A 57,412-nucleotide genomic window follows, 5' to 3' on the forward strand; every position below is an offset into this window, starting at 1 on the left:
TTGTGCTGCTCTTTCATCCGGGTATAGAGGTCGCCGAACGTCGCTTCAAACGCCTCGGGGAGCTTCATCAGGTACTGGGTGGCGCCTTGGCCGACGCAGAGCAATTCATTGATGACCACGGACGAGCCCGGGTCCTGGGAGGCACGCACCAGCATTTCGATGGCCATGCTGGAGGTGCATTCCAGGCTCGGCGCATAGGCACTGGCGAGGGCGGCGATTTCGCTGTCATTGAAGTGTGCGACCACGTGCCCGGCAGGCCCCAATTGATTGACCGCCAGCACGGTGGCCAGGGTCAGGTCGTCGGAATGGGTTCGTACCAGCACGCGTTCGGCACCCGGCACGCCGGCACGCTGCAACAGCGCGACGGAGGACAGGCTGTCGCCCTTGATGAACGAGGTCTTGCCAGGCATGGGGTTTTCTTCGAGATCGCAATCGCAGATGACGATCAGGTTGTCATTGGACGTTTCGTCCTGCAGCAGCAATTCGATGACCCGCTCGCTGGAGGCGCCCTCCCAACCGATGAGAACCGTGTGGCCGACTTTACCGGTGAAATCGCCTTTGCCCTTCATGCCTTTTCTCCATACATCGATGACGCTGCTGGTGGTTTTGCCGATGACCGTCGTCAACAGGGCAATGCCCCCGAGCATGATCCAGGTCGCCACGAAAATTCGCCCGGCGGATGTCTGTGGCAACAGATCGCCATAGCCGACGGTGAGCGTGGTGGTGAGATAGAAGTAGATAAACGTGGCGGCGGCGATGAGGTGTTGCTCGCCCAACAGCACCAGGCCGATCCAGGCCGTGGACAGGTGCACGCCCAACGCAATGGCCAGGCCCGCCCAGCCGAACCGATGGAAGAAGGACGACGCGTACGTGCGCAACAAAAGGAAAATCGACATTTCGTCCCTGACTCCGTGGGGCTTCGTTCCTGGCGGGATAATCGCTCTGGCGCCTGAGTGCTCGAGCGTAGTGGCCGGACAGCATTAAACCTGTTGCGGGGCTTGGATAAAAGTACCTGCCTCACAATTAAATCCATGACGTGCCGGAGACTATTGTGGCGAGGGAGCTTGCTCCCGCTGGGCTGCGCAGCAGGCCCCGTTTTTGGAGCCGCTTCGCGCCTCAGCGGGAGCAAGCTCCCTCGCCACGGGTTCACTCAGGACAACGTGTACCGATCACTCAGCCGATTTTTTCTTCAAGCGTTCCAGGATCGCATTGGCGCTGCCTTCGTTCGGCGTGATGCCGGCGTCGCGCAGCTTGCGCTCCAGGTCGGAGCCGGTCGAAGCCTCGGCCAGTTCGTCCTGGGCTTGCAGCTCAGCGGCACGTTGCTGTTGCTTGGCCTGCAGGCGGTTGAGCGTACCGACAGCGGTTTCCAGCTTGCCATTGGCGCCGCCGCTGGCGATCGAAGCACTGACCTGGGCCTTCTGCACGCTTTCGCGGGCCTTGGCCATGTCCACTTGCTGACGCAGGCTTTTGATCCGGCTTTCGGCCTTGGTGATGTCTTTGCGCATGTTGTCCGCGTAACCACCGAATTCGGTCGCGTGCTTCTGCTCGGCGTCCAGTTCGTTGGTCAGGGTCGAAATGGCTTCGGCCACTTCCAGCGCCAGGTCTTCGCGGTTGGCCTGGATCGCGGCCAGGGCCTTGGCTTCCAGGTCCTTGATCTTGGCGTTGTATTCGCCGACGCGATCGGTCGCCAGCTTGTGCTTGGCCATGATGGTGACCAGCTCACGCTTGGCGTTGGCCAGCGCGCTGTCGGCATCGCGGATTTCCTGGTCGAGGATGCGCAGGGCCTGTTGGTCGACGATCGATTCGCCGACTTCGTTGGCACCGCCACGCAGTGCGGTGAACAACTTGCTCCAGATGGACTGAGTCATTGGATGGTTCCTATTCGGCGAATTAAATGAAGAAGCGTTCGAAGGCTTCGCTGGCGCGCTGGACGTTGTCGACGAGGGTTTTGACCTCGGTGACGACGTTGGTCAGGCTGGAGTCGGAGCTCAACGCGCCGAACATGTTGTAGACGACCTGTCCGTTGGGCATGGTCTCGATGCCGATGGACGACAGCGGGAACATCTCCCGGCTGCGCAGCACGGCGTCATTGAATGCCGCGACGTCGTTGATCGACTCGACGTCCACCAGGACGGTATCGACGATGATCTGGTCGCCCACCACTGCGATGTAGATCGGCAAGCCACCGAAGTCATTCATTTCCAGCTTGATGCTGGACTCGGAGCCTTGGACGAGAGAGAGAGTGATGTCGTTCGCGACCACGTCGTCCAGGGCCTGAAGGGCGCTGTAGAGGCGATCGATGTTCCAGTTGTTACCTGCGCTCATGTAATCCTCCGACATGAATGAGCCAGCCAGAATCGGTTGGCGTAGCTGTTTCTCCATTTGCTTGAGCAGGCTTCGGTTTTCGGGAAGCACCCAAGTCTCGTGTTTCACATACCCGGCGGCACTCAGGCCCGCGCGCATCTGCTTCATGTAGAAGCTCGACGGTTTTTTCGCGGAGGGTTTGGCGCGCTCTCCCGTGCGGCTCGTTGAATCGGTTACAGACCCGTCTGGCGGATCTGATGGAGAGCTGGTTGGCATGGTACTGACCCCACTGTGAAAAACTCACGCGTGAGAAACACTACAGGTACTTTCGAAACCTCACAATAGCTCACGCGTGAGTTTTTTTAGCGACTCATCCTCCCTGTGGGACCTCCACAGGCTGCAACATCAGTTGTGACTGATGATGGCGACTTACGGATAGCTGAAGCTTTTGACCAACGTCAGCTCACCCACCGCCCGCATCGGCACGACGAAGGTTTCCATCTTCTCGTTCGGCGTGCCTTCTTCGGTGATCACGGTGACTTGTGCGGTGGTCAGGGCTTGCTGCGCTTGTTCTCCACCGTCCTCGCCGTCTTCCTGATAGCGATAACCGCCACCGTAGTAGTTCACATACACCAGGTACTGGCCTTTGATCGGCGCGGGCATGGCGAAGATTTCCGGGCCGTAGCCGGTGGTGACGTCGACGTCGAGGGCGCCGCCGTTGGCGACGGCACGGTCGCCGTACCAGATGTGGGCGCCGTCGGGCGTAACCAGGTGCAGGTCCAGGTCGGTGCCGTCGCTGTCCCAGGTCAGCAACACCCGCAGCTTGGCCGGTGTCGCGCCGCCGCTGGTGTTGAGAAATTGCGTGCGGTGGCGCTGCTGGCCATCGGCGCTGCGCACTTCGACGCTGTTGCTGCCGTTGGGGAACGAGAACGGCCGGTCAAAGCGACCGTCCCCATCCAGTTTCAGCGGCAGGCTCACACCGTTGACGATCAGTTGGCCCGGCGCGTTGCTGTCCTTGGGGGCGCCTTTGATCTGCCCAGTAATGCGCGCGGTGTTGGCCTGGCCTGGGGGCGTGTTGACCGACGAGGCCGGGTAGTTGACGGTCTGGCTGAAACTTTCGCCTTCACCGCCGGGCGCACCGCTGCGCCAGCCGCCAATCGGAGTGTCGAGCTTGATGGAGTCGGCGGCCATGGCCGAGGGCAACGCGGTCAGGGCGCAGAGCAACAGCAAGACCTGTGGATAACGGAGTGTCATGGTCTATTCCAGCAAGAGGTGACGGGCGAGCCCTTCGATATAGGTTTCATCCTGGCCGTTGGGATGAGCTTCGAAGGCCAGGTGCAGATATTCATGCGTCAGGTCGAGACGATCCTGCAGCGACAGCACGCCGCGCACGTAGATGCGCTGGCGCTCGCGGTCGACATAAGGCCGGCCGAAGGCGACGCGGCAGACGGCGAAAGCGCTGATTTCGTTGTAGCCCACTTCACTTTCCAGCCGCTCACGCCAACCTCGGCGCTGTTTCAGCAGCCAGTCCTGGGCGGCGGGCAGCGCTTCGCAGGATGCCACCGGGTTGTCCCAGCGGCTGAGGCTGGCGCGCGGGTAGGCGTGCAGCAGGATGGCGTCGTAGCGTTGGCCGGCGTTGGCTTGTTCCACCGCTTGCGCCCAGGACAGTTTGTCCGGGCCCGGCTGGTCGGAGTGGTAGGTGACATCAGTACCGGCCAGGACCAGGTCGCTGGTCCAGGCGGCAATGGCGCGGGTTTCCGGCGCCGCCGGGCGTGGCGCGACGCGCTGGCGATGGCTGCTGTCGTCGATGCTCAGGCAATCACCGTTGCGTTGGGCGTTCTGCAGCAGGTAGGTGCGAATCGCCACGGCCAGGGCCTTGGCAGCTTCGGCAGGCTCGGCCTTGGCTTCGCGCTGCAAGACCCGGGCGACGTATTCCTCGCGGTCCAGGCGCGCCACCAGCTTGCCGGGCATCAGGAACAGCTCGCCATCGCTGTGGATGTCCAGTTGATTGCCGTTGCTGAATTCGACGCGGTAGTCGCCGCGCAGTTGACCTGGCGAGGCCGGACGGTCACCGGCCATCACCCGTTGCAAGGGATAGCGGGCAAACAGGCCGACTTCCACGCAACGCCCGGTTTCCGCCGGCCAGCGTGACGGCAATGCTGCAGCCAACCCTTCGCCGTAGACCTTCAGGACCTGCTGGCTGGTGCCGCGGCCACCGGCCCATACCGGGGTGCCATCGGCCAGCCAACCGGCGAAACCGCCCTGTCGCGATGAAGGCCCCTGATCACCTAGCCAGCTCCAGGTCTTGACCCGCAGGCGACTGCCCAATTCGCCGACCAGTCGCCCGTCGGCCGCGCTGAGTGCCACATCCAGCAGCACCCGTCGGGCCTGCTCCTGGGCCGGCAGCGTGGCCAGGGCCTTGAGCAATTGCGCAACGGGCACTTGCGTCTGGGGTTGCAAGGTCGGCAGATCCAACAACCAGGTCGGCGCCTGACGGGCCTGCCAGTAATCACGCCAGTTCGAGGCCGACAGCCCGAGCCGCTGTGGCTCGAAATACAAGCCGCAGGACTTCACCAGTGCCTGGTCACGACCGATGCTCTGCCCGGCATTGCAGCAATAGACTTCTTCCTTCGACTCGCCGCGGCACTCATAGACCGGTTCGCGAGCGTCGGTGTCCACCAGCCAGGCGTAGACAAACAGCTTCCACAGGCTGCCCAGTGGCGCCTGCAAAGTGTCGGGCAATGGTTGGCGAGCCAGCACCTGGGTCTGGCTCACTTGCAGCAACTGACCGTCGAAGGCCAGGCGCAACGGCTCGTCCTGCGCTGTTGCCAGCGCAGGGATCAAGCACAGCAGCCACCCAACCAGCAGCCAACGCATATCAGTTGACCGTGACCTGACCGAGCGCCGGTTTCTGTTCCCGCGCCTGGTGTTGCGGCGCGTAGACCTGGGTGAAGCGCACTGGCGGCAAAGTGAACTGGCCTTTCTGGGAGAAGCGCACCAAGTGCCGCAGGCGCAGCTCGCCACTGAGGGCATCCACCGGCACTGCATACGCCATCTGGCCGGGCTCGAAGCGGGCCCTTTCCAGGGACGTCGGTTCGCTGTCGGCCTTGCCCATCAACTGGATACCCCAGGTGGTGCGCTCCACGTCGGCGCCCGGCGGCAGCGGCACTTCGAGCATGCCGTAGCGCAGTGGCGTCGGCGCCTTGCTGTTGATGATCACTTCATCCAGGTAGAGGCTGTCGCTGGACAACGGTTTGTTGCCCACGGCTTCGAGCTTGAAGGTGAAGGCCTCGTCGCCCGGCACCAGACGCGACAGGCGACGGGTGATGGACACGGCCATCGGCGCCACTGGCGGTTGCTGGCTCTGGAAGCTCAGCGCCGCTTGCAATGGGCGCTCCTGGGCGCCGGTCAGGGTCAGCATCGTTGGAAGCTGCGCACCCTGCCACTGCCAGTAGGTTTCACCGGTCACACCCTGCTTGGCTGCCCAACCTTCGCCCGGCGCCAAGGCCACGGCCGGTGCCGCCTGTTCGATGCTGCCCTGCAACCAGGTCAGGGCCAGGGCCCGTTCCAGGGTGGACTGCTGCGGCAACACGCGCTCCAGCAATGCAGTGGCGCGGGCCTGATCGAAGCTCTGCAACGACAGCACCAGGGCCTCGACGAACGGCTGCGAGCTGAGTTCCAGTTGCTGCTGGGCCGCATCGGCTTGACGGCTGAAGGCCGCCGGCAACGGCACCTTCGCCTGTTTCGCCAGGGACGCGGTCAGGACACGGGCACTGGCCAAGCCAAGGGCCGAGTCCGGCGCGTACATGACCAGGCTGTCTTCGCCACTGTCCAGCACGCTCTCGGTACTGTCTTCACTGGCCTTGGCCAGGTCGTCCATCAGGCCGCTGAGCAAGGTGTTCACCGGCAGTTGCATCTGCTTGGCGAACGACAGGATCAGCGCACGCTGCAGCAGCGGCGTATCGCCGGCCTGCTTGGCGTAGACCTCCAGCACCCGCTGCCAGTGTTCCGGCGGCAGGCTCAGGTCCAGGGCCTTGCTGGCGTGCCAGTCGGCGTAATAGGCATAGGCGGTGAGGAATGCATCCGGCTCACCGTCCTGGCCCCACCAGGTGAAGCTCGCCGACGGTCCGGCCATCTGCACCAGGCGCAAGCGGCTGTTCTGCATGATCAACCGCAAGCGGTCGCGGATCTGCGGGTTCGACGCCAGGGTCGGATAGGCAATGCTCAACGGCAACAGACGGCTGGCGGTCTGCTCGACGCCACCGTACGGATAGCTCAGCAGGTCATCCAGGGCCGAACGGAACAACGCTTGCGGGCTGTCGTCCAGGCGCAGGCGAATATCGCTGGCGTCGGCCGGCAGGGCCAGCGGGGTGTCGCCGCTTACCACATCCAGGCGTTGGCTCTGGGTGACTTGCCAACCGTTGCCGCTGGCGTTCAAGTGCATGGCCAGGGCGTCCTGGGTTTCGCCATTCAATTGCAACTGCACGGTCAAGTCGCCACTGCTCAGTTCCAGGACCGGCAGCGCCACATAGTTGATGCCGTTTTTCAGCTCCGCCACCACGCGCTGTTCAGCGCCGGCGTAACGGATCAGCAGCTCGGCCTTCAGTGGTTTTTCCGATTGGCTGAAGGCGAACAGGCCCAGTTGCGGCTTGTCGCCCATACGGAAACGGGTCGGGCCGCTCCACTTCAGGTACAGCGGCTTTTCCGAGACGATGAACTGCTTCTTCTGGCCCACCTGGCCGTCGTCGGCAATGGCCTTGGCGGTGATGCGCCAGCGTGTCAGCGAGTCCGGCATCTTGAACGTGAAGCGGGCCTTGCCGTTGGCGTCGGTGACCAGCTCCGGTTGCCAGGCAGCGGTGTCGACGTCTTCACGACGCGGCCGCTCCAGCACCTTGACCCCGCGTTCGCTGCGGTTGGCCTTGCCCGGCGCGCCAGGGCTGCCTGGCAGCGCCACGTCGTAGCTGATGAACGACAGGCTGGCACTGGTGCGCACGTTGTTGCGACGCGGGTGATAGAAGAACTGATCGATGGTCGGCGCCACTTCCGGTTGCAGGGCATAGACCATTTCGTCCACCACGCTGACCGTCAGGTGCGCGGGGATCGCCTTGCCGGCGAACTGGGTACTCAGGTCCACGGTCACCGTGTCGCCCGGGCGGTAGGTGGCTTTATCCGTGACGACGGCAACGTCGATCTGCGGCGTGACCACCTTGATGCCGGCGTTCTGGAAGCTGTACTGGCCGCCCTTGGTGTACAGCACCGAGAAGGTCAGGTTGGGCGCAAAGCTATCCTTCACGGCAATGCGCGCGCGGTATTGGGTGTCGCTGAGTTTTTCCATCTTCAGCCAGTCGCCGCCCTTGGACAGCAGCGCCGTGGCCTCGACTTTGTCCCGCTCAAGCGACAGCAGCGCATCGCTGACCGGTTCCGGGAAGGTGATCAGCGCCAGCGCTTCGTCACCGGTCTTGTATTCAGGCTTGTCGAAGACGATCTCGACAGTGCCCGGCACGGCCTTGATGCCTTCACCGGTTACCGCGTGGGCGGCGGCGCCAACGACTCGGCCATGGTCGTCCTTGAGCGTCAGGTTGTAGGTGCCAGGGCGCTCGAAGGTCAGGCTGAAGCCCTTGTCCTTGGCCGCCAGCTTGCCTTCGCCGGTGCTCTGGTCTTCCAGGCGCACCCAGGCATAGCTGCCCGGCGTCACAGCCTTGGCTTGTTCGTTGCCGCCTTCGTTGGCGTAGCTGAACGAGACTTTCTGGCCGGCGGCGCTGAACCGCTGGGGAGCGCTCAGGCGGAAATTCGCCGCGCCACGGTCGATGAGGATTTCCTTGGTGGTCTTGACCCGATACGCCGCGCCATCGCTGGCGAACACGGTGAGCGTGTAGCGGCTCGGCTTGTCGGCGGCCGGCAAGTCGAGGGTCGCGTTGCCCTTGGCATCGGTGGTCACTTCGCTGCTGGTCAGCTCGACCGGGAATTGCCCCAGGTATTGCAGCTCGTTATCGACCATCGACAATTGCTGGGCGCGCAGGCTCAGGCTCACCGTGGCATTCACCACTGGCTTGCCGTCCGGGTACAGCAGCACGAGATTGCCCTTGACCGGTTCGCCGGTGCGGTAATCCTGCTTGGCCAGGTTCAGGGCGATCTCGAAGTGCGGCTTGATGTATTCGGCAACACGAAAGGCGCTGCTGTAGAGCTGGTCCTTGTAGCGCAAGCGCAGTTCATAGCCGCCGGCCACGGCGTTTTCCGGCAGTTGGAAACGGCCTTGGGTGCCGGCCTTGGAATCGAGCTTCAGGGCCAGGGTTTGCAGCTCGGTGCCGGTGGCGTCCAGCACGCTGACATTGACGTCGGCGGCAGTCGGTTGCACCGAATCACGGGCGTTCTTGAACTCACGACCAACGATTTTCAGCGATACCCAATCCCCTGGCCGGTACAGCGGCCGGTCGGTGAAGGCATAGAGCTTGGTGTCGTAGATTTCGCTGTCGTAGTAGAAGTTTTCCGAGACGAATACCCCGCCCTCCTCGTCTTCACCAATGACGAACGAACGCTCCGGGCTGACGTGCTTGAGGCGCAGCAGGCCGTCTTCATCGGTGGCCCCGCTGCTCATCACGCCCAGGCCGTCGGTCCACAGTACGTTGACCTTGGGCACCGAACGCCCTTCATGCTTGCGTGCGGCCCAGACCAGCAGTTCATCGCCGGCAATCTTGCTCACCGCCACAGTGTTGGAGACGAAGACCATGGTGGTTGCGCGGTATTTGCCGATCAGCGCTTCCACCAGATACAGGCCGGGCTTCAACTGGCCCAGCGGCACATAGACGTTGCCCGGCGCGACGTTGACAAACTGGCTGGACGAGCCGGCCAGGTTGACGCCCGCAGGCGGCTGGATCGGCTTGGCCTGCCACAGCGGATAACGGAACTGACTGACCACCGGCAAGCCCGGGATCAAGGCGAATTGCGCCGGAGCGTCGTACGGTGTCGGTGCGACCAGGGCGTTGCCGATCTTCAGTTCCGGCACTTCTTCAGTGACTTGCTGGCGCGACTCGTAGGAGAACGCCCGCTGCATCACTCGACGGGACTTGCGGTACCAGTTGTCCCACAGGTACGCGAGGGTGTTCGACAGGCCTTCACCTTTGAACTGGCCATCGCTGACCACGCGGTGCAGGTTCTTCTGGCGCTTGAGGAAATCCAGCGGTTTGTCGATGCGATAGACGCGGATATCGGCGCCGCCGTAGGGCTCCATGCGAAACCGGCGGTAGTCGCGGCCCGGCGCTTCGAGGCGGACCATGGCCTGCTCGTCGCTGGCAAAGCTGCTGTCGGCCAGCAGGAAGAAGCTTTCACCGGACACCGGCGTGTAGCCGCTGGGCTCCACCGTGTCTTCGGCATTCACGACAGGTGCCAGCAACAGGGCAAACAGCAGGGGCAATTTTGAACACAAGCGCAGCATGCGGGCACCGGTCATTGGGAGAGAAAGTTGAGTCGATAGACGCCGATGAAGTTGGGGTTGGCTGCGTCGGGTATCCATCGGGTGTCCTTCCAGTTCATGAGTTGTTGCAGGCTTGCGGAGCGCATGCCGTTGTCGGTTGGGGTGGTAGTGCCGGTGTGATAGGCGATGTAGCGGCCCATCCAGATCATCAGGTGCTGGTCGTCGCCCTGATCGAAGAACATCAGGTCGCCGGGGCGGGCCTGGGTGACATCCCGGCCCACCAGGCGGCTGTTGAACTGGATCAACTTGATCGCATTGACGTAGGGCCCGACCTTGCCGCCGCCCTGTTGCCACTGCTGGGCGAGACGCCGTTGCCCATCGCTGAGCGGCAATTCCGGCGGCAGGTAGCGATTGGACAGGCCATTGCTGCGCAGCCATTTTTCATCGTGGACCTTGAGCGCTTCGTTGGCGGCGAAGCGCACCAGCCCGGCGCAATCCTGCTGATACCAGCGCGGGCTAGGGCCTTTGGTCAGCTGTTCCTGGGCGATGCGCACGAACCAGGCGCGGAAGACCTGGGATTGCTGCGCATCCAGCGAAGGCGCCTCGACGGCAAGCGCAGGCCCGCCGAGGAGCAACGCCAGCAGCAGCGTCAACGCGGAGTTGCGGATCAGTGCTGTCACAGCGCTTTCCATTCCAGCGGCAGCCACTGCCAGTGGCCGTCCGGCTCGCTGCCTTCAGGCAAGGTCAGGGCGTATTTGCCATAGCCGCCGAGGGTGCGCAGTTTCGGGATCAGGTAGGTTTGCGCAGCGTTGTAGAACACCGGTTCCATGTCCTGGGGCAAGCTGTCGAGGGTTTCGCGCTGCATCAGTTGCGCCATGGAGTCCGGGCCGAAGTAGACCGGCATCAGCAGGTCCTTGGGCACCACGTCGGCCATGGGTGGGAAGCGTTTGTCGAGGGTGCCGAGGGCTTTGTCCACCAACTTGTCATCAAGGGAGAACAGCAAGGTCGAACCGTGGCGTGCCAGGCTGACCCGCAGGAACGCCTTGCCGGTAATCGCCTCAGGCTGCTCCGCTTCCTTGGCCAGGTAAGGGCCGAAATTGGAGCTGACCTGACGCAGCCACTGGTGCGTCGAGCCTTGCTGCTTCTCGACCACCGGGAATGCATGCTCGGCAACGTTGTTTTCATAGGCGCCGACCATCGAACCGAACAGGTTGCCCAGGTCGGCGTCGAGCTTGCCGTCGTCTTCATTCAGGCTCGCCACCAACAGCGGCGTGTACAGGCGCGAATCGGCGTACCAGCACAGGCCCGCCGCGCCGGCCACATGGTCGACCATGGCCTGGGCGGTTTTTTCGTCGGCGCCGAGTTTTACCAGCAAAGGTTTCTGTTGCTCGGCGGCCAGGGGCAAGGCCACGCAGGCACTGGCACCCATGGGCATGGCTTGCCAGATCGGCTTGAAGTCGAAGTCCGGCTGGTTTTCCAGCTCGTCCATCGCCAGGAAGCTGTGCCAGCCCTTGTCGTCCATGTCGAAACGCAAGCCGGCGAAGTTCGGGATGAAACGCTGATAGCCCATGGCGAGCACGCTGGCGTTGACCGAGATGCGTTGCTTGACCTCCGGCGCCTTGGGCGGCAGGCCGAAGGCTTCCGGGAACAGCTTTTCACCGGCCAGCAGAGCTTCGAGAGCCTGGGTCGAGACCATGCCGGGTTCATCGGTAGGACCATTGCCTTTGTCGTAGAGCTTGGTCGGGTTGGACAGCACCACCAGCTTGTCGCCATGGGAGGCGAAGACCAGGGATTTGCTGGCGTTGTAGCTGAGCTGGTAGAGCGCAACGTCGTCACCGCCGACCTTCAGGTCGCCGAGTTTGCTCAATTGGGTGTCATCCAGTGCGACCTTCGCCAACGGTTCCAGCACCTTCGCCAGGCCACCGCGATCCATCACCAACAGGAAGTCCTTGAGGCGACCGTCCGCACCACGCCACAACGCGACATCGGCCGGCTGGTCGAAAAGCTCTTCGATCAGGCTGTCCTGCAGCTTGAGGTCATGCTCGTAGATGATCCGGCGCAGGCTGCCGATCAGCCCGAGACGGTCGGCATGGGCCTCGTAATAGAAGACGAAGTCCTCGGTGAGCGTGGCCTTGAGGAACGGCACCGCCAACAGGTCCTTGGGCAACTGGCTCAGGGAATGGGCCTCGAGCAAGCCGTCGGGACGGCTCACGCCGAGCTTTTCCAACGCCAACTCCATGGGCGGCGCCTTGGGCTTGTTGATGAACCAGCCCAGCCCGACGGCCACACCGGCGACCAGGCACAGCCCGATCAGTATCGCCGGCCAGCGGCGCACAGGTTTGGCGACAGGTGTCGGCGTGGTCGGGGAAGCAGTGTTGTCGCTCATATTCACAAGGGCCTGTTCATCCGTGGAGCGGATACTTAGTAGTTGAAAGTCTTGACCAGCAACAGATCGCCAATGGCGCGCAGGGGCACGACAAAGGTCTCGCGTTTTTCATCGACGGTGTTTTCGTTGAGCACCAGGTTGATCTGCGAGGTGATCACCTCGTTCTGGTTGCTGGTCTCATCGAAGTTGTAGCCGCCGCTGCCGTAGTTGCCCCAATAGTTCACGTAGACCAGGTAGGTGCCGTGCATCGGCGCGGTCATGGTGAACATTTCAGGGCCGGGGCCATCGACGCCATCAGGGTCGAGGCCGCCGCCGTTGCTCAGCGCCGGCTGGCCGAAGAACGCATGTTGGCCGTCGGGTGTGACGATATGCAGATCGAGTTCGGCCTTGGGGTCGTCCCAGCCCAGCACCACGCGGATCTGCGCCGGGGTGCGCAGGTTGTTGGCTTCGTAGAATTGCACGCGCTTGAGGGACTGGCCTTCGGAGCTGCGCACCTCGACGCTGTTGGAGCCGGCGCCGAACGCATACGGCCGGGCGAAACGCCCCTCGTCGTCGGTATAGAGGTTCAGTGGATTGCCGTTGACCGCCAGGCTGTGGGGCTGGCGAGCCGTGCCCATGGCCTTGAGCCGGCCCTCGATCATCGTACGGTTGCGCTGCACGCCCCGGTCGATGGGCGGTGTGGGATAGGCGACTTGCGGGTTTTCGGTGCGATCGAGCAAGCCGCTGTAGCGCCAACCGCCCACCGGCTCCGACATCTCGGCAGAAGGCTGCGCCCACGCCAGTGGCGCGCCCATCAGCACGATCAATAAAGAAAGAAAACGCACGTATGCCTCCTGCCATGCACGACGCAACCCGGCGCTAATCCTCAGCGCGCTTGTCATTATTCAGGTTTCGTCTGAAGGCCCCGTCGCAAGGGGGCCGTAGATGGCGCGAAGAGTATCGATTTGACGGTTTTTTCACAATCGGGGAACGCGCGATTCTGTGTGGGAAATCACGTACTGGGGGGGGCGTGAGCCGAATAGAGGGTTTATTCGGCTCACAAAATGAGCCGAATAGCGCTATTATTCGGCTCATTCATCTCTGGACAGGCTCATGGCACCTCATTGGATCTGGCAACAGCCCGACTGGCCCGACTTCCGCTGGCAAGCTGAAGCATTGGCCCCCCTGCTACGCGAATGCGTGCAGACACAAGGTCAATTGCTCGGCATGACGGGCACGGTCACGGCTTCCCTCAGTGCCCAGAACGAACTGGATGCCTTGCTGCAAAACATCGTGACCTCTTCGGCTATCGAAGGAGAACAATTGAATGTCGGCTCGGTGCGCTCGTCGCTGGCTCGCCGCCTCGGCCTGGAACAAGGCGACGAAACGCCGGTCAGCCAACGCAGCGAAGGCTTGGCGAACCTGTTGCTGGACGCGACCCGACATTTCAACCAGCCCCTGACGGTCGAACGCCTGCTGGAATGGCATGAGTGGTTGTTTCCTGATCAAACCAGCGACTTTGCCCACCGACAGATCCGCGTCGGTACGCTGCGCGGTGACGAACCGATGCAAGTGGTCTCAGGCAGGCTGGACCGACCTATCGTTCACTTCGAGGCGCCGCCTCGCCAGGGCTTTGAACAGCAATTGCAAACGTTCGTCGACTGGTTCGAAGCCAGTCGCCATCAGGTCAGCCTCGATCCGCTACTGCGTGCCGGCATTGCTCATTTCTGGTTTGTTACCCTGCACCCATTCGACGATGGCAATGGTCGCCTGACCCGCACCCTGACCGATTTGGCATTGGCCCAGGGTGAGGCTCAGGCGATCCGTTTCTACGCCATGTCCGTGAGCATCCTCGACGACCGCGCCGGTTATTACCGGATCCTGGAGAACAGTCAGAAGGCGACTCTGGATATCACTGCCTGGCTGACCTGGTTTCTGCAGACGCTGTTGCGCAGCCTGCACAAAGCGATGACGCAGATCGAAAGCGTCCTGGGCAAGACGCGGTTCTGGCAGGCCCATCGTGCTTCGGCACTCACCGCTGAACAGAGCAAAGTGCTGAACCGGCTGCTCGACGGCGGTGAAAAGGGTTTCGAGCAGGGGATCAACGCCGCTCAATATCAAGCCGTGGCCAAGGTCTCCAAGGCGACGGCCACGCGACACCTGGCGGAACTGCTGGAAAAAGGCTGCCTGGAGCGGATGCCCGGTGGCGGGCGCAGCACCCGTTACCGAATAAACTATCCAGCCGACTGAACACCCTGTGGCGAGGGAGCTTGCTCCCGCTGGCCTGCGAAGCAGGCCCCAAGCATTTGCGACCGCTGCGCGCTCGAGCGGGAGCAAGCTCCCTCGCCACAAAAGCAATGGATCATGGCAGACGTTTACCCCGCCCTGATTTGCCCGAACCCCCCATGTCTGCTAGTGTCGCGCCGGTTTAACAGTCAACCGGAATAGCCGCCATGGCCCGCAAAAAAGCTGCACTGGATTTCGAACAATCTCTGGCCGACCTGCAAACGCTGGTCGAACGGCTGGAGAACGGCGAATTGTCGCTGGAAGACTCGCTGACCGCCTTCGAGCAGGGTATCGGCTTGACTCGCGACTGCCAGGCGGCGCTGGCCCAGGCCGAGCAGAAGGTGCAATTGCTGCTCGAGCGTGACGGTGAGCTGACCGAAGAGCCTTTCGACGCGGAACAGCCTGAATGATCGGCGCCTATCAGGCCAGCAGCCAGGCCCGGGTCAATGCTGCATTGGATAGCTTGTTCAGCGCCCCGAGCCCGGAACTGGCGCGCCTGTACGAAGCCATGCGCTACAGCGTGATGAACGGCGGCAAGCGTGTCCGGCCGCTGTTGGCCTACGCCGCGTGCGAAGCCTTGGGCGGCCAGGCCGAACAGGCCAACGGTGCCGCCTGTGCGGTGGAGTTGATCCACGCGTATTCGCTGGTGCACGACGATTTGCCGGCCATGGACGACGACGACCTGCGTCGCGGCCAGCCCACCACCCACAAGCAATTCGACGAAGCCTGCGCGATCCTGGCCGGCGACGGTTTGCAGAGCCTGGCCTTCAGCGCCCTGCTGGACCCGGCCCTGAGCGATTGCCCGGCGCAGGTTCGCCTGGACATGGTCAGTGCCCTGGCGCTGGCGGCAGGCCCTGCCGGAATGGTCGGCGGCCAGGCCATCGATTTGGGCTCAGTGGGCCTGAAGCTGGACCAGAGCGCCCTGGAATACATGCATCGGCACAAGACTGGCGCCTTGATCGAAGCCAGCGTCAAACTCGGTGCCCTGGCCAGCGGCCGGGCCACGCCCGCCCAGTTGCAAGCCTTGCAGACCTACGCCCGAGCCATCGGCCTGGCATTCCAGGTGCAGGACGACATCCTCGACGTCGAAAGCGATACCCAGACCCTGGGCAAACGCCAGGGCGCCGACATCGCCCGCGACAAGCCGACCTACCCGGCCCTGCTCGGCCTCGACGCTGCCAAGGCCTACGCCCTGGAGTTGCGCGACCAGGCCCTGGCCGCGCTGCGACCCTTTGACGCGGCGGCCGAGCCGTTGCGCGACTTGGCGCGTTATATCGTCGAACGACGCAGCTGATACAGGGTCAACCCATTCATAAGTGCGTATCGGCCAAGTTCCGGCCTACGCGTGGGCAGCTTGCGATGCATAAGGTAAACTGCCGCCTCTTTCTATACCTATAACGATTCGCCTGATGCCCACGACGTTTCAAGAGATTCCCCGCAAGCGCCCGACCACGCCCCTGCTGGACCGCGCCAACACGCCGGACGGCCTGCGTCGCCTGGGTGAAGCCGAGCTGGAAACCCTGGCCGATGAGTTGCGCCTGGAGCTGCTCTACACGGTCGGCCAGACCGGTGGGCACTTCGGCGCGGGCCTGGGCGTCATCGAGCTGACGATCGCGTTGCATTACGTGTTCGACACCCCGGACGACCGGCTGGTGTGGGACGTCGGGCACCAGGCCTACCCGCACAAGATCCTCACCGGTCGTCGCGAGCGCATGGGCACGCTGCGTCAGAAGGACGGTATCGCCGCCTTCCCGCGCCGCTCCGAGAGCGAATACGACACCTTTGGCGTCGGCCACTCCAGCACCTCCATCAGCGCCGCCCTGGGCATGGCGATTGCCGCCCGCCTGCAAAACAGCGAGCGCAAGGCCATTGCCGTGATCGGCGACGGCGCACTGACTGCGGGCATGGCCTTCGAGGCGCTGAACCACGCGCCGGAAGTCGACGCCAACATGCTGGTGATCCTCAACGACAACGACATGTCGATCTCGCGCAACGTTGGCGGTTTGTCCAACTACCTGGCGAAGATCCTCTCCAGCCGCACCTACGCGAGCATGCGCGAAGGCAGCAAGAAAGTGCTGTCGCGCCTGCCCGGCGCCTGGGAAATCGCCCGCCGTACCGAAGAATACGCCAAGGGCATGCTGGTCCCCGGCACGCTGTTCGAAGAACTGGGCTGGAACTACATCGGCCCCATCGACGGCCATGACCTGCCCACGCTGATCGCCACCCTGCGCAACATGCGCGACCTCAAGGGCCCGCAGTTCCTGCACGTGGTCACCAAGAAAGGTAAAGGCTTCGCCCCGGCGGAAGTCGACCCGATCGGCTACCACGCCATCACCAAGCTCGAACCCCTGGACGCTCCGGCGGCCACGCCGAAAAAGGCCGGCGGACCGAAGTACTCCGGCGTCTTCGGCCAATGGCTGTGCGACATGGCCGCCGCCGACCCGCGCCTGGTGGGCATCACCCCGGCGATGAAGGAAGGCTCGGACCTGGTGGCCTTCAGCGAACGTTACCCGCAACGCTATTTCGACGTGGCGATTGCCGAGCAGCACGCCGTGACCCTCGCTGCCGGCATGGCCTGTGAAGGCGCCAAGCCGGTGGTGGCGATCTATTCGACGTTCCTGCAACGGGCCTACGACCAACTGATTCATGACGTCGCGGTACAGAACCTCGACGTGCTGTTCGCCATCGACCGCGCCGGCCTGGTGGGCGAAGACGGCCCGACCCACGCTGGCAGCTTCGACCTGTCGTTCCTGCGCTGCATCCCTGGCATGCTGGTGATGACCCCGAGCGATGAAAACGAGCTGCGCAAGATGCTCACCACCGGCCACCTGTTCAATGGCCCGGCGGCAGTGCGCTACCCGCGTGGCACCGGCCCGAACGCGACGATCTCGACCGACCTCGAGCCAATCGAGATCGGCAAGGGTGTGATCCGCCGCCAGGGCAAGCAAACCGCCCTGCTGGTGTTCGGCGTACAACTGGCCGAAGCCCTGAAAGTTGCGCAAACCCTGGACGCCACCGTGGTGGATATGCGCTTCGTCAAACCCCTGGACGAAGCCCTGGTGCGCGAGATGGCCGGCAGCCATGACCTGCTGGTCACCCTCGAGGAAAACGCCATCATGGGCGGTGCCGGCGCGGCGGTCAGCGAATTCCTGGCCAGGGAAAACATCCTCAAGTCCGTGCTGCACCTGGGCTTGCCGGACACCTACGTCGAACATGCCAAGCCGGCGCAGATGCTGGCTGAATGTGGATTGGACGAGGCAGGGATCGAAGCGGCGGTGCGTCAGCGGTTGCAGTTGTTGGGCCTGTAATTTTCAGCCCACACAGATCCCCTGTGGGAGCGAGCTTGCTCGCGATAGCGGTGTGTCAGCCAATGGATCAATTGACTGATCTACCGCCATCGCGAGCAAGCTCGCTCCCACAAGGGTTTTGTGCAGACCAGAAATGTCCGGAACCCCATGAAACTCCGCCTAGCCCTCACCCTCTCCCTGCTCCCCACCCCCAACCTGCTGGCCGACACCTTCGAGCGCGACCAGGCCCTGAAGCTGCCCGACATCGTGATCAGCGCCAACCGCCAGGTCGAAGCCCGCAACGACAGCAGTGCCGCCAATACCGTATTCACCCGCGACGACATCGATCGCTTGCAACCGGCCAGTGTCACTGACTTGCTCAGCCGTGTGCCAGGCGTGCAGGTGGCACCGCTGGGTGGGCGCGGCAGCCTGCCGGGGATTTACATTCGCGGCACCAAATCGGCCCAGAGCCTGGTGCTGGTGGACGGTCAGCGCATCGGTAATGCCACCTCCGGCGACAGCAACCTGCAACGCCTGAACATCAACCAGATCGAGCGTGTGGAAGTGCTGCGCGGTTCGCGTTCGGTGATCTACGGTGCCGATGCGGTGGGTGGCGTCATTCAGATTTTCACCCGCCGCGGCAACGAGCAAGGCCTGCAACCGCGCTTGCATATGGGTGTCGGCAGCCACCAGACCTGGGAACGCAGCCTGGGCCTGTCCGGCGGCGACGAGCAGACCCGCTTCAACCTCGGCGCCAGCCTCGACGACAGCGCCGGAAGCAATCGGACCCGCGAGTCCTATGCCAGCGACCGCGACGACGATGCCAACCGCAATCAGTCTTTCAGCCTGAGCCTGAGCCATGCGGCCAGCGATGACCTGGAAGTCGGCCTGAACCTGCTGGATAACCGCGGCAAAAGCGAATACGACAACCCGTTCGGCCGCTTCGACCCGACCACTTTCGAATCCCTGCCCCAGCAACCCTACAGCGAGTTTGCGGTGAGCAGCTTCAGCACCTATGTGGACGGGCGAATCAACGACGTCTGGAAATCACGCCTGGAACTGGGCCACAGCGAGAACCGTGAAAAGACCTTCGACAAGCTCAGCAACGTCCGCGAAGTCTTTAACACCTACCGCGATTCCGTGACCTGGCAGAACGACGTGACGCTGGACGAGCGCAATAGCCTGATCGTCGGCGGCGACTGGTATCAGGACCGGGTCAACAGCAGCACGCCGTTCGACGAAGACAGCCGCTGGAACCGTGCCGCGTTCATCCAGCATCGCTTCCAGGCCGAAACCTTCTCCACCGAACTGGGCCTGCGTCGCGACCAGAATCAGCAGTTTGGCGGCCAGAACAGTTGGAGCGGCACCCTCACCCTGCCAATCGACCCGGACAACGACGTATTGCTGACCTACAGCGAAAGCTTCCGCGCGCCGACCTTCAACGACCTGTACTACCCGGACTTCAGCAACCCTGACCTGAAACCCGAAACGGCGAAAAGCTACGAACTGCAATGGCGCAGCCAACTGAGCGACAGCGCCCGCCTGGAGACCTCGCTGTACCGTACGGACCTGGAAGACGCGATCATCTTTGGCAGCAACTCACGCCCACAGAACGTCGCCTCGGCGCGGATCAACGGCTTCGAGATGGCCTACCTGCAGGATGTGTTCGGCTGGCAGGGCAACCTGGGCCTGGCCATCATCGACCCACGGGACCGCAACAGCGACCACACCCTGGCCCGCCGCGCCCGACGGACCTTGAGCCTGGACCTGGACCGGCAATTCGACCGCCTCGGCCTGGGCGCCACCTGGCAAGCGGTGAGCAGCAGCTACGACGACGAAAACAACCGCAATGCCCTGGGCGGCTATGCCCTGCTCGGGTTGCGCGGAAGTTGGACCCTGACCCGGGAGGTTAAGCTGGAGATGAAGGTGGATAACCTGCTGGACAAGGGGTACAGCCGGGCGCTGTATAGCCATGATGGGGGTCAGCATGGGTATCGGGAGGAAGGTCGGGCATGGTTGTTTGGGGTGACTTGGACTCCCACCCTCTGATCCAGAACCTGTGGTGCCTGGGCTGACCTCATCGCGAGCAGGCTCGCTCCCACAGTGGATTGATGTTGCCTTTGTGGGAGCGAGCTTGCTCGCGATTGCAGGCGCCGCGGGCTATCTGTCTGGCGCAATCAACTCACACAACCGCGCCGTCGCCTCGATCATCTGCCCACTGGGCCGCTCCAGCCCCTTGTCATTGACCAGCAACAGCCGCCCCTGCGCCACCGGCCAGGTTTTCCAGGCGTCGAGTTGTGCCTGCTCCGTGGCCAGGATGATCTGCGGATTGCGCTGCAGCACCGCTTCCACACTCACCTGCGGGGCCGGCAGGCTCAGGTCGGCGAAGACGTTGCGCGCCCCGCATACCGCCAGTGCATCACTGATGATCTGCCCGCCACCGACGGTGTACAGCGGTCGGTCCCAGACCTGGTAGAACACTGACAACGGTGGGTCCCGTCGATAGCGCTGGCGTAATGCTTCAAGACGCACACGCAATTGCACCGCTCGCTGCACGCCCCGCTTCGGGCGGCCGAGTTGCAGGGCAATGTCTTCAATTTGCGCGATGAGTTGGTCGAGGCTGCGGGGTTCGGCGACGTAGAGGGGGATGCCCAGGCCCTTGAGCTGTGCGCGCTGGGCCGGGCCGACACTGCCGGGCCAGAGCAGAAGCAGGTCGGGCTTGAGGCTGAGCAAGCGCTCCATGTCCAGTTGGCCATAACGCCCTACGGAAGGCAGGTCTTTAAGGATTGGCGGACGGTCACCGCCATCCAGTACGCCCACCAAGAGGTCGGCGGAGCCCAGCTCAACGACGATTTCCGACAGCGACGGCGCGAGGCTGACGACCCGCGTAGCCGCCATCGTCGAGGCGCTGACGGCCAGCAGCAAGACCGCCAGCCAGCGGCTCATCAGCCGAGTTGACGCGGGATGCGATACAGGTAGAACAACACGGTGGTCGACAAGGCCAGCAGCATCAACGGCACCGCTTCCAGGCCCACGAACACGGCGAGGGCGCCGACCCAGGCCGGCAGCCCGGCCACCAGGAAGGCTGCGCGGCGACGGGCCGCCAGGTCAATCCGGGCTTGGGGTTCTTCGGGCGTGTCGAGGGCTTTCTGGGTAGCGATCAAGGCTTGTTTATAAGGCCCGAAGAATCGCAGGCTGACAAACATCGAGGCCACGCCGGCAATGAACAACGGCATCGCCAGCACTGGAAGAATCGCTTCGCCCTCACCGAACACCGCGTTGATCACAAACAGTGGCAACAAGGCCAGCGCCAGGTATTTCCACCAACTGACGGACAGTCGCCGCCGGACCTGACCGCGCGTCACGCCCGGTCAACCTCGCCTTGGTGCTCGTTGCCCATCATGTGGTCGAGCTTGCTGGCCTTGGTCGCCAGGTAGAGTTTGTTGTGGGGGTTGTGGCCAGTGTGCAGCGGCACACGCTCAGCCACCACGATGCCCATGTCGGTCAACGCCTTGACCTTGCGCGGATTGTTGGTCATCAAGCGCAACGACTTCACGCCCAGATGCTCCAGCATCGGCAGGCAGATGCTGTAGTCACGCAGGTCGGCGGCAAAGCCGAGGCGTTCGTTGGCTTCCACGGTATCGGCGCCGCCGTCTTGCAGCTCATAGGCGCGGATCTTGTTCAACAGGCCAATGCCACGGCCTTCCTGGCGCAGGTACAGCAGCACGCCACGGCCTTCGCGGGCGATGGCCTGCAGCGCGGCCTCGAGTTGCGAACCGCAATCGCAGCGCTGGCTGAACAGCGCGTCGCCGGTCAGGCATTCGGAATGCAGGCGGCCCAGCACCGGAGAACCGTCGGCGAAATCACCCAGGCTCAGCACGACGTGCTCGCGGCCGGTGGCTTCATCGAGAAAACCATGCATGGTGAATTGCGCAAAGGGCGTTGGCAGCTTGGAAGCGGCAACAAAAACGACAGGCACCGGTGTGCTCCTGATCTAGTACTGGAGATTCGCAGAGGCGGGCATTGTAACAGCACGCTCCTGTAGACGCTTAGGCTGAATTGTCGGCCATAACCATCGAAAAGTTTGATCAAGGCTTCGGCGGCTTGCCGTGCTCGTCGAAAGGATAGGGTTGCTTCCAGCGTTCGAAAATCGGCTTCAACTCGCCGCTCTTCGCCAGCACTTCCATGCGTCGGTCGAACAGCGCACGCAACACACGGCCGTTTTCGTTGTTGGCGAAGCCCAGGTACAGCGGCAAATTGATCAGCGGCGAGAGCTTGAATTGCTTGGGGTCGTCGGCCTTGGCGAGCACTTCTTCGATTTCCATCGATGCATCGATGTAAAAGTCCGCTCGCTCATGAATCAGCATAGGCAAGATACCCACCGACCGGTGGATCTCATTGAAACGCCGGATGTTGGGCAGGTAGTTGTTGTATTCGTAGCCGCGCATCCAGACCAGTCGATAGTTGCCAATCGTCGCCAGGGTAGGCGTCGGCTTGGACGCCAGCCCCAGGGCATAGATGTGATCGACGTCATAGTGCCACTTCGGGTAAAGCACGCCTTCGGACTCATCCCGATAGGCACCGACCTGCACATCGACCTCGCCGCGCTGCACCAACCCGATCGAGCGGGTGTAGGGCACACTGCGGATCTCCAGCTTGACGCCTTCAGGCTCGAACACTGCACGCAAGATGTCCCAGCCCATTCCCTGGCCATCGGCCTGGGTGTAATCGGCCCACTCCTCGCTGGCCGCGCGGACCTTGTCAGGCAGCGGCGTAGACTCGGCCACCCTCGCCCCTATACAGGTTCCCAAACACAGCAACAGCAGTAGTGCGCGGCTTACGCCCATGCCTGACTCCCTCAGGTGAAACACCACACCAATCCTTGCATTGCCAGCCAGGCGAAAACCCCGGCCAATACATCATCGAGCATGATACCGACGCCTCCGTGCACATGCCGGTCGATCCAGCGGATTGGCCACGGCTTGAGGATATCGAAGAAACGGAACACCAGGAAACCCGCCAGCAACCAATACCAGCCTTCCGGTACCAACCACAAGGTGATCCACATACCGACCATTTCGTCCCAGACGATGCCTTCATGATCGTGCACCCGCAGGTCGTCCGCCACTTTGCCACACAGCCAGAAGCCAAACAGCATGGTGATGCCCAGCATCAGCCAATAACCCCAGTCCGGCAACATCTGCCACAACGGTATGAAGGGTAGCGCAACCAGAGAGCCCCAGGTGCCTGGGGCTTTGGGCAAAGTGCCCGAACCGAAGCCAAATGCCAGGAAATGCCAGGGATTGCGCCAGACCGAAGGCGGAACGAACTCTGCCGGGACCTGGTTGGGATGATCTGTCACGGTGTCTCCCGAAAATGTTGATAGCCCCGCACTCGCGGAGTGATGTCGTGCCCGTCGCTGTCGACCAGCGTGACCCCCTGCCCGGCCAGCACGCTGCCGATCACGCGGATCGGCCAGCCTTCGGCCTGCAACGCCGACAATCGGCTCGGTGGCACGGCGAACAGCAGCACGTAATCGTCACCGCCGCTCAGGGCGACCTGCTCGGCGTCCGCCCGGCCAAGAAACGCTAATAGAGCGTTGGACAGCGGCAATCGGTCCCGTTCAACCTGTAAAGCCACCCCGGACGCCACGGCGATATGCCCGCAATCGGCCAGCAGGCCATCGGAAATATCCATCGCCGCGCTGGCCTTGCCTCGCAGCGCCAGGCCCAGGTCGATCTGCGGACGCGGCGACCAGTAATGGGCCAGCAGCGGCTCGGCAATCGCAGGTTCGGCGCTGCGCTGGCCGAGCACCAGCGGCAACGCGCCGGCGGCATTGCCCAGCTCGCCGCCCACACACAGCAGATCGCCGGGCTGCGCGCCGCTACGGGTCAGGGCCTGGCCGGACGGCACGTGGCCGAACACGGTCATGGTCAGGCTCAGGGGCCCACGCGTGGTATCGCCTCCCACCAGTGCCACGCCACAGGCCTGGGCCATCTGGTTCAAACCGTGGGCATAGGCTTGCAGCCAATCGGTGGTCACCGTCGGCAAGGTCAGGGCAAGGGTAAAGGCGAAAGGCTTGGCGCCCATGGCAGCCAGATCGCTGACCGCCACGGCCAGCGAGCGCTGGCCGAGCAGGAGCGGGTCGCACGGGTCTGGAAAATGCACACCGGCCACGAGCGTGTCGGTGGACACCGCCAACTGTTCCCCGGAAGGAACGGCCAGCAAGGCGCAGTCGTCGCCGATCCCCAGCGCAACGCCCTCGCCGCCTTGCGCGCAAGGCGCGGCGGCGAAGTAGTTACGGATCAGCTCAAACTCACCCATGGGATTTCAAGCGCCAATCAGCGCTTGAACGCCTTCACTTCAGCTTCACGCAGACGCGGGGCGAGTTTGTCGAGCACACCGTTGACGAACTTGTGGCCATCGGTGGAACCGAAGACTTTCGCCAGCTCGATCCCTTCGTTGATCACTACGCGATACGGTACGTCGACGCGCTTGAGCAGTTCCCAGGTGGACAGGCGCAGCACCGCCAGTTCAACCGGGTCCAGCTCTTCGATGGTCAGGTCCAGGCAAGGCGTGAGCGCGGTGTCGATTTCGGTCTTGAACTGCGGGACCCCGTGCAGGATCTCGCGGAAGTAGGCACCGTCGACATCACTGAAATCGTTGTCGACCCGAAACTGCGCTTCGATCTCGTTCAGCGATTGCTTGGCCATGTGCCATTGATACAGCGCCTGGGTCGCAAGCTGACGGGCTTCGCGACGCTTGACGCTTTTCGACGGCTTGCCGGCATCCGCAGGCTTTGGATCGCGCGGGTTGAAACGATCGCTTTCGTCGCTAATCACTTGGCCTCCAACTGCGCCAGCAGGCTGACCATTTCCAGGGCGGACAGGGCAGCTTCGGCACCTTTGTTACCGGCCTTGGTGCCGGAACGCTCGATGGCTTGCTCGATGGAATCAACGGTCAGTACGCCGAAAGCGACTGGCACGCCGAATTCCATGGACACCTGGGCCAGGCCCTTGGTGCATTCGCCGGCCACGTATTCGAAGTGCGGAGTACCGCCACGAATGACCGCACCCAGGGCGATGATCGCCGCATATTCGCCCTTTTGAGCGACTTTCTGCGCAACCAGCGGAATTTCGAAGGCGCCAGGGGCACGGATGATGGTGATGTCGCTTTCGCTCACGCCATGGCGAACCAGGGCATCGACCGCACCGCCAACCAGGCTCTCGACCACGAAACTGTTGAAACGGCCCACTACCAGAGCGTAGCGGCCTTTGGGGGCGATGAAGGTACCTTCGATGGTCTTCAGGGTCATTCGTCAGATCTCTTAAAGAGCCGGAGCGCGTTCTATAACGCGCTCCTCAGTGATATTAGCCACGAATACAGGGCCGGAAAATCCCGGGCTATTATTCGGAGGGCACGTATTCTACAACTTCCAGATCGAAACCGGATATCGCATTAAATTTCATTGGTGCGCTCATCAGGCGCATTTTACGCACGCCCAGGTCACGAAGGATCTGCGAACCGGCACCGACGATGCTGTAGGTGGTCGGTTTTTTCACTGGCGCCTGGTCTCCGGTTTCACGGATGTGCGCCAACAGCACGTCGCCATCGAGCGGGTGCCCGAGCAGCAGCACCACGCCGCTGCCGGCCTCGGCCACCGCAGCCATGGCGGCCCGCAGGCTCCAGCGGCCGGGTTGTTTGACCATCAGCAGGTCGCGCAGCGGGTCCATGTTGTGCACACGCACCAGGGTCGGTTCTTCGGCGCACACGGTGCCCAGGGTCAGCGCCATGTGCACGTCGCCCTCCACCGAATCGCGGTAGGTCACCAGGTTGAACTGGCCCAATTCGCTGTCCAGCGGCTGCTCGGCAATCCGCTGAACGGTACGTTCGTGGATCATCCGGTAGTGGATCAGGTCGGCGATGGTGCCGATCTTGATGTTGTGTTCGGCGGCGAAGGTTTCCAGTTCCGCGCGACGGGACATGGTGCCGTCGTCGTTCATCACTTCGCAGATCACGCCGCTGGGTTCAAAGCCCGCCATGCGCGCCAGGTCGCATGCCGCTTCGGTGTGGCCGGCGCGAGCCAGGGTGCCGCCAGCCTGGGCCATCAGCGGGAAGATGTGGCCGGGGCTGACGATGTCTTCGGCCTTGGCGTCCCGGGCGGCAGCGGCCTGCACGGTACGCGCGCGGTCAGCGGCGGAGATACCGGTGGTCACGCCCTCGGCGGCCTCGATGGACACGGTGAACTTGGTGCCGAAGCCCGAGCCGTTGCGCGGCGCCATCAGCGGCAGCTTCAGCAGCTCGCAGCGCTCGCGGGTCATCGGCATGCAGATCAGCCCACGGGCATGCTTGGCCATGAAGTTGATGTGCTCGGCCTTGCAGCATTCGGCGGCCATGATCAGGTCGCCTTCGTTCTCGCGGTCTTCGTCATCCATGAGGATGACCATCTTGCCTTGGCGGATGTCTTCAACCAGTTCTTCGATGCTATTGAGCGCCACGCGGCACCCCCTTGGGTCAGGATTTGAGGTAGCCGTTGGCGGCCAGAAAACTTTCGGTGATGTTACCCGGCTTTTGTGGGGAGCCCGGCTCTGCGGCCTTGTCGCCCAGCAACAGGCGCTCCAGGTAACGGGCCAGCAAGTCGACTTCCAGGTTGACCCGGCGACCTGGCCGGTACGAGGCCATGATGGTTTCGCTCAGGGTGTGGGGAATGATTGTCAGCAGGAATTCGGCGCCATCCACCGCGTTGACCGTCAGGCTGGTGCCGTCGACGGTGATCGAGCCTTTGTGGGCGATGTACTTGGCCAGTTCCTTCGGCGCGCGGATGCGAAATTCCACGGCCCGGGCGTTATCCGTGCGCGAGACCACTTCACCGACGCCGTCCACGTGACCGCTGACCAGGTGCCCGCCCAGGCGAGTGGTGGGGGTCAGGGCTTTTTCCAGGTTGACCGGGCTGCCGCTCTTGAGGTCGTTCATGGCCGTGCAGTCGAGGGTTTCGCGGCTGACGTCCGCCAGGAAGCCGTTGCCCGGCAATTCGACGGCTGTCAGGCACACGCCGTTGACCGCGATGCTGTCGCCCAACTTGACGTCGCTCAGGTCGAGCTTGCCGGTTTCGACGTAGACCCGCACATCGCCGCCCTTGGGGGTGAGTGCGCGGATGCTGCCGATGGATTCGATGATGCCGGTAAACATGGAGTCCTCCTCGAGAACGGGCCGCCGCTTGCGCGAAAGCCGGGAATTATACGCTCGCCTGCGCAACGGGAACGGCGATGACTCGCCAGTCATCGCCCACGGCGCGGATTTCGGTGATTTTCAGCTGCGGGGCGTCCTTCATCTGCGCCAGCGGCCAGTCCAACAGCGGCCGCGCCGAAGAACCGAGGAACTTGCCGGCGATGAAAATCTGGAACTCATCGACCAACCCTTGCTGGGCGAAAGCCCCCGCCAGGCGCGGACCGGCTTCCACCAGCACCTCGTTGACGCCACGGCCCGCCAGTTCCACCAGCAGGCGATGCAGGTCGACCTGGCCGTCATCGCCCGCCACGATCATGCATTCGGGACCGTTGGCGTATTGTTCTTCCACCGCCATGCAGGTCGCGACCAACGCCGGACCAGCCTTGAAAAACGCGGCATCCAGCGGCACCCGCAGGCGCCCGTCCACCAGCACCCGCAGCGGCGGACGGCTCATGACCAACGCCGTCTGCTCGGCATCGAGCCCCAGTTCATCGGCGCGCACGGTCAGCCGGGCGTTGTCCGCCAGCACCGTATCGGCGCCGGTCAATACCACGCTGGCCTGGGCGCGCAGGCGTTGGACCGCCGAGCGTGCGGCGGCGCCGGTGATCCACTGGCTTTCGCCGCTTTCCATGGCGGTACGGCCATCGAGGCTCATGGCGAGCTTGACCCGCACGAACGGCAGGCCGTGCTCCATGCGTTTGAGGAAACCTTCATTGAGCTTGCGCGCTTCGCCTTCCAGCACGCCGCTTTCGGTGGCGATGCCGGCCTGGGCCAGCCGTTGCAGGCCACGCCCGGCAACTTCCGGGTTGGGGTCCTGCATCGCCGCCACCACCCGCGCCACGCCGGCATTGACCAGCGCATCGGCACACGGCGGCGTACGCCCGTGATGGCTGCACGGCTCGAGGGTCACGTAGGCTGTGGCGCCGCGGGCCTGTTCGCCAGCGGCGCGCAGGGCATGGACTTCGGCATGGGGCTCGCCAGCGCGGATGTGCCAGCCTTCGCCGACAATCTGCCCGTCACGCACGATCACGCAACCGACCCGGGGATTGGGGTGGGTGGTGTAGTGACCGCGCCGCGCCAACTCCAGGGCACGGGCCATGTAGTGGGCGTCGAGGATGGCTTGCTGCGCCGAGGTGGTCATTCTTTCACCGGTTCGCGGGCCAGGCGGTCGATTTCTTCGCGGAACTCGTTCAGGTCCTGGAAGCGCCGGTACACCGAGGCGAAACGGATGTAGGCGACTTCATCGAGCTTCTGCAGCTCGGCCATCACCAACTCACCGACCACCAGGGATTTGACCTCGCGCTCGCCGGTCGCCCGCAGTTTGTGCTTGATGTGCACCAGCGCCGCTTCCAGGCGCTCGACGCTCACCGGGCGTTTTTCCAGGGCGCGCTGCATGCCGGCGCGCAGTTTTTCTTCATCGAACGGCTGGCGGCTGCCGTCGGTTTTGATCAGGCGCGGCAACACCAGTTCAGCGGTCTCGAACGTCGTGAAACGTTCGCCGCAAGCCAGGCATTCGCGGCGGCGGCGGACTTGTTCGCCCTCGGCGACCAGTCGCGAGTCGATGACTTTGGTGTCGTTGGCACCGCAGAAGGGACAGTGCATGGTGGCAGGCAACAAAAAAAGGGAGGGCCATGGTAGCGCATCCCACTGGCAAGACAAGCCATAGGGTTTACGGTATACAGACGGGCTTACCGTCAGATCCATGGAATTCACCTTGCTGGAGCCACACATGCCGCTACGATCGCTCGTTTTGCTCAGTTTTTTCAGCCTGCTGATGGCGTGCAGCAGCGATGCCCCCAAGCCCGCCGCTCCCGCCCCGGCCCCCGCGCCGAAACAGGCCCAGGAAAAAGCCCGGCAGGCCACCGAACTGGGGCCGCTGCCAGCGCATCAGCGCGAGTTGAGTGGCACCTTGCAAGGCGTGCCGGCCGGCGCCGAAGTGGAACTGGCGTTGCTGGTGATCGATGACAAGGACCGTCCGCAACAACTGCTTGCCAGTTCCAGCCTGATCGGCACCAACCAGGCCCTGCCCTTCCGCTTGCGCTTCAACCCGCAAGCCTTCCCGGTAGGCGCCCGCGTGGAACTGCGTGGCCGCGCCAGCCAGTCCGGCCAGTTGATCCTGCACTTGCCCGAGCAACGCATCAGCCAACCGACCACCCAGGCGTTGGGCGCCCTGCAATTCGTCAAAGCACCATGAGTGCACCGCAGGACCTGCAACGGGCATTGAGCGAGTTGCTTGGAGACGCGCGCCTGGTCGCTTGTCCGCTACCCGGCACCGACTTGAAGTTGTGGCTGATCGACGGCGACAACATGGACCGCGCCTTCAGCCCGGAGGAAACCCGGCGCATTCTCCACGAGCCGCCCTACTGGAGCTTCTGCTGGGCCAGCGGCCTGGCGATGGCCCGCTACCTGGCCGAACAGCCGCAGTGGGTCGAGGGCAAGCGCATATTGGATTTTGGCGCCGGTTCCGGCGTGGCGGGCATCGCAGCGGTCAAGGCCGGGGCGCTGGAGGTGGTGGCCTGCGATCTGGACCCATTGGCGATTGCCGCGTGCCGGGCAAATGCCGCACTCAATGGCGTGGAGCTGGGTTATTCGACGGATTTTTTTGCCGAAGTTGATCGTTTCGACCTGATCCTGGTCGCCGACGTGCTCTATGACCGGGCCAACCTGCCGCTGCTCGACCAGTTCCTCAGCCGTGGCCGTGAGGCGTTGGTGGCCGACTCCCGGGTACGGGATTTCCAGCATCCGCTGTACCGACGCATCGACATGCTCCAGGCCATGACCTTGCCTGACCTGGCCGAGCCTGAAGAGTTTCGGCATGTGAGCCTGTACCACGCGCGGCGCTAGCCTTAAAAGCATCGCGAGCAAGCTCGCTCCCACAGTCGATCTCCTGTGGATACAAAATTCGTGTACACCGCGAATCCAATGTGGGAGCGGGCTTGCTCGCGAAGGCGTCCTGCCAGACACCACAAGACGAAAGACCTCCCCGCTTTCAGCCACCCCCACCAAGCCGTATAGTTGCCCCATTCAAGCGCTCTACGAGATTGCCCATGACTCAGGAAACGCCCTACATCTTCGACGCCACCACCGCCGATTTCGACCAGTCGGTGATCGCGAACTCTTTCCACAAACCGGTACTGGTGGACTTCTGGGCCGAGTGGTGTGCGCCGTGCAAAGCCCTGATGCCGATGCTGCAAACCATTGCCGAGAGCTATCAAGGCGAACTGCTGCTGGCCAAGGTCAACTGCGACATCGAGCAGGACATTGTCGCCCGCTTCGGCATTCGCAGCCTGCCAACGGTGGTGCTGTTCAAGGACGGCCAACCGGTTGACGGTTTTGCCGGTGCCCAGCCGGAATCGGCCGTGCGAACCCTGCTCGAACCCCATGTGCAGATGCCGCCTCCGGCTGCGGCTGACCCATTCGAACAGGCCCAGGCGCTGTTCGACGACGGTCGTTTCGCCGACGCTGAAGCCGTGCTCACGGTGTTGCTGGGTGAAGACAACACCAACGCCAAGGCGCTGATCCTGTATGCCCGCTGCCTGACCGAGCGCGGTGAGTTGGACGAAGCGCAGACCGTGCTCGACGCGGTGAAAAGCGACGAGCACAAGGCCGCTCTTGCCGGTGCCAAGGCGCAGATCCAGTTCCTCGGCCTGGCCAAGCACCTGCCGGACGCCGCCGACCTCAAGGCGCGCCTGGCGAAAGACCCGCAGGACGATGAAGCGCTGTACCAACTGGCGATCCAGCAACTGGCGCGCCAGCAGTACGAAGCGGCCCTCGATGCACTGCTCAAGCTGTTCATGCGTAACCGCAGCTACAGCGAAGGCCTGCCCCACAAGACCTTGCTGCAGGTGTTCGAACTGCTGGGCAACGATCATCCGCTGGTGACGACTTATCGTCGCAAGCTGTTCGCGGCGTTGTATTAAGCCTCAGCCCCAGCCCAGCTATAGAGCGGCGTATCGGCGCCGCTCAATACCTTGACCTCGGCACAGTGGCGCAAGCGCACCAACAGGCGCTTGCCCGCCGAGGCGCTGCCGGTCAAGCCTTCGAGCTGTTCCAGCAGGTCCGGGCCGCTCAACTGCCCGGCCTTGCGCAGCAGTTCCTTGGCGATCTGCCACTGGGCATCATCCTGATTCGCCGGTTTGGCCGCTGGTGCCGCGATGCCCTCGGACTTGGCCACTTGCAACTGCGCGCCGAGCTGCGCCCAGTCGCCCTCATCCATTTCGATCGACAAGTCCACCGGCCAATCGCCGACGGTTCCGCGTATCCGCAACATCACCGTACTCCTGAATATTTCATGTACGCATGCTCCCATGGCCCTTGCGCGACGCCAAGCAGACGGTCAAACTCTCCGAACTTTCGTTATAAGATTACATAACCTTTTCGGAGACTCGTCATGCGTCGTCTGCTTCTCGCTTTGCCGTTCGCCCTGCTGCCATTGGCTGTCGCTCACGCGGCGGTCGAGCATGATCATGACCACGAGCATGGCAGCCTCAGCGCCCATGAACACGGCGTCGGCCGATTGAACGCTGCCCTGGACGGCCAGACCCTGGAGCTGGAACTGGAAAGCCCGGCGATGAACCTGGTGGGCTTCGAACACACCGCCACCAGCGATGCCGACAAGGCCAAGGTCGCCGCCGTACGCGCGCAGTTGGACAAGCCACTGGCATTATTCAACCTGCCGGCCGCCGCCAAGTGCACCGTGGCCCAGCAGGAACTGGAAAGCCCGTTGTTTGGTGATGAACCGGACCACGATCACGACCATGACGAAGACGCAGATGGCGACGAGCACCACGGCGAGCACAGTGAGATCCATGCCCATTACCAGTTCACCTGCGCCGCTCCGGGTGCACTGAAGAACCTGGACCTTGCAACCCTGTTCAAAACCTTCCCGGCCACCCAGAAAATTCAGGTACAACTGATCAGCCCGAGCGGCCAGCAAGGTGTGGAAGTGACGGCCAAGGCGCCAGCCCTGAAATTCTGATTCATCGCAACCCCAATGTGGAAACAAGCCTGGTGGGAGCAAAGCTTGCTCGCGATAGCGGTCCAACGATCAACATCCAAGTTGAATGTGGTGCCCTCATCGCGAGCAAGCTCAGCGCCCACAGGTCTCCACAGGTTCCACTTTGAAGCGGCAAATATGACCCAAGCACTCATCGAACTCTCCGACCTGGGCTTCAGTTGGCCCGGGCATCCGCCGTTGCTGGATATCCCGGCGTTCCGCCTGGAGGCCGGTGAGACGTTGTTTCTCAAGGGCCCGAGCGGCAGCGGCAAGACCACCTTGCTGGGGCTGCTGGGCGGGGTGCAGACACCGGATCGCGGCAGCATCCGCCTGCTCGGTCAGGAACTCACCGAACTGGGCGCCGGCAGCCGCGATCGCTTTCGCGTCGACCACACCGGCTACATCTTCCAGCAATTCAACCTGCTGCCGTTTCTCTCGGTACGCGAGAACGTCGAACTGCCCTGCCACTTCTCGAAATTGCGCGCACAACGGGCGATCCAGCGCCATGGCAGCGTCGATCAGGCCGCCGCCACGCTGCTGGCCCACCTGGGCTTGACCGATCCGAACCTGTTGGAGCGGCGTGCCGACTCGTTGTCCATCGGCCAGCAACAACGGGTCGCCGCCGCCCGAGCGCTGATCGGCCAACCGGAGCTGGTGATCGCCGACGAACCGACTTCGGCCCTGGACTACGACGCCCGGGAAAGCTTCCTGCGGCTGTTGTTCGCCGAATGCCGCGAGGCCGGGTCGAGCCTGTTGTTCGTCAGCCACGACCAGAGCCTGGCGCCGCTGTTCGACCGCAACCTGTCGCTGGCCGATCTCAATCGCGCCGCCACGCCACTCGAGGTTTGAGATGTATTTGTTCCGTCTAGCCATGGCCAGCCTGGCGAACCGCCGCTTCACCGCGATCCTCACCGCGTTTGCCATCGCCCTTTCCGTTTGTTTGTTGCTGGCCGTGGAGCGGGTACGTACCGAGGCGCGGGCCAGTTTCGCCAGCACCATCAGCGGCACCGACCTGATCGTCGGCGCCCGCTCTGGCTCTGTGAACCTGCTGTTGTATTCGGTATTTCGCATCGGCAACGCCACCAACAACATCCGCTGGGACAGCTTCGAACACTTCGCCAGCAACCCGAAAGTGAAGTGGGCGATCCCCATGTCCCTTGGCGATTCCCACCGCGGTTATCGGGTGATGGGCACCACCGAGGCCTACTTCGAGCATTACCAGTACGGCCGCCAGCAGCACCTGGCGCTGGCCGATGGTCGGGCGTTCGCAACCGATCCGTTCGAAGTGGTGCTAGGTGCCGAAGTGGCCGAGGCGCTGCACTACAAACTCGGCGACAAACTGGTGCTGGCCCACGGCGTGGCGGTGGTCAGCCTGGTCAAGCATGACGACAAGCCCTTCACCGTGGTCGGGATTCTCAAGCGCACCGGCACCCCGGTGGACCGCACGCTGCACATCAGCCTCGGCGGCATGGAGGCGATCCACATTGACTGGAAGAACGGCGTTCCGGCCCAGGGCAATGGGCGCATCAGCGCCGACCAGGCCCGCAACATGGACCTCACGCCCCAAGCAATTACCGCCTTCATGCTCGGCCTCAACAGCAAGATTTCAACCTTTGCCTTGCAGCGCGAGATCAACGAGTTCCGTGGCGAACCGCTGCTGGCGATCCTGCCCGGCGTGGCGTTGCAGGAACTGTGGAGCCTGATGGGCACGGCGGAAAAAGCCTTGTTCGTGATTTCGTTGTTCGTGGTCCTGACCGGGTTGATCGGCATGCTCACAGCGATTCTCACCAGCCTCAACGAGCGCCGCCGGGAAATGGCGATCCTGCGTTCAGTGGGCGCGCGGCCGTGGCACATCGCAACGCTGCTGGTGCTCGAAGCCTTTGCCCTGGCGCTGGCCGGGGTCACCGCCGGGCTGGCGCTGCTGTACATTGGCATCGCCGCCGCCCAGGGTTACGTGCAGTCGGCCTACGGCTTGTACCTGCCGCTGAGCTGGCCGAGCGAATATGAATGGACGCTGCTGGCTGGCATCCTGGTTGCCGCCCTGCTGATGGGCAGCGTGCCGGCCTGGCGCGCCTATCGCCAATCGTTGGCCGACGGCCTGTCGATTCGTCTATGAGGACCTTGAAGATGCCCCGCGCCCTGCTTGCGCTGTTGATGATGGTCGCCCTGCCGCTGTGGGCGGCCGAGCCGAGGGACCTGGCCTGGTCGGAAATGATCCCGCCGGACGCGCCGCCGGAAGTGCCGAACATGACGCCGCTGCACGACCTGTCGAAGATGAGCGATGCCCTGGCGGCCGAATCCGCTCCAGCGGCCAAGCAGGACCTGCCCAACGCCCCGGTGGTCAAGGCCCTCGATGGCCAGCAGATTCGCCTGCCGGGCTACATCGTGCCGCTGGAAGTCAGCGAGGAAGGTCGCACCACGGACTTCTTGCTGGTGCCGTATTTCGGCGCCTGCATCCACGTACCGCCACCGCCATCGAACCAGATCGTGCATGTGAAAAGTGAAGTCGGGGTCAAGCTCGACGAGTTGTACCAACCGTACTGGGTCGAAGGGCCGATGCAGGTCAAGCCGTCCACCAGTGAACTGGCCGATGCCGGGTATCAGATGGAGGCCGAGAAGATTTATGTGTATGAGCTGCCGGAGTGAACCCGGTGGTGATGTGTTGTTGATGAGATAGCTATCGCGAGCAGGCTCGCTCCCACAGTTGATCGTGTTTCTTCAGAACGAATGCGGTCGAATAATGTGGGAGAGAGCTTGCTCGCGATGGTTCCCTCGAATTTTCCCATCAGCGTTTTTATTGAGCTGAGTCAATTAAACACCCCCTGACTCATTGAGCTGTGTCAAAAGACCGGAGCAGACGGCTTCGTACCATGGGACATCAAATTTCGATGCCCTTTGGAGCCCTCATGAACAAGTCCTTGCTCAGCGCTTCCCTCGTTGCCCTCGCGCTCGCTGCCCCACTCGCCCAAGCCCATACAGCCGGCGACATCATCGTTCGCGCCGGTGCTATCACCGTCAACCCGGAAGCCGATAGCTCCAGCGTCAAGGTCGACCGTGGCCCGCTGGCCGGTGCCGACCTGGGCGGCAAGGCGACCATGAGCAGCGACACGCAGTTGGGCTTGAACTTCGCCTACATGATCACCAACAACCTGGGGATCGAACTGCTGGCGGCCTCGCCGTTCGAGCACGACGTGAAACTCAAAGGCACCGCCCTGGGCGCGGCCAACAACAAGCTCGGCACCCTCAAGCACCTGCCGCCGACCCTGAGCCTGGTCTACTACCCACTCGACGCCAAGTCGACGTTCCAACCTTATGTCGGCGCCGGCATCAACTACACCTGGATCTACGACGAACACGTCGGCAGCGAAGCCAGCGCCAACGGCTTCAGCAACTTTCGCGCAAGCAACAGCTGGGGCATGGCGTGGCAAGTGGGCGCTGACTACATGTTGACCGACAACGTCATGATCAACGGCCAGATCCGCTACATCGACATCGACACCACCGCGTATGTGGACAACAACGCCGTGGCCAGCGGCACCCGGGCCAAAGTGAATGTCGATGTGGACCCATGGATCTACATGGTGGGGTTGGGCTACAAGTTCTAAACCGAACCTGAAGATACAAAAATCCCTGTGGGAGCGAGCTTGCTCGCGATGACGGTGGATCAGCCAGCGATGATGTTGGCTGACCTACCGCTATCGCGAGCAAGCTCGCTCCCACAGGTTTGTGGCGGCTGAAAATCAGCGTCCCAGCAACCGCGCCAGCCCCACGCTCATCGGTGTTTGCTGGGGAAAACTGAAGCGCTGCAACAGCCGATGGTTGTCGGCCCGGGAATGGCGGATATCGCCGGAGCGCGCCGGACCGTAGCTGATCGGCGGCAGATCGCCCACCACGGCGGCCAGGGCCTGGAGCATCTGCTTGAGAGTCGTGGCCTGGTTCCAGCCGACGTTCACCGCGCCCACTTCCACCACGGGCTTCTCGATCGCCTGCACCAGCACGCTGACCAAGTCTTCGACATAGACAAAATCCCGGGTCTGCTCGCCGTCGCCGAACACGGTGATCGGCAGGCCTTTCTGCGCCCGTTCGCTGAAAATGCTGATGACCCCGGAATACGGCGAGGATGGATCCTGGCGCGGGCCATAGATGTTGAAGAAGCGGAACACCACCGGTTCCAGGTCGTGCTGGCGACGATAGAAGTCGAAGTAGAACTCGCTGGCCAGTTTGTCCGAGGCATACGGCGTGAGCGGGGCCTTGGGGGTTTCTTCGTCGATGGACTCGCCTTCGCCGTTATTGCCGTAGACCGCTGCACTGGAGGCGAACAGCACCCGTTTCACACCGCTCTGGCGCATGGCTTCGCAGACATTCAGAGTGCCGATGAAGTTGCTCTGGTGAGTGCGTACGGGGTCGTCCACCGAGGCTTGCACCGAGGCCACCGCCGCCAGGTGCGCCACGGCGCTGCAACCGGTCATGGCCCGGGCCACCAGGGCGGCATCGGCGACGTCGCCTTCGATCAGTTCGACCGCCGGGTTGTCCAGCGGCAGGTTGCTGCGCTTGCCGGTGGAGAGATCATCGAGGATGCGCACCGAATGTCCCTTGGCGAGCAAGGCGTCGGTCAGGTGCGAACCAATGAAACCCGCGCCGCCGGTAATTAAAACAGGGCCTTCAGCCATGGCGATAAAACCTATCCAGTAAGCCCGGGAGTGCCGCGCGCCAGGCGCGGGGCTTGATCCCGAAAGTGTGTAGAATTTTCTTGCAGGCCAGCACCGCGTGCTGCGGTTCTTCCGCGGCGTCCGGCCGTGCGGCGTGGGCCTGGGGGGTGGGCGACTCGATGGCCAGCGGATGCAGGGCGCGGGCTTCGGTGAGGATCGCCTGGCCCAGCGCCAGCGGCGTAGTCGCCTCGTGTCCGGCGTAATGGTAGGTGCCCCACAGCGGCGCCGCGCAATCGAGTTGTTTGAGCACCGAGATGATCACGCGCGCGGCATCGTCCACCGGCGTCGGATTACCGCGGCGGTCATCGGCCAGCAACAGCTCGTCGGGCTGTTCGGCCCGGGCCAGGAAACGCCCGAGGATGCCATCGGCGCTGTCGTCCAGCAGCCAGCCAAATCGCAGCAGCACGTGTTGCGGACAGGTGGCGCGCACGCTTTGTTCGATCCGCCACAGCGCCTGGCCACGCACGCCCAGGGGCACGGGCTCGTCTTTCTCGCTGTAGGCCGTGGCACGGGAACCGTCGAACACCCGATAGCTCGACGGTTGCAGCAAGACGATGTTGTGATGCTGGCACAGCTCGGCCAGGCGCTCGACAGCGCGCTCCTGGCTGGCCAGGCGCTGCTCGCTGACAGCCTCGGCCTGGAACCAGTCGAAGTAGTACGCCAGGTTGATCAAGGCGTCCGGGCGGGTGTCGTCGAGCAGTTGCGTCAGGCTCGCGGCATCCCAACCGTCTTCGGGCGGGCGGGGGGCAAGAAAACCGATGTCTTCTTCTGCACCGAGGCGAATCAGCGCCTGCCCAAGGGCATTTCCGCCGCCCAGTAACATAAGGCGCATTCGCATAAAGTCAGCAGGCCCAGTCTATTGGCACAAGAATTTGGTCGATAACGCCCGCGGGCGTTGTCGGAATCGTTGCATTTTGCGGGTTTAGTGCGCAACCGTCATCCGCAATGTGCAGATCGCCGGGTTTGTGCAGGTCTTGAGGCCGCTATCGCGAGCAAGCTCGCTCCCACAGGGATCGCATGCACACTGGAGATCCCCTGTGGGAGCGAGCTTGCTCGCGAAGGGGCCGGAACAGGCAATAAGAGGTCCCGGACGGTACTTGCATCCTCCCCACCCCACCCGCCTAAACTGCCCCCATGAATCTGCCCCTTGCAGCCAACCACGCCATGGCCGGCTTTCACCCCGCCGTTCGCGCCTGGTTCAGCCAGACATTCCCGGCGGTCACAGCCGCCCAGGCCCGGGCGTGGCCGTTGATCGGCCAGCGTCGTTCGACCCTGGTGGCGGCGCCTACCGGCTCGGGCAAGACCCTGACGGCGTTTCTCGCCGTGCTCGATGACCTGGTGCACCGCGGCCTGGAACAGGGCGGCCTGCCGGACCAGACGCTGGTGGTCTACGTTTCGCCGCTCAAGGCCTTGAGCAACGATATCCAGATCAACCTGCAAAATCCCCTGGCCGGCATCACCGAGCAGTTGCAACAAATGGGCTTGCCGCCCTTGCCCATCACCACCGCCGTGCGTACCGGCGACACGCCGCAAAAAGACCGCTCGGCGATGCGCAAGACCGCGCCGCACATACTGGTCACCACGCCTGAATCGCTCTACGTGCTGCTCGGTTCCGACTCCGGCCGACAGATGCTCGCCAGCACCCGCACGGTCATCGTCGACGAAATCCACGCCATTGCCGCCAGCAAGCGCGGCAGCCACCTGGCCTTGAGCCTGGAACGCCTGCAAACCCTGTGCGCCGAACCGCTGATGCGCATCGGCCTGTCCGCCACGCAAAAGCCCATCGAAGCGGTGTCACGTTTTCTCGTCGGTGAGGGACGCACCTGTGAAATCGTCGACATCGGCCACGCCCGCCCCCGGGACCTGGACATCGAGGTGCCGCCGGTGCCGCTGTCAGCGGTGATGGCCAACGACGTGTGGGAACTGGTCTACAACCGCCTCGCCGAGCTGGCCCGGGAACACCGCACCACCCTGGTGTTCGTCAATACCCGGCGTTTGGCCGAACGCCTGAGCCGTCATCTGAGCGAGCGCCTGGGCAAGGACGCCGTGGCCGCCCACCATGGCAGCCTGGCGAAAGAATTTCGTCTCGACGCTGAACAACGCCTCAAACGCGGCGAGCTGAAGGTGCTGATCGCCACCGCGTCCCTGGAGTTGGGCATTGATATCGGCGATGTCGACCTGGTGTGCCAGATCGCCTCGCCCCGTTCGATCTCGGCCTTCCTGCAACGGGTCGGTCGCTCCGGCCACCAGGTCGGCGGCACACCCAAGGGGCGCCTGTTCGCCACCACCCGTGACGACTTGATCGAATGCGCCGCCCTGCTCGACTGCGTACGCCGTGGCGAACTAGACATCCTGCACATCCCCAAGGCGCCGTTGGATGTGCTGGCCCAGCAGATCGTCGCCGAGGTCAGTTGCCAGGAATGGCAGGAGCAGGCGCTGCTGGAGAGTTTCCGCCGCGCGGCGCCCTACACGGACCTGGACGACCACCACTATCAGGCTTTGCTGCAGATGCTCGCCGAAGGCTTCAATGGCCGCCAAGGCGTGCGCAGTGCCTACCTGCACCGGGACGCTGTTGCCCGGACCTTGCGCGGGCGCCGGGGCAGCAAGCTCACGGCCGTGACTAGCGGCGGCACCATTCCGGACAATGCCGACTACAGCGTCCTACTCGAGCCCCAAGGGCTGAACATCGGCAGCGTCAACGAAGACTTCGCGGTGGAGAGCATTGCCGGCGATGTGTTCCAGTTGGGCAATACGTCGTATCGCATCATTCGCGTCGAGACCGGCCGCGTGCGGGTCGAGGATGCCCAGGGCCAACCGCCGACCATTCCGTTCTGGCTCGGCGAAGCCCCAGGGCGCAGCGCCGAATTGTCTTTCGCCGTGGCGCGCCTGCAAGCCCAGCTCGACCAACTGCTGGCCGCCACGCCGGGCCACCTGCAACCGGCCCTCGATTGGCTCACCGGCACCTTGCAACTGAACCTGGCCAGCGCCGAGCAACTGGTGGATTACCTGGCCCCGGCGCGCATGGCCTTCGGCGCCCTGCCGTCCCAGGACACGCTGCTGATGGAGCGGTTTTTCGACGAGTCCGGCGGCACGCAACTGATCATCCACACGCCCTTCGGCAGCCGTATCAACCGCGCCTGGGGCCTGGCCTTGCGCAAGCGCTTCTGCCGCACCTTCAACTTCGAATTGCAGGCCGCCGCCAGTGAAGACGCCATCGTGCTCTCGCTGTCCACTAGCCACAGCTTCGAACTGGACGAGGTGTGGCGCTACCTCAATAGCCACAGCGCCGAGCAGATCCTGGTCCAGGCGGTACTGGATGCGCCGCTGTTCGGCGTGCGCTGGCGCTGGAACGCTGGCGTGGCCCTGGCTTTGCCGCGCTACATCGGCGGACGCAAAGTCGCCCCGCAGATCCAGCGGATGAAAAGCGAAGACCTGATCGCCAGCGTGTTTCCGGACCAGATCGCCTGCCTGGAAAACCTGGCCGGCGAGCGTGAGATCCCCGACCACCCGCTGGTGGAACAGACCCTCGACGATTGCCTGCACGAAGCCATGGACAGCGAGGGCTGGCTGACGCTGTTGCGGCGCATGGAGGCGGGGGAGATTCGCCTGATCAGCCGCGACCTGCCAGCGCCCTCGCCGCTGGCGGCAGAAATCCTCAGCGCCCGCCCCTACACCTTTCTCGACGACGCGCCGCTGGAAGAACGGCGCACCCAAGCGGTGATCAACCGGCGCTGGAGCGATCCACAGGCCACCGACGACCTGGGCGCGCTGGACGCCGAGGCCATCCAGTCGGTCCGCGATGAAGCCTGGCCGGCGCCGGCCAATCTCGATGAGATGCATGAAGCCTTGATGAGCTTGGCCTGCATCGCCGACAGCGAAGCCGACGCCCATGCGCCGTGGCTGGATTGGTTGCCGGCATTGGCCGCCAGTGGTCGCGCCAGTCACCTGCAGATCAGTGCCGAGCGTGGTCTGTGGGTGCCGCTGGAGCGCCTGACCTGCCTGCAAGCCCTTTATCCACAGGCCCGCTGGCAACCGGAGCTGACGCCCCTGGCTGGTTTCGATGAAGCCTGGGACCGCGACGAAGCCCTGGTGGAAGTGCTCCGCGCCCGGCTCAGTGCCTTTGGCCCGCTGCCGTTGAAGGCCATCGCCTACCCGCTGGGGCTGTCGACCTCGCAGGTCACCCAGGCCCTGGCGCAGCTTGAGCAACAAGGCTATGTGCTGCGCGGACGGTTCACGCCGGGCACCGGCCAGGAGGAATGGTGCGAGCGACATTTGCTGGCGCGAATCCATCGTTACACGGTCAAGCGCCTGCGGCGGGAAATCGAGCCGGTGATGTTGCAGGACTTCATGCGCTTCCTGTTCGACTGGCAGCACCTGTCATCGTCCAGCCAAGGTCGAGGCAATGCCGTGCTGCCGTCGATCCTGGGCCAGTTCGAAGGCTTCCCGGCCGCGGCGTCAGCCTGGGACAGCGACCTGCTGTCGGCGCGGATCAAGGACTATTCGCCCAGTTGGCTCGATGAGTTGTGCCGCAGTGGCAAGTGGGTATGGACGCGCCTGAGTGCGCACCAGAAGCCTTCCGCCAGCGCCCTGCGCAGCACGCCGGTGGTGTTGCTGCCGCGCAGTCAGGTGGCGTTGTGGAGCAGCCTGGCCGGGCAAACGGCGCTGGATGAGTTGTCGCCCAAGACGCAAAAAGTCCATCAGGCCCTCAGCGAACACGGCGCGCTGTTTTTCGACGAACTGGCCCACGAAGCCCACCTGCTGCGCAGCGAACTGGAAATCGCCTTGCAGGAACTGGTGGGCGCCGGGCTGGTGAATGCCGACAGCTTCGCCGGCCTGCGCGCGCTGATCACCCCGGCCAGCAAACGCCAGGCCCGCAGCAGCCGGCGCGGGCGCGGAGCGTTTGTCGGCGGCATGGACGACGCCGGTCGCTGGGCCTTGTTGCGCCGCAGCCAGCCCGCGCCTGCGGAAGGCCATCGTCCCGCGCCCACACCGCCCGACACCCTGGAACACATCGCCATGACCCTGCTGCGCCGTTACGGCGTGGTGTTCTGGCGCTTGCTGGAGCGGGAGGCGGATTGGCTGCCGAGTTGGCGCGAGCTGCTGCGCACCTTTCATCGCTTGGAGGCGCGGGGCGAGATTCGTGGCGGGCGTTTTGTCAGCGGGCTGGCGGGCGAACAATTCGCCCTGCCCGAAGCCATCCCGCTGCTGCGCGAAACCCGCCGCCGCCCCACCGATGGCAGCCTGGTGGCGGTGTGCGGCGTCGACCCGCTGAACCTGGCAGGCACCTTGCTGCCGGGGGCGAAAGTGCCGGCACTGGCGAGCAATCGGCTGGTGTATCGCGATGGGTTGCCGGTGGCGGCGCAGATTGCCGGCAAGCAGCATCTTTGGGTGGAATTGGATGCTCAAGGGATGGCTGAGGTCAGGAACAAGTTGATTCAGAAAGGTTGAGGGCGTCTGGGCCGGCCCTATCGCGAGCAAGCTCGCTCCCACAGGGATTGTTCATTCACCACAAACCTACTGTGGGAGCGAGCTTGCTCGCGATGAGGCCATAGGCCCCACCACAGCCCCAGGCAATCATTGAGCTTGATCGGGCAGCTCATCCCCCGCTTTTTGCTCCTCGACCAACCGCTTGGGCAACACCACCTGCTGTGGATAAGTCTGCGCGAAGTGCACCGCCGGGTGGTTATCCACAAGCTTCTTCAACTGCTGGTTGAATGCCCGGCTCACCGCATACTGCCCGCCGGATACGGTGCGGAACTGCGCCGTGAGCACCACGCCGTTGAGGTCCATCTTGTCCACGCCAAACACATCCAGCGGCCCTTGCAGGTTGAATTTCAGGAACGGATCTTCGGCAATCGACCGCCCGGCTTCGCGGATCAGTTCGATGGCCTGGTCCACGTCGGTGTCATAGGTGAACTGCACAGAGAAGAACGCAAAGGCAAATTGCCGGGACTGGTTGGTCACGGCCTTGATCTGGCCGAACGGCACCGAATGCACGAAGCCCTTGCCGTCACGCAGGCGCAGGGTGCGGATGGTCAGGCCTTCGACGGTGCCGGCGTGGCCGGAGCTGAGCACCACCCAGTCGCCAATGGACAGCGTGTCTTCGATGATAATGAACAGCCCGGTGATCACGTCCTGCACCAGTTGCTGCGAACCGAAACCGATCGCCAGCCCCACCACCCCGGCACCGGCCAGCAACGGCGCGACGTTGATGCCCAGGTTGGCCATGGTGGTGATTGCGCAAATCACCACCAGGATGATTTTCGCCGCGTTGCGCAACAGCGGCAGGATGGTCTTGACCCGGGTGCTGGGCTGGCGGGCCCCGCGCTTGTTCAGCGGCGGTTTCAGGGCTTCCTGGATCGCCGTGTCGAGCACCACCCATGTGAGCCAGGTCATCAGGAAGATCAGGCCGATGCGGCTCAAGGAATCACTGATCGCCCGGCCTATGGCATTGCGCGAGGCGAACTCGAACAGGGAAAACCCCCAGATCCGCCCGAGGGCCTCAATGAATACCACCGCCATGACGATGCGCAGCAACGCGTGCAGCAGGCTCAACAGGCGCCCCTTGTAGGCGCTGTTGCGCTGGATGGCCTCGGCCTTGGGCGACTTGAAGACGTGTTGGAACACGGTGCTGAGGAACACCGTGGCGATCAGCAGGATGGTGGTGAACAACGCACAGCGCAGGGCTTTCTGGTTGTCCTCGCCGACACCGATCAGGCTCACCGCCGACACCAGCACCATCAACAGGATCGGCCAATACCAGAGCCCGGAGAAAATCCGCAGCGACTCCTGCAAGGCCGGTTGCTTCAAGCGCTGGGCCAGCGGGCGGTTGCGGATCAGGTGCGCCACGGGCCGACGCATGCGAATCACCAGCCAGCCAAAGATCACCGAGGCGAACAGGCCGGTGAACACCGCGATGCTGCTGGTGATGTTGCCACCCAGTTGCCGGGCGATCTGCGGGCTGGTCAGGGCATCGCTGAGGGCGGCGAGAAAGCCGATCATGAACAATGGCCGGGGGCTGAAGCGCCGGATCATCGCCACCGCCCGGCGTTTGTGGCCAGCGTTGAACATCACGATCACGCACAGCAACACCGAAGTGGAGAAAATGCCACTGCTGGTGGCGTAGGCGAAACACAGCGCCAGGGCGCGACCGACCGAGACCTGCAGGAAGTGGCTGACGTACAGGGTCAGCGGCAGGCAGATCAACGCCGCAGCGGTGTACGGCAGCAGATAACCGAGCAGGTCGCGCAGGCGCTGGCGGGTGCGCAACCAGCGGCGCCGGCCCAGATGGCGCAGCAGCAGCCGCGCACCCGACCAGATCAGTGCGAAAGCGCCGATCCAGACGCTCGACAACAACAGGAAATCCCCCGCCACGCGCCAGGACGAACGGGACGTCTGGTCCACCAGCCGGTCCACCTCATCCGCCGCCCGGTCCGCCCGCAAGCGCCAGGCATCCACCAGGCTCTGGTTGAGGTCGAGCTTGTCCTGGACGTCGTCGATGCTCGAACTGATGGCCCCCAATAAACCGCCCTGCACCAGCGGCGCGGGTTCCGCGGGCGGTTCATCGGCCTTGGCGGTGCCAGGGACGGTGGCGGTCCCGTAGGCGCTGGTGCCGGTCATTGCCAGCAAGAACAGCAGCAATACAGTGCTCAATCGAGACAAAACGCGAGGCTCCTTCACACGGGATCGGTAAGGAACTGATCAATAACGGGCGAGCAAGTTCGCTCGGAAGATCAATACATCCCCTGTGGCAAGAGGATTATGTGGGAGCAAGGCTTGCCCGCGATGGAGGCACTGCGGTCTTTCAGAAATCGAGGCGCCTCCTTTCGCGGGCAAGCCTTGCTCCCACACAGCGGGCCACGCCCTCCACCGCTGGGCAGCCCATCGAAACTTTCCGGGCCGCGCAACAGTCATCACAAGACACAGGCAGTACGAGGTCATTGGCACGGGAGGGATACATGACGGCGATCCACATTGGTATTTCCGGCTGGCGCTACACGCCTTGGCGGGGGGATTTCTACCCCAAGGGCCTGACCCAGAAACGGGAATTGCAATTCGCCTCGCGAGCGGTCAATAGCATCGAAATCAATGGATCGTTCTACGCCCTGCAACGCCCCGAACGGTATGCCCAGTGGTATGCCGAGACACCGCCCGGCTTCGTGTTCAGCGTCAAGGCGCCGCGTTTCATCACCCACATCAAGCGCCTGCGGGACATCCGCAAGCCCCTGGCGAATTTCTTCGCCTCCGGCGTGCTGGAGCTCAAGGAGAAGTTGGGCGCGATCCTCTGGCAGTTTCCGCCCAGTTTCAAATTCGACCCTGAGCTGTTCGAAGACTTCCTCAAGCAACTGCCCCACGACACCGAAGACGCCGCCGCCCTGGCCCGCGAGCACGAGCCGCGCCTGGACGGCCGCGCCAGCACCACCACGGATAAAAAGCGCCCTTTGCGCCACGCCGTGGAAATCCGCCATGACAGTTTTTTAGACCCGCACTTCGTCACGCTGCTCAAGCGCTACGACGTGGCCCTGGTGATCGCCGATACCGCCGGTAAATGGCCCTATCGCGAAGACGTCACCAGCGATTTCGTCTACCTGCGCCTGCACGGTGCCGAGCAGCTGTACGCCAGCGGCTATACCGACGAGGCGTTGAAGCGCTGGGGCGAGCGGATCGAGGCCTGGCGCCACGGCAAGCAACCCGCCGACGCCCACCTGATCGACCCCGACAAGAAACCCCGGGCCCGCAAAAGCCGGGAAGTGTTCTGCTATTTCGATAACGACATCAAAGTCCGCGCGCCCTATGACGCACGCCACTTGCTGGAACACTTCCATCTGGACAAGGACCTCGCCACCGCACCCGGCGAACGCCCGGCCGAAGGGGTGTTGCCATGAACCGCCCGGAAACCAGCGAAGCGACCCACGAGCCGACCCAGCAACAGGCCCAGGATCTCGATCGGGTCAGCCACTTCACCGTGCTGACGGTCAACACCCATAAGGGCTTCACCGCCTTGAACCGGCGCTTCATCCTGCCGGAATTGCGCGAAGCGGTGCGCAGCGTGTCCGCCGACGTGGTGTTCTTGCAGGAAGTCCACGGCACCCACGAACACCACCCCCAGCGCTACAGCAACTGGCCGAGCATGCCGCAATACGAGTTCCTGGCCGACAGCCTCTGGCCACAGTTCGCCTACGGGCGCAACGCGGTGTACCCGGCGGGCGACCACGGCAACGCGCTGTTGTCGAAATTCCAGATAATCCGCCACGACAATCTGGACGTGTCCATCAGCGGCCATGAGAACCGCGGCATGCTCCACAGCGTGCTGCGCCTGCCGGGCGATGGACCGCAAGTGCATGCCATTTGCGTGCATTTGGGGCTGCGCGAAGGTCATCGTGTCGAGCAACTCAAGCTGCTTTGCCAGCGCTTGAGCGAACTGCCGCCCGACGCGCCCGTGATCGTCGCAGGCGACTTCAACGACTGGCGCGGCAAAGCCAGTGAACTGCTCGAACCCTGCGGCCTGCGGGAAGTGTTCGCCGAACAGTGGGGCAAACCGGCCCGCAGCTTTCCGGCACGCCTGCCGATCCTGCGCCTGGACCGCATCTATGTGCGCAACCTCAAGGCCCGTCATCCCAAGGTGTTGAGCGTACGACCCTGGTCGCACCTCTCCGACCACGCACCGCTGTCGGTGGAGATCGAATTATGAGCGCGACGATGAACAAGGCGACGGTTGAGCAGGTCGAGACGCCACCCACCGAGCGCAACCCGGCGCTGACGGATATCGAATACGGCTGGCACGGCAACAATCGCGTCAAGCTGCTGGAGAACGGCGAGGAGTTTTTCCCCAGGGTCTTCGAGGCCGTTCGCCGGGCCGAGACAGAAATCCTTATTGAGACCTTCATCCTGTTCGAGGACAAGGTCGGCTATGAACTGCGGGACCTGTTGGTCGAAGCCGCCGCGCGTGGCGTGCGCATCACCGTCAGCCTCGATGGTTTCGGCTGCGGTGAGTTGACCACCGATTTCCTGGCCTCATTGAGCAACGCCGGGGTGCGCTTGCAGATGTTCGACCCCGCGCCCCGGCGTCTGGGGATCCGCACCAACTGGTTCCGCCGCCTGCACCGCAAGATCGTGGTGGTGGACGGGGTGATTGCGTTTATCGGCGGGATCAACTTTTCCGCCGACCATCTGGGTGATTTCGGCGCCGAGGCCAAGCAGGACTATTCCGTGGAGGTCAAAGGCCCGGCGGTGGTGGATATCCACCACTTCGCGCTGTTGCAGAGTGGCCGGCCGGCCCGGGCCAAATACTGGTGGCAACGCCGCCGCAGCCGCCGCAACGCTCTGGCGTTCAACGACCATGACGGCCAGGTGCGCCTGGTCTACCGGGATAATCACGAACACCAGACCGACATCGAAGAGGTCTACCTGCAAGTGCTGCGCAGTGCCCAGCGGCGGGTGGTGATCGCCAATGCCTATTTCTTCCCTGGCTACCGGTTGCTGCGCGAGATCCGCAACGCGGCACGGCGCGGCGTGGAGGTGCGGCTGATCCTGCAGGGCCAGCCGGACATGATGATCGCCAAGCTCGCCGCACGCATGCTCTACAGCTACCTGCTCAAGGCCGGCGTGGTGATCTACGAATACTGCGAGCGACCGCTGCACGGCAAGGTCGCCCTGGTGGATGAGGACTGGAGCACGGTGGGTTCGAGCAACCTCGACCCGCTGAGCCTGTCCCTGAACCTGGAAGCCAATGTGCTGATCCGCGACCGGGCGTTCAACCGCGAGCTATTCGAGCGCCTCGACTTTCTGAGCCGCAACCATTGCACCGCCATGCCCGAGGACCACGCCCCCCGGGGCCTGTTGTGGCGCATGACCATCGGTTTCATGGTGTTCCACTGTTTGCGCCATTTCCCGGCCTGGGCCGGCTGGCTGCCGGCCCATAAACCGCGTCTGAAACCATTTTCGCCGCCGACGGCGGTCCGGAGCGAACCCCATGAACCACTCTGAAGCGCATGCCGCGCCGAGAGATGCCCATGCGCCGGAACAGTCCAAGCCCAAATCCCGCTGGAGCCGCTGGAAAAGACCGCTGACCCTGGCGTTCTTCCTGCTGCTGATCGTGCTGTTCACCGCCCTGGCCCGGCGTATCGATTGGTCCGAGGTGTTAGCCACCTTGGCCGACTTCAAGGTGCGCACCTTGATCATTGCCGCCGCACTGACTGTCACCAGCTTCATTACCTATGCCTGCTTCGATCTGATCGGTCGCACCTACATCCGCCAGAAACTGGGTTGGCGGCAGATCTTGCCGGTGGGGGTGATCAGTTACGCGTTCAACCTCAACCTCAGCGCCTGGGTCGGTGGCATCGCCATGCGTTATCGGCTGTATTCGCGACTGGGGGTCAGCACCGGGAACATTGCCAAGATCCTCGGCCTGAGCCTGGCCACCAACTGGTTCGGCTACATGACCCTGGCCGGCGTGGTGTTCAGCAGCGGCCTGGTGACCATGCCACCGGGCTGGAAGCTCAGCAGCGATGCACTGCAAGGCGTCGGCGCGCTGTTGCTGCTGGTGAGCGCGGGTTACCTGGTGGCCTGCCGATTTTCCAAGCGTCGGGCGTGGACGATTCGCGGCATGGAAATCAACCTGCCGTCGTTGCGCATGGCGGTGCTGCAACTGGCGTTGGGCGCGCTGAACTGGTCGTTGATGGCGGCGGTGATCTTCACGCTGCTGCCCGGCAAACTGGATTATCCGGTGGTGCTCGGGGTGTTGCTGATCAGCAGCATCGCCGGGGTCATTACCCACATTCCGGCGGGGCTCGGAGTGTTGGAGGCGGTGTTCGTTGCGCTGCTGCAACATGAAGTGTCGCGGGGCAGCCTGTTGGCGGGACTGATCGCCTACCGGGCGATCTACTTCATCCTGCCGTTGCTGATTACCGTGGTGATGTACCTGGTGATCGAGGCGAAGGCCAAGGCGTTGCGGGTCAAGCCTGGGCCCAAGTGATGGATTGCCTGGTTTGGCCCCATCGCGAGCAAGCTCGCTCCCACAGGGGATTTGTAGCGTTCGAAAGATTGGGTTCACACAGGTCCATTGTGGGAGCGAGCTTGCTCGCGATGAGGCCCGCCTGAACACCAAACATCTACCGCTCCTGGATAATGCTCAACCGCTCTCCCACCACCATTTCCGTGATCCAGCCCACCAGGATCGAGGTGTAGGCCTGCTGTGACACGGGGTCGCTCAGGGCATGGTCGGCGCCGTCGATGATCCGGTGCGTCAGCGAATGGGTCTGCTGGCACGCCGCCCGGTAGCTCATGATGGTGGCATGGGGCACGTAGGCATCGGTCTCGGATTCCACCAGCAACACATCGCCGGTGAACTGCGCGCATGCGTGCAAGGCGCGATTGGTTCCGGCGTGTACCAGCGTGCTGCGGTAATCCAGCAGGTCGGTCTTGTCCAGGTCGCGCTTGGGCGTGTGCCATTGCTCGTCGCGGTACAGCGCCGGCACCCGCAGGGCCAGCCAGCGCACCGGGCGCAGCGAAGTAAGGATCGAAGCCAGGTAGCCGCCATAACTGGTGCCCACCACGGCAATCGCCGAGGTATCCAAGGCCGGGTGCGCGAGCAGTCGGTCGTATGCCGCCAACAGGTCGCGCAGGTTGTCCTCGCGGGTGACCCGCGCCAAGGGGATCCCCGCCCCACCGGTGTGCCCACGCAAGTCGAAGGTCAAACACACGCAACCCAGGCCGGCGATGCCTTTGGCCCGTTCCAGGTCCCGCTCCTGGCTGCCACCCCAACCGTGCACGAACAGCACGCCAGGGACCTTCGACTTGGGACTCAGGAACGTCCCGTTCATGCGTTCATCGTCAATCTCGATCTGAATGGTTTCACTTCTAGCCGTCATAGGATTGAACCGTTACGTATTTGAGAAGGAAGTCGCCGTTGTGCGCCGCGCCGCGATAGACCTCCCTCGCGCCGGGCGGCAGCGATTGCTCGGCGTAGGTCTCCACCGAGGACACCCGCACCGCGCTGGTTTGCGGCGCGTCGACGAACACCTGCAACGCCGCCAGCTCGGCACTGCTGGCGCCGCCCATGCGCCACGACTGTTCCAACACGCCGCCACGGGGCTGGCCGGCGGTATCCAGGCCCTGGGCAATGTCGTAATTGCGCCGCGATGCAAAAAAGCTCGGGTAGGCCTGGCTGGCGGCGTCATCGAACACTTGCGCCAGGCGCACCGCCTCGCGCACATCATCGGGCAGTTCGAGCCTGAGCAACTCGATGTAGCCGCCCTGCACCACCAACAGGTCCGACCCGCCGTACACCTCCAACCCTTCGCTGTCGTGGGTCAGGTGTTGCACACCGCAATAGCTCAGGACCTTGCCGTTGATGAAGCTCTGGCCGACGCTCTGGGTCTTGACCTCGTTGAGGTGCTGTTCCAGCACTACCCCTTCGCGAAACAGCGCCTGGGCGTCAGGCGCGGCGACGATTTCATCGAACTGCGCCAGGCTCTTGATCAGCCGTTGGCCACGTCCGGCACAGGCATGGATCGGCTTGAGGCGGATCGGGCCGGTGTACAGCAAGTGCTCGGCGGCCGGGCGCGCATCCTTGAGCGAAAAGACCGTCACCCCATCGAGTACCGCGCCTCGCGTGAGCTTGGCAAACAGCGGCGACCAACCTTTGGGCGCCACGGCGTCCTTATTCAACAGACCGTGGGTAATCGCCTTGGTGCAAATAAAATCGTGCTCGACATACCCGCCCCACACGTCCTCCGGCCCTTTGACACCCAGGCGCATCAAGGTTTCGGTGCCGATCAGGGTTTGCGTGGGCAACAGATAAAGATCATGACCGGCCTGGGGGTCATGACTGTCGCCGTACTCCCATCCCAGGATCTGTGCCAGCCACTGGGCCAGCGCACGATTGGTCTCGACTTCATGGCGCGGTGCTTGTGGATTGACCGAATAGGCCACTACCCGCTTGTTGCGATTGACTGATGTCATGCCTTGCCCTTTTTCCTGCGCTCGATGGCTTTAGACAAGGGAAGGTGCAGAGATCAGGCCAACGAGGTGATGGGCGATGATGGTCAGCCAAGCGGGCGCATCGGGAGCAGTTGATAGCACCGGGCCTGTTTCATTCTGCACGACCCATGGCAGGCATCCCGCAAATTGCACGATGGCCAGTAGCAGACACAGCCCCCTCGCCACAAAGGAGTCACTGCTGTTTTGAAGGAACCGGCGGATTTACTCCAAACCGCGCCCGGTAATCGCTCGGCGCCAACCCGGTGATTTTCTTGAACGTCGTGCGAAAGGCGCTCGGGTCCTGGTAACCGACGGTCCAGGCAATGTGGTCGATGGTGCCATTGGTGAATTCCAGCATTTCCCGGGCCTTGCCGACGCGCAGGTGCTGGCAGTATTCGGTGGGCTTGAGCCCGGTGGCGGCGCGAAACCTGCGCAGGAAAGTACGTTCTTCCAGACCGGCGCGTTCGGCCATCGCACCGAGGGAAACCTCCACCGCGCCGCTGCTTTGCAACCAATGCTGGACCTTGAGAATCGCTGCATCGCCATGGCCAAGGATGGGCGCGAAGTTACTGCCACACTGGCTCGCGCTGTCGCTGTGCTCGATCACCAGAAATTGCGCGGTGCGCGTGGCGATGCTGGGCCCGAGCAGGCGGTCCACCAGGCGCAGCCCCAGTTCCGACCAGGCCATCAGCCCGGCGGTGGTGATCAGGTCGCCGTCGTCGACAATGGGTTTGTCGGCGTTGAGCTTGATCTTCGGGTAACGGGTGGCGAAATCCTTGGCCGAGGTCCAATGGGTGGTGGCGCTGCGCCCATCGAGCAGGCCGCTTTCGGCCAGCAGGATCGAGCCCACGCAAACTCCCCCCAACACCGTGCCGTCGGCATGTCGCGCCCGCAACCAATCCATCAGCGGCTGAGAGACCAAGCCGTCACTGAAACCGGCAAGGGACGGCGGAATCAACAACGCAACCAGCTTGCCCGCCGGGCCGGTTTCACTGTCGAAGACCCGCAGCGGAGCCTCGCCCTCCTCCGCCCGCCAGTGACTCACCCGCAGCGTTGGCAACTGCACGCTGGCATGCTCGGCCGCGATCCGCTGGGCCACGGTGAACAGATCGGTCAAGCCATGCACCGCCGCCAGTTGCGCGCCGGGGTAGATGAGCACCCCAATCTCGGCGACTGCCCTTTGCTGCGCCATTGTCAGTTTTCCCTCGCTTATTGTCGTTGCGGCCAATCCTCGAACCGGCGGTAAACACCAATACTGGCGCCCTACCCCACCTGATCAAGGAAGCCCCATGTCCAAGCAAGCGCTCATCGTAGTCGATATCCAGAACGACTACTTCCCCCAGGGCAAATGGCCGTTGGTCGGTGCCCAAGCCGCCGCCGATAACGCCGCACGCTTGATCGAAGCCTTTCGCCAGGCCGGCGACAGCGTGGTGCACATCCGCCACGAATTCACCTCCGACGACGCGCCCTTCTTCACCCCAGGCTCCGAAGGCGCCCAATTGCACCCCAAGGTGCTCAACCGCGCCGATGAACCGGTAGTGCTCAAGCACTTCGTCAATTCGTTTCGCGAAACCGAACTGCAAGCCATTCTCGACCAGCACGGCATCGAACAACTGGTGGTGGTCGGCAGCATGAGCCACATGTGCGTCGACGGTGTGGTGCGGGCGGCGGCGGACCTGGGCTACGGCGTCACGGTGATCCATGATGCCTGCGCCACCCTCGACCTGGAATTCAACGGCGTCGTCGTCCCGGCTGCCCAGGTGCATGCGGCGTTCATGGCCGCGCTGGGGTTTGCCTACGCGAGTGTGGTGAGTACCGAGCAATTTCTGGCGGCCAATCGCTAACTACACGACACCTCTAAAAAAACCGCGCTTCGTCGGCGAAGTGCGGTTTTATCTCAAGCCGCAAAGGTGTGCCGGAAGCGATCACGCATCCAGTACTTGCAGCAACCTCGGCATCGTCGCCACGAATCCCATCTGCGGTGCTTCGCGCACCATCCCTTTGAGCTTCTCGCCGCTGGCTTGGTCGGCGCTGCGCAGCCACTGCCCCGCCACGTCGATCAACCGCACATGATGGGTGATCCAGGCGCACGACGCCGACTCGGGCAATGCTGCCATCTGTTGTCCATGCCAGATCGCCTGTTCGGTATTGCCCGCCAACAGGCAGGTTTCAGCGGCGGCCACGCGAAAGCGCAAAGCGTTGTGGGCCAGGCAGGCCAGGGTGAGCTGGGCTTCGCCCTTCGCCAAGGCCTGCTGGCTGAGCGGCCCATCGTCGCTGATCATCGCCAGGCTGCCGTAGACCCACGGCCCGATGTAGCGCTGCAGCTCGAAGCGCTCCACCAGGCTCGCCGCCTCCATGATCAAGCTCTGCGCCAGCCCGCGCTCGCCCTGGCGCAACGCCACCCGCGCCAACCCTTCCAGCAGGATCGCTTCGAAACGGCTGGCGCCGAGATTGCGCGCCAAGGCCAGGGCACAGGTCAGTTCTTGCTCCGCCAAGGCATCCTGGCCACCCGCCACCAACACCCAGGCCGCCGTGAGCCGCGAGAAAACCTGTGCTCGATGATTGCCCAGCCGGGCGCTGCATTCGATGGCTTCCATGGCGTCACGCAAGGCTTGCTCCGGCTGGCCCAGGTACAGTTGCGCCGACCCTCGGGCGCTGCGATTGCCCGCCTCCACGTGCGCCAGCCCATTGCGCTCGCACAGGCGTACGCATTGATCGAACACCTCGTAGGCGGTCTGCATGCGCCCTTGTGCGTAATAAGAGTCGCCAATGCCACTCAGGGCCTTGGCCTCGGTTTCCAGATCCCGACCGATGCGGGCAAAGGACAAGGCCTCTTCATGGAGCCGGCGACACTCGGCGTAATCGCCCCGTGGAAAATAGATGTTCCCGTGCAAGTGATTCAACCGGGCCAGCGCCGTATGGGCCTGCATGGCCCGGGCGATGGGCAGCACGCCCTCGATCAGGCGCTCCTCCTCGTCCAGGCAATCGAGGGTATTGAGGACTGCTGCCAGCCCCAGCGCGGCCTCGATCTGATCCTGTGGCTGCTCGGCCAAAGCCAAGGCCCGCTGCAAATGCGCCCGAGCCTCCACGGTCTGGCCCAGGCCCGAGCACGCCTGACCACACAACAATGCGAAAGGAAAACTGCCCTGCGTACGCTCGGCAAACACCGCGCACTGCCGCGCCAGCGCAAGGATACTGTCGTACTGGCAGGCCAGGCGTTTTTCGGCCATGGCGACCAACAACGCGTCGAACGCCGCCGGATCGTTGGCCCGCAGCAAATGCTGGGCATAGACCACCCGGTCGCGGTCGCGGTAGAGACTCGCCACCTCACCGTGCAACTGCTCGCGAAGCAACGTAGGTATCGCGTCGTAGAGACAATGCATGACCAAGTCATGGACAAACAGATAGCTGCCAGGCTCGACTTCCCGCAGCAGCCCCTGGCGCATGTCCGCCGTCGGCAGATAACCGGGCAGCCCCAGCGCTTGGCGCCACAGCGTCAGCTCGAAACGATTACCCAGCACCGCGGCGTAATGCAGGGCTCGACGTTGCTCGGGGGCCAGCTTGTCAAAGCGGGTCTGGACCAGATGCCGCAGACTGTCGGGGAAAACACCTTGCTGGCTCGACAGCAGTTGCGTCAGGTACAGCGGATTGCCCTGGGCGCGGGCAACACATTCAGCCCGGTAGCGCGGATCAACATCGATGAATTGCTCCGCCAGGACCGTGGCCTCCCGCGCCCGGATCGGCGCGATGTCGAGCAGGCTCATGGGGCTGGAGGAATACGAACGGATTTCGCCGCCCAGCGGGTCATCTTCGGGACGGGACGTCAGCAGCCAGACCACCGGCGCTTCGTCAGTGGCATCGAGCAGCTTGCCCAACAGCGTAAACAGCGTGGTGTCGCCCCAGTGCAGGTCTTCGAGGCAGATCAACAAAGGCTGTTGCACCGCAACGCGCAGCAACACATCGAGCAAAGCCTGGAACAGCCCCTGGGTACGGGCCTGGTTGCCCATCGCGCCATACAGGAGGGGCGGCTCGGCAGACGACACGCCGGTCAGCACTTGCAGGAACATGCGATGTTCGGCGGCCACTTTCAGGCGGGACAAGGCCGCGTCCAACAACGACGCGCTGATGGGCGACGCCCCACCGAGGTTGAGCAGGCTGGCCACCAATTGCCCCAGGGGCCACAGACTGTTGCCCATGCCGAAATCCAGCACATCGCCGCGATGGCAGGCGAAGCCTCGCTGCCGAGCCATTTCGAAAAATTCGCTGACTAATCGGGTCTTGCCAATGCCCGCCATACCGCGCACATAGACGATGTGCCCGTCCTGGCATTCCTGGGTGGCCTCGATCACTGCCTTGAACTGCAATAGCTCGATGGCTCGCCCCACCAATGGACGCGGTGCGTTTTCGTCGAGGCTGCGCGGGCGCAGGCATTTGCGATAGGCCTGGAACTCATCGTCGGAGGCGGAAAACTCAAACCGGGCAGCGAGTTGTTCCAGCAGGTTCTGCGCAACATACACCGGCGCATTCCCATGACGATCCAGCAACGGCTTTTGCGCGAGCAAAGCAGGCTCAGCATGGGGATCTACCGCTTCGGCACTCAGGCGCACAAGCCGCAGCACCAAGGCATGCCCTGGCGTGACGAATTGCTCGCGGCTCAGCGCCAACGCGCAAAGCAGGCCCCGTTCGCTATCGCTGCGATACGCCTGCGGAGAGCCGAATTGGGTGATCACCACATCCTGCGTCATCCCCAGTGGAACGCCACCGAACTGACGCACCAGGCGCTCGACTTCATCCATGAACGTCGCCCCTGGCGACCCATCGATCCGAAAGGACAGTTCAAGTACGTAGCGAATGACGCTGTCATCGACCTGTTTCTGCGCCTGTTGCGCAAAGGCCACCTGGTGCAGTTCGGTCAGCGTCTGTTGGATGTGCACCAAAGCCGCCGAGGCGGGATCGCCCAGCAGCGCACTCACATCGACCCCGAAGGCCGTCGCCAGGTGCCGAGCGGTGCGATAAAGCACCGGCTTGCCGGTTTCGGCGCGCTTGATGGAGGCGATCGAGACGCACAAATGCCGGTTCAGGCAGGCTTCGGCCAGGGTTTCCTGACTCAGGCCATGCTGTTTGCGCAGCCCTTTCAACGACACCGCGTCCAGCAGGACACGACCGTCGGATATCGAGGTATCACGCTTGGGCAGGGCAGCAAAGGTATTGTGTCGGGAGTCCATGTCGATAACCCTTCTACCCTGGGACAACGGCAGCCGATCGAGTGTACTCCAGCGCCTCTCTCCGGGTTAATGAAAAGATGGCATTTGGCCTGATACCAAACTGATACCGGACTGACACTGCTCTGGACTGTCCGGTTATCACGGCCCTCTCGATACTCACTCCCATCAATTGGCACCCAGTTGATACAACCTGAGCGATGGGAGAAAGGCGATGAACGATGGACTGAAGGGCACCGCAGGCGACGACTTGCGCGATATCGGTGGTTCGCAACTGCTGGGGCGTGGACTGAACCGGCTCGATTGGGCCGGCGACAGCAAGGAGTGTCAGAAGGTCGGTGATACCGAGTCGGGCAAACGTGCCGTGCCGTACCGGAAAACAGCCTACAACGTAGGAAAAAACGTCACCATGTCCACCGTCGTGGCCACCGAAAATTTCTCAACCGAAACGTTTTCCTCCCGCGACGAGTTCGAAAGACATACCCAGACGAGTGTCGAAGCCTCCGGTAAATACGGCGCCTTTTCCGCCGGTTTCAAAGTCACCTTTGGCAGTGACATCAAGACGCTCGAAGAACGCGAAGCCGCGCTCTACAGTCACACGGTGCGGTTATGGAAACTGACCTTCGAAGTCAATCCCGCCAATGCGACTGAAGCGTTCAAGAAGCGTGTCGATGACCTGCCCAAGGCGTTCGATCCGGGCAATCCGACGGCGTTTTTCAACTTTCTCGTCGATTTTGGCGCCGATATCGTCAGCGAAGTGACCGTCGGCGGCTCGCTGAATTATGCGATGACCGCGCTCAAGAGCTTCCTCAGCCAGACCAACACCCTCGATGCGATGGTCAAGGCCGAATACGGCGCCTTTGTCAGCGGTAGCGCGACCACCTCGATCTCGGAAACGGTCAAGAAAAACATCGCCCACCGCAACGCCAACCTGACCACCCAGGGCGGTACGCACGCTATCGCGTTCAATGCAGTGGACCCCAGCAACTGCAACGCGGAGTTCGGCAAATGGCGTGAATCGCTGTCGGACGACCCTACGGTCGTGGAGTTGAAAATCTCGCCGGTCTATCGTTTCGTCAAGGAAGGCGAGACCCGTACGGCACTGGAGCAGGCCTACCAGTGGTACACCAGCTACAAGGCGGAAATCGAAGCCAATTGGCAGGAGTCGGTGGTGGTCCTCGGTCGCTCCGGGCGGCAAACCACACCCAAGACCGCGGCAACCGGCCCGGCCTTGCGAATGGTGTTCGTCGACAACAAAAGCAAGGAAACCAGCGAGAGCTTCCACTACCCCCCCGCCGCGAATGCATCGACCACGGAATTTGAACAGTTCTGGGATGGGCTGGCCCTGCTGCTGAGACAGAAAAGCGGGCAGAAACTGCTGATGGCCACTGAACGCTGGCCGCGCGACTCACGCTACTACCCGGGGTACGCCATGCGCGAGGCCCTGCTGGCCAACGGCGCCAGCGAAGTGTCGCTCAAACGCTGGGAAACGCTGACCAAGCACATGCAACCCAACCCGTTGTCCGGCCTGACCTATGTGCTGGCGGGAAATGACTTCGAGGTGCCCGGTGTCGATGGCCTCATTGCCGGTTTTGGCCAGGCAGGCAAGGACCTCAACCCAACG

Annotated in this window: 49 protein-coding genes (2 of these 49 only partly in view); 20 read left to right on the forward strand and 29 right to left on the reverse strand. The window is 63.3% G+C overall.

The genetic code is table 11. The features are described from left to right. The 9 genes from HU749_RS26485 to HU749_RS26525 all read right to left on the reverse strand — a co-directional run. On the reverse strand, positions 1-896 hold the 5' portion of the coding sequence (locus HU749_RS26485) for an ion channel (protein WP_014340426.1). The gene continues 139 nt to the left of window position 1, outside the view; the window shows 896 of its 1,035 coding nt (coding positions 1-896); the start codon lies at positions 894-896; its stop codon lies off the left edge, out of view. A 273-nt stretch (positions 897-1,169) separates the two neighbouring features. Beyond that, the gene (locus HU749_RS26490; RefSeq protein ID WP_003185899.1) at positions 1,170-1,868 is read right to left on the reverse strand and encodes a PspA/IM30 family protein; all 699 of its coding nucleotides are present in this window, start codon (positions 1,866-1,868) and stop codon (positions 1,170-1,172) included. 22 nt (positions 1,869-1,890) lie between these two features. Then, a complete protein-coding gene (locus tag HU749_RS26495; protein WP_095963446.1) occupies positions 1,891-2,472 on the reverse strand; it encodes a YjfI family protein in 582 nt (193 codons plus the stop codon). 261 nt (positions 2,473-2,733) lie between these two features. Continuing rightward, on the reverse strand, positions 2,734-3,558 hold the full coding sequence (locus tag HU749_RS26500) for a YfaP family protein (RefSeq protein WP_186652283.1): 825 nt from the start codon (positions 3,556-3,558) through the stop codon (positions 2,734-2,736). A gap of 3 nt (positions 3,559-3,561) precedes the next feature. Next, positions 3,562-5,181 carry a DUF2300 domain-containing protein gene (locus HU749_RS26505; protein WP_186652281.1) on the reverse strand — a complete coding sequence of 540 codons (1,620 nt, stop codon included), beginning with the start codon at positions 5,179-5,181 and terminating at the stop codon, positions 3,562-3,564. Position 5,182: 1 nt separating this feature from the next. After that, positions 5,183-9,751 carry an alpha-2-macroglobulin family protein gene (locus HU749_RS26510; protein ID WP_186652293.1) on the reverse strand — a complete coding sequence of 1,523 codons (4,569 nt, stop codon included), beginning with the start codon at positions 9,749-9,751 and terminating at the stop codon, positions 5,183-5,185. Then, a complete protein-coding gene (locus HU749_RS26515; RefSeq protein WP_046064808.1) occupies positions 9,748-10,407 on the reverse strand; it encodes a DUF1175 domain-containing protein in 660 nt (219 codons plus the stop codon). The genes HU749_RS26510 and HU749_RS26515 overlap by 4 nt, the downstream gene beginning before the upstream one ends. Further along, the gene (locus HU749_RS26520; protein WP_186652279.1) at positions 10,392-12,101 is read right to left on the reverse strand and encodes a DUF2138 domain-containing protein; all 1,710 of its coding nucleotides are present in this window, start codon (positions 12,099-12,101) and stop codon (positions 10,392-10,394) included. The genes HU749_RS26515 and HU749_RS26520 overlap by 16 nt, the downstream gene beginning before the upstream one ends. Before the next feature lie 35 nt (positions 12,102-12,136). Next, positions 12,137-12,895: a YfaP family protein gene (locus HU749_RS26525; protein ID WP_044059332.1), complete on the reverse strand. Its 759-nt coding sequence runs from the start codon at positions 12,893-12,895 to the stop codon at positions 12,137-12,139. A gap of 298 nt (positions 12,896-13,193) precedes the next feature. Between HU749_RS26525 and HU749_RS26530 the strand changes: the two genes are divergently transcribed. The 5 genes from HU749_RS26530 to HU749_RS26550 all read left to right on the forward strand — a co-directional run bounded on the left by HU749_RS26530 (position 13,194) and on the right by HU749_RS26550 (position 19,702). After that, complete coding sequence (locus HU749_RS26530; protein WP_186652277.1) at positions 13,194-14,330, forward strand: Fic family protein; 1,137 nt, start codon at positions 13,194-13,196, stop codon at positions 14,328-14,330. A 203-nt stretch (positions 14,331-14,533) separates the two neighbouring features. Continuing rightward, positions 14,534-14,776, forward strand: coding sequence for an exodeoxyribonuclease VII small subunit (locus HU749_RS26535; protein ID WP_003185917.1), 243 nt, complete (start codon positions 14,534-14,536; stop codon positions 14,774-14,776). Beyond that, a complete protein-coding gene (gene ispA, locus HU749_RS26540; protein ID WP_014340434.1) occupies positions 14,773-15,660 on the forward strand; it encodes a (2E,6E)-farnesyl diphosphate synthase in 888 nt (295 codons plus the stop codon). The genes HU749_RS26535 and ispA overlap by 4 nt, the downstream gene beginning before the upstream one ends. A 115-nt stretch (positions 15,661-15,775) precedes the next feature. Beyond that, entirely contained in the window at positions 15,776-17,674 is a 1,899-nt protein-coding gene (dxs, locus tag HU749_RS26545; RefSeq protein WP_186652275.1) for a 1-deoxy-D-xylulose-5-phosphate synthase, read from the forward strand. A 147-nt stretch (positions 17,675-17,821) separates the two neighbouring features. Next, positions 17,822-19,702, forward strand: coding sequence for a TonB-dependent receptor domain-containing protein (locus HU749_RS26550; RefSeq protein WP_186652273.1), 1,881 nt, complete (start codon positions 17,822-17,824; stop codon positions 19,700-19,702). Between the two features lie 111 nt (positions 19,703-19,813). On the opposite strand, the gene HU749_RS26555 is transcribed toward HU749_RS26550, so the two are convergent. From HU749_RS26555 to nrdR, 12 genes are all read right to left on the reverse strand, one after another. Next, positions 19,814-20,599, reverse strand: a complete 786-nt coding sequence (locus HU749_RS26555) for a cobalamin-binding protein (protein WP_186652271.1) — start codon at positions 20,597-20,599, stop codon at positions 19,814-19,816. Further along, positions 20,599-21,018, reverse strand: coding sequence for an MFS transporter (locus tag HU749_RS26560; protein WP_186652269.1), 420 nt, complete (start codon positions 21,016-21,018; stop codon positions 20,599-20,601). The genes HU749_RS26555 and HU749_RS26560 overlap by 1 nt, the downstream gene beginning before the upstream one ends. Continuing rightward, positions 21,015-21,632, reverse strand: coding sequence for a GTP cyclohydrolase II (gene ribA / locus HU749_RS26565; RefSeq protein ID WP_014340439.1), 618 nt, complete (start codon positions 21,630-21,632; stop codon positions 21,015-21,017). The genes HU749_RS26560 and ribA overlap by 4 nt, the downstream gene beginning before the upstream one ends. A gap of 109 nt (positions 21,633-21,741) precedes the next feature. Further along, positions 21,742-22,500, reverse strand: coding sequence for a substrate-binding periplasmic protein (locus tag HU749_RS26570; protein WP_046064814.1), 759 nt, complete (start codon positions 22,498-22,500; stop codon positions 21,742-21,744). An 11-nt stretch (positions 22,501-22,511) separates the two neighbouring features. After that, complete coding sequence (locus HU749_RS26575; protein WP_003206020.1) at positions 22,512-23,015, reverse strand: phosphatidylglycerophosphatase A family protein; 504 nt, start codon at positions 23,013-23,015, stop codon at positions 22,512-22,514. After that, on the reverse strand, positions 23,012-23,977 hold the full coding sequence (gene thiL, locus HU749_RS26580) for a thiamine-phosphate kinase (protein WP_095963579.1): 966 nt from the start codon (positions 23,975-23,977) through the stop codon (positions 23,012-23,014). The genes HU749_RS26575 and thiL overlap by 4 nt, the downstream gene beginning before the upstream one ends. Positions 23,978-23,994: 17 nt before the next feature. Beyond that, positions 23,995-24,495 carry a transcription antitermination factor NusB gene (gene nusB, locus HU749_RS26585; RefSeq protein ID WP_003185935.1) on the reverse strand — a complete coding sequence of 167 codons (501 nt, stop codon included), beginning with the start codon at positions 24,493-24,495 and terminating at the stop codon, positions 23,995-23,997. Then, positions 24,492-24,968 carry a 6,7-dimethyl-8-ribityllumazine synthase gene (gene ribH / locus HU749_RS26590; RefSeq protein ID WP_003206025.1) on the reverse strand — a complete coding sequence of 159 codons (477 nt, stop codon included), beginning with the start codon at positions 24,966-24,968 and terminating at the stop codon, positions 24,492-24,494. Before ribH ends, nusB begins: the two co-directional genes overlap by 4 nt. A 91-nt stretch (positions 24,969-25,059) precedes the next feature. Beyond that, the gene (gene ribBA / locus HU749_RS26595) at positions 25,060-26,151 is read right to left on the reverse strand and encodes a bifunctional 3,4-dihydroxy-2-butanone-4-phosphate synthase/GTP cyclohydrolase II (protein ID WP_046064816.1); all 1,092 of its coding nucleotides are present in this window, start codon (positions 26,149-26,151) and stop codon (positions 25,060-25,062) included. A 16-nt stretch (positions 26,152-26,167) separates the two neighbouring features. Continuing rightward, on the reverse strand, positions 26,168-26,842 hold the full coding sequence (locus HU749_RS26600; RefSeq protein ID WP_018600195.1) for a riboflavin synthase: 675 nt from the start codon (positions 26,840-26,842) through the stop codon (positions 26,168-26,170). Between the two features lie 46 nt (positions 26,843-26,888). Beyond that, positions 26,889-28,022 carry a bifunctional diaminohydroxyphosphoribosylaminopyrimidine deaminase/5-amino-6-(5-phosphoribosylamino)uracil reductase RibD gene (ribD, locus tag HU749_RS26605; protein ID WP_079302776.1) on the reverse strand — a complete coding sequence of 378 codons (1,134 nt, stop codon included), beginning with the start codon at positions 28,020-28,022 and terminating at the stop codon, positions 26,889-26,891. Further along, entirely contained in the window at positions 28,019-28,483 is a 465-nt protein-coding gene (gene nrdR / locus HU749_RS26610) for a transcriptional regulator NrdR (protein WP_013694316.1), read from the reverse strand. Before nrdR ends, ribD begins: the two co-directional genes overlap by 4 nt. A 127-nt stretch (positions 28,484-28,610) precedes the next feature. On the opposite strand from nrdR, the gene HU749_RS26615 reads away from it, so the two are divergent. The 3 genes from HU749_RS26615 (at position 28,611) to trxA (ending at position 30,801) form a co-directional block, all read left to right on the forward strand. Continuing rightward, positions 28,611-29,075, forward strand: coding sequence for a YbaY family lipoprotein (locus HU749_RS26615; protein WP_046064818.1), 465 nt, complete (start codon positions 28,611-28,613; stop codon positions 29,073-29,075). After that, entirely contained in the window at positions 29,072-29,725 is a 654-nt protein-coding gene (locus tag HU749_RS26620; protein WP_186652267.1) for a class I SAM-dependent methyltransferase, read from the forward strand. Before HU749_RS26615 ends, HU749_RS26620 begins: the two co-directional genes overlap by 4 nt. A gap of 203 nt (positions 29,726-29,928) precedes the next feature. After that, on the forward strand, positions 29,929-30,801 hold the full coding sequence (gene trxA / locus HU749_RS26625) for a thioredoxin (protein ID WP_046064820.1): 873 nt from the start codon (positions 29,929-29,931) through the stop codon (positions 30,799-30,801). Here the strand turns inward: trxA and HU749_RS26630 are convergent. Further along, the gene (locus HU749_RS26630) at positions 30,798-31,151 is read right to left on the reverse strand and encodes a hypothetical protein (protein WP_079302779.1); all 354 of its coding nucleotides are present in this window, start codon (positions 31,149-31,151) and stop codon (positions 30,798-30,800) included. The genes trxA and HU749_RS26630 overlap by 4 nt on opposite strands. A 120-nt stretch (positions 31,152-31,271) precedes the next feature. Here HU749_RS26630 and HU749_RS26635 point away from each other — a divergent pair, with 120 nt between their 5' ends. The 5 genes from HU749_RS26635 to HU749_RS26655 all read left to right on the forward strand — a co-directional run bounded on the left by HU749_RS26635 (position 31,272) and on the right by HU749_RS26655 (position 35,482). Further along, complete coding sequence (locus HU749_RS26635; RefSeq protein ID WP_079302780.1) at positions 31,272-31,859, forward strand: DUF2796 domain-containing protein; 588 nt, start codon at positions 31,272-31,274, stop codon at positions 31,857-31,859. A gap of 156 nt (positions 31,860-32,015) precedes the next feature. Further along, positions 32,016-32,726 (forward strand): ABC transporter ATP-binding protein, encoded by a 711-nt coding sequence (locus HU749_RS26640; RefSeq protein ID WP_014340451.1) that lies wholly within the window; start codon positions 32,016-32,018, stop codon positions 32,724-32,726. Between the two features lies 1 nt (position 32,727). Next, complete coding sequence (locus HU749_RS26645; RefSeq protein ID WP_079302781.1) at positions 32,728-33,993, forward strand: ABC transporter permease; 1,266 nt, start codon at positions 32,728-32,730, stop codon at positions 33,991-33,993. An 11-nt stretch (positions 33,994-34,004) separates the two neighbouring features. Then, a complete protein-coding gene (locus tag HU749_RS26650) occupies positions 34,005-34,523 on the forward strand; it encodes a DUF3299 domain-containing protein (protein ID WP_013694320.1) in 519 nt (172 codons plus the stop codon). A gap of 260 nt (positions 34,524-34,783) precedes the next feature. After that, positions 34,784-35,482, forward strand: a complete 699-nt coding sequence (locus tag HU749_RS26655) for an OmpW/AlkL family protein (protein WP_079302782.1) — start codon at positions 34,784-34,786, stop codon at positions 35,480-35,482. Between the two features lie 135 nt (positions 35,483-35,617). On the opposite strand, the gene HU749_RS26660 is transcribed toward HU749_RS26655, so the two are convergent. Both HU749_RS26660 and HU749_RS26665 read right to left on the reverse strand, forming a co-directional pair. After that, positions 35,618-36,547 carry an NAD-dependent epimerase/dehydratase family protein gene (locus HU749_RS26660; protein WP_095962974.1) on the reverse strand — a complete coding sequence of 310 codons (930 nt, stop codon included), beginning with the start codon at positions 36,545-36,547 and terminating at the stop codon, positions 35,618-35,620. Next, a complete protein-coding gene (locus tag HU749_RS26665) occupies positions 36,540-37,424 on the reverse strand; it encodes a sugar nucleotide-binding protein (RefSeq protein ID WP_029866831.1) in 885 nt (294 codons plus the stop codon). The genes HU749_RS26660 and HU749_RS26665 overlap by 8 nt, the downstream gene beginning before the upstream one ends. Before the next feature lie 296 nt (positions 37,425-37,720). On the opposite strand from HU749_RS26665, the gene HU749_RS26670 reads away from it, so the two are divergent. Then, a complete protein-coding gene (locus HU749_RS26670; RefSeq protein ID WP_186652265.1) occupies positions 37,721-42,034 on the forward strand; it encodes a DEAD/DEAH box helicase in 4,314 nt (1,437 codons plus the stop codon). Between the two features lie 126 nt (positions 42,035-42,160). Here HU749_RS26670 and HU749_RS26675 read toward each other — a convergent pair whose 3' ends face one another. Continuing rightward, entirely contained in the window at positions 42,161-44,248 is a 2,088-nt protein-coding gene (locus HU749_RS26675; RefSeq protein ID WP_186652317.1) for a mechanosensitive ion channel family protein, read from the reverse strand. A 296-nt stretch (positions 44,249-44,544) separates the two neighbouring features. Between HU749_RS26675 and HU749_RS26680 the strand changes: the two genes are divergently transcribed. The 4 genes from HU749_RS26680 to HU749_RS26695 are packed head-to-tail and all read left to right on the forward strand — an operon-like array spanning position 44,545 to position 48,560. Next, on the forward strand, positions 44,545-45,471 hold the full coding sequence (locus HU749_RS26680) for a DUF72 domain-containing protein (RefSeq protein WP_079302786.1): 927 nt from the start codon (positions 44,545-44,547) through the stop codon (positions 45,469-45,471). Beyond that, positions 45,468-46,277: an endonuclease/exonuclease/phosphatase family protein gene (locus tag HU749_RS26685; protein ID WP_079302787.1), complete on the forward strand. Its 810-nt coding sequence runs from the start codon at positions 45,468-45,470 to the stop codon at positions 46,275-46,277. Before HU749_RS26680 ends, HU749_RS26685 begins: the two co-directional genes overlap by 4 nt. Then, positions 46,274-47,572, forward strand: coding sequence for a cardiolipin synthase ClsB (clsB, locus tag HU749_RS26690; protein ID WP_186652305.1), 1,299 nt, complete (start codon positions 46,274-46,276; stop codon positions 47,570-47,572). Before HU749_RS26685 ends, clsB begins: the two co-directional genes overlap by 4 nt. Continuing rightward, positions 47,559-48,560, forward strand: a complete 1,002-nt coding sequence (locus HU749_RS26695) for a lysylphosphatidylglycerol synthase domain-containing protein (protein WP_095962979.1) — start codon at positions 47,559-47,561, stop codon at positions 48,558-48,560. Before clsB ends, HU749_RS26695 begins: the two co-directional genes overlap by 14 nt. A gap of 136 nt (positions 48,561-48,696) precedes the next feature. Here HU749_RS26695 and HU749_RS26700 read toward each other — a convergent pair whose 3' ends face one another. The 3 genes from HU749_RS26700 to HU749_RS26710 form a co-directional block, all read right to left on the reverse strand. Further along, complete coding sequence (locus HU749_RS26700) at positions 48,697-49,455, reverse strand: alpha/beta hydrolase family protein (protein WP_079302790.1); 759 nt, start codon at positions 49,453-49,455, stop codon at positions 48,697-48,699. Continuing rightward, positions 49,445-50,548 (reverse strand): DUF3182 family protein, encoded by a 1,104-nt coding sequence (locus HU749_RS26705; RefSeq protein ID WP_079302791.1) that lies wholly within the window; start codon positions 50,546-50,548, stop codon positions 49,445-49,447. Before HU749_RS26705 ends, HU749_RS26700 begins: the two co-directional genes overlap by 11 nt. A 211-nt stretch (positions 50,549-50,759) precedes the next feature. After that, entirely contained in the window at positions 50,760-51,758 is a 999-nt protein-coding gene (locus tag HU749_RS26710; protein WP_079302792.1) for a GlxA family transcriptional regulator, read from the reverse strand. A gap of 97 nt (positions 51,759-51,855) precedes the next feature. Between HU749_RS26710 and HU749_RS26715 the strand changes: the two genes are divergently transcribed. Continuing rightward, the gene (locus HU749_RS26715; protein WP_003206069.1) at positions 51,856-52,410 is read left to right on the forward strand and encodes a cysteine hydrolase family protein; all 555 of its coding nucleotides are present in this window, start codon (positions 51,856-51,858) and stop codon (positions 52,408-52,410) included. A gap of 81 nt (positions 52,411-52,491) precedes the next feature. Here the strand turns inward: HU749_RS26715 and HU749_RS26720 are convergent, their stop codons facing one another. After that, positions 52,492-55,791 carry an AAA family ATPase gene (locus HU749_RS26720; protein ID WP_186652303.1) on the reverse strand — a complete coding sequence of 1,100 codons (3,300 nt, stop codon included), beginning with the start codon at positions 55,789-55,791 and terminating at the stop codon, positions 52,492-52,494. Positions 55,792-56,002: 211 nt separating this feature from the next. Here HU749_RS26720 and HU749_RS26725 point away from each other — a divergent pair, with 211 nt between their 5' ends. Further along, positions 56,003-57,412, forward strand: the 5' portion of a protein-coding gene (locus HU749_RS26725; RefSeq protein WP_079302794.1) for an MAC/perforin domain-containing protein. Its footprint extends 516 nt past the window's final position; 1,410 of the gene's 1,926 nt are visible here — the first part of the coding sequence; the start codon lies at positions 56,003-56,005; its stop codon lies off the right edge, out of view.

Source organism: Pseudomonas ogarae, from assembly GCF_014268695.2.
Classification (GTDB): Bacteria; Pseudomonadota; Gammaproteobacteria; order Pseudomonadales; family Pseudomonadaceae; genus Aquipseudomonas; species Aquipseudomonas kilonensis.

Bases quoted from the DNA above. Each gene is read 5' to 3' on its own strand.
- HU749_RS26635 (WP_079302780.1), top strand. From the start codon at position 31,272: ATGCGTCGTCTGCTTCTCGCTTTGCCGTTCGCCCTGCTGCCATTGGCT.
- HU749_RS26535 (WP_003185917.1), top strand. From the start codon at position 14,534: ATGGCCCGCAAAAAAGCTGCACTGGATTTCGAACAATCTCTGGCCGAC.
- HU749_RS26695 (WP_095962979.1), top strand. From the start codon at position 47,559: ATGAACCACTCTGAAGCGCATGCCGCGCCGAGAGATGCCCATGCGCCG.
- HU749_RS26570 (WP_046064814.1), bottom strand. From the start codon at position 22,500: ATGGGCGTAAGCCGCGCACTACTGCTGTTGCTGTGTTTGGGAACCTGT.
- HU749_RS26655 (WP_079302782.1), top strand. From the start codon at position 34,784: ATGAACAAGTCCTTGCTCAGCGCTTCCCTCGTTGCCCTCGCGCTCGCT.
- HU749_RS26500 (WP_186652283.1), bottom strand. From the start codon at position 3,558: ATGACACTCCGTTATCCACAGGTCTTGCTGTTGCTCTGCGCCCTGACC.
- HU749_RS26620 (WP_186652267.1), top strand. From the start codon at position 29,072: ATGAGTGCACCGCAGGACCTGCAACGGGCATTGAGCGAGTTGCTTGGA.
- HU749_RS26700 (WP_079302790.1), bottom strand. From the start codon at position 49,455: ATGACGGCTAGAAGTGAAACCATTCAGATCGAGATTGACGATGAACGC.
- HU749_RS26530 (WP_186652277.1), top strand. From the start codon at position 13,194: ATGGCACCTCATTGGATCTGGCAACAGCCCGACTGGCCCGACTTCCGC.
- HU749_RS26645 (WP_079302781.1), top strand. From the start codon at position 32,728: ATGTATTTGTTCCGTCTAGCCATGGCCAGCCTGGCGAACCGCCGCTTC.
- HU749_RS26615 (WP_046064818.1), top strand. From the start codon at position 28,611: ATGCCGCTACGATCGCTCGTTTTGCTCAGTTTTTTCAGCCTGCTGATG.
- dxs (WP_186652275.1), top strand. From the start codon at position 15,776: ATGCCCACGACGTTTCAAGAGATTCCCCGCAAGCGCCCGACCACGCCC.
- HU749_RS26505 (WP_186652281.1), bottom strand. From the start codon at position 5,181: ATGCGTTGGCTGCTGGTTGGGTGGCTGCTGTGCTTGATCCCTGCGCTG.
- nrdR (WP_013694316.1), bottom strand. From the start codon at position 28,483: ATGCACTGTCCCTTCTGCGGTGCCAACGACACCAAAGTCATCGACTCG.
- HU749_RS26515 (WP_046064808.1), bottom strand. From the start codon at position 10,407: ATGGAAAGCGCTGTGACAGCACTGATCCGCAACTCCGCGTTGACGCTG.
- HU749_RS26640 (WP_014340451.1), top strand. From the start codon at position 32,016: ATGACCCAAGCACTCATCGAACTCTCCGACCTGGGCTTCAGTTGGCCC.
- HU749_RS26705 (WP_079302791.1), bottom strand. From the start codon at position 50,548: ATGACATCAGTCAATCGCAACAAGCGGGTAGTGGCCTATTCGGTCAAT.
- HU749_RS26660 (WP_095962974.1), bottom strand. From the start codon at position 36,547: ATGGCTGAAGGCCCTGTTTTAATTACCGGCGGCGCGGGTTTCATTGGT.
- HU749_RS26680 (WP_079302786.1), top strand. From the start codon at position 44,545: ATGACGGCGATCCACATTGGTATTTCCGGCTGGCGCTACACGCCTTGG.
- HU749_RS26550 (WP_186652273.1), top strand. From the start codon at position 17,822: ATGAAACTCCGCCTAGCCCTCACCCTCTCCCTGCTCCCCACCCCCAAC.
- HU749_RS26555 (WP_186652271.1), bottom strand. From the start codon at position 20,599: ATGAGCCGCTGGCTGGCGGTCTTGCTGCTGGCCGTCAGCGCCTCGACG.
- trxA (WP_046064820.1), top strand. From the start codon at position 29,929: ATGACTCAGGAAACGCCCTACATCTTCGACGCCACCACCGCCGATTTC.
- ribD (WP_079302776.1), bottom strand. From the start codon at position 28,022: ATGACCACCTCGGCGCAGCAAGCCATCCTCGACGCCCACTACATGGCC.
- HU749_RS26495 (WP_095963446.1), bottom strand. From the start codon at position 2,472: ATGAAGCAGATGCGCGCGGGCCTGAGTGCCGCCGGGTATGTGAAACAC.
- ispA (WP_014340434.1), top strand. From the start codon at position 14,773: ATGATCGGCGCCTATCAGGCCAGCAGCCAGGCCCGGGTCAATGCTGCA.
- ribH (WP_003206025.1), bottom strand. From the start codon at position 24,968: ATGACCCTGAAGACCATCGAAGGTACCTTCATCGCCCCCAAAGGCCGC.
- HU749_RS26715 (WP_003206069.1), top strand. From the start codon at position 51,856: ATGTCCAAGCAAGCGCTCATCGTAGTCGATATCCAGAACGACTACTTC.
- HU749_RS26525 (WP_044059332.1), bottom strand. From the start codon at position 12,895: ATGGGCGCGCCACTGGCGTGGGCGCAGCCTTCTGCCGAGATGTCGGAG.
- thiL (WP_095963579.1), bottom strand. From the start codon at position 23,977: ATGGGTGAGTTTGAGCTGATCCGTAACTACTTCGCCGCCGCGCCTTGC.
- HU749_RS26510 (WP_186652293.1), bottom strand. From the start codon at position 9,751: ATGACCGGTGCCCGCATGCTGCGCTTGTGTTCAAAATTGCCCCTGCTG.
- HU749_RS26600 (WP_018600195.1), bottom strand. From the start codon at position 26,842: ATGTTTACCGGCATCATCGAATCCATCGGCAGCATCCGCGCACTCACC.
- HU749_RS26670 (WP_186652265.1), top strand. From the start codon at position 37,721: ATGAATCTGCCCCTTGCAGCCAACCACGCCATGGCCGGCTTTCACCCC.
- HU749_RS26650 (WP_013694320.1), top strand. From the start codon at position 34,005: ATGCCCCGCGCCCTGCTTGCGCTGTTGATGATGGTCGCCCTGCCGCTG.
- HU749_RS26685 (WP_079302787.1), top strand. From the start codon at position 45,468: ATGAACCGCCCGGAAACCAGCGAAGCGACCCACGAGCCGACCCAGCAA.
- clsB (WP_186652305.1), top strand. From the start codon at position 46,274: ATGAGCGCGACGATGAACAAGGCGACGGTTGAGCAGGTCGAGACGCCA.
- HU749_RS26665 (WP_029866831.1), bottom strand. From the start codon at position 37,424: ATGCGAATGCGCCTTATGTTACTGGGCGGCGGAAATGCCCTTGGGCAG.
- HU749_RS26520 (WP_186652279.1), bottom strand. From the start codon at position 12,101: ATGAGCGACAACACTGCTTCCCCGACCACGCCGACACCTGTCGCCAAA.
- HU749_RS26720 (WP_186652303.1), bottom strand. From the start codon at position 55,791: ATGGACTCCCGACACAATACCTTTGCTGCCCTGCCCAAGCGTGATACC.
- HU749_RS26630 (WP_079302779.1), bottom strand. From the start codon at position 31,151: ATGTTGCGGATACGCGGAACCGTCGGCGATTGGCCGGTGGACTTGTCG.
- HU749_RS26710 (WP_079302792.1), bottom strand. From the start codon at position 51,758: ATGGCGCAGCAAAGGGCAGTCGCCGAGATTGGGGTGCTCATCTACCCC.
- HU749_RS26490 (WP_003185899.1), bottom strand. From the start codon at position 1,868: ATGACTCAGTCCATCTGGAGCAAGTTGTTCACCGCACTGCGTGGCGGT.